The sequence below is a fragment of the Micromonospora sp. NPDC007271 genome (assembly GCF_040634005.1).
In the GTDB taxonomy this organism is placed as follows: Bacteria; Actinomycetota; Actinomycetes; order Mycobacteriales; family Micromonosporaceae; genus Micromonospora.
Map to the genome: position 1 here is coordinate 1 of NZ_JBEYER010000068.1, position 40,935 is coordinate 40,935.

Annotated in this window: 23 protein-coding genes; 13 read left to right on the forward strand and 10 right to left on the reverse strand. The window is 69.6% G+C overall.

What is annotated here, in order from left to right:
* The coding region (locus ABZ570_RS22730) for a family 43 glycosylhydrolase (protein WP_358066963.1) at window positions 1–3,476 on the reverse strand (3,476 nt) is incomplete at its 3' end.
* Between the two features lie 525 nt (window positions 3,477–4,001).
* Between ABZ570_RS22730 and ABZ570_RS22735 the strand changes: the two genes are divergently transcribed.
* The 11 genes from ABZ570_RS22735 (at window position 4,002) to ABZ570_RS22785 (ending at window position 24,761) form a co-directional block, all read left to right on the forward strand.
* Entirely contained in the window at window positions 4,002–5,033 is a 1,032-nt protein-coding gene (locus tag ABZ570_RS22735; protein ID WP_358066966.1) for a LacI family DNA-binding transcriptional regulator, read from the forward strand.
* A gap of 566 nt (window positions 5,034–5,599) precedes the next feature.
* Complete coding sequence (locus tag ABZ570_RS22740) at window positions 5,600–6,586, forward strand: LacI family DNA-binding transcriptional regulator (protein WP_358066969.1); 987 nt, start codon at window positions 5,600–5,602, stop codon at window positions 6,584–6,586.
* 143 nt (window positions 6,587–6,729) lie between these two features.
* Window positions 6,730–8,412: a ribulokinase gene (gene araB, locus ABZ570_RS22745; protein WP_358066970.1), complete on the forward strand. Its 1,683-nt coding sequence runs from the start codon at window positions 6,730–6,732 to the stop codon at window positions 8,410–8,412.
* Window positions 8,409–9,110 carry an L-ribulose-5-phosphate 4-epimerase gene (locus tag ABZ570_RS22750; RefSeq protein ID WP_358066971.1) on the forward strand — a complete coding sequence of 234 codons (702 nt, stop codon included), beginning with the start codon at window positions 8,409–8,411 and terminating at the stop codon, window positions 9,108–9,110. Before araB (ABZ570_RS22745) ends, ABZ570_RS22750 begins: the two co-directional genes overlap by 4 nt.
* A 5-nt stretch (window positions 9,111–9,115) precedes the next feature.
* A complete protein-coding gene (araA, locus tag ABZ570_RS22755; protein WP_358066974.1) occupies window positions 9,116–10,624 on the forward strand; it encodes an L-arabinose isomerase in 1,509 nt (502 codons plus the stop codon).
* 264 nt (window positions 10,625–10,888) lie between these two features.
* The gene (locus ABZ570_RS22760; protein ID WP_358066977.1) at window positions 10,889–12,187 is read left to right on the forward strand and encodes a sugar ABC transporter substrate-binding protein; all 1,299 of its coding nucleotides are present in this window, start codon (window positions 10,889–10,891) and stop codon (window positions 12,185–12,187) included.
* A gap of 111 nt (window positions 12,188–12,298) precedes the next feature.
* Entirely contained in the window at window positions 12,299–13,210 is a 912-nt protein-coding gene (locus ABZ570_RS22765) for a sugar ABC transporter permease (protein ID WP_358066980.1), read from the forward strand.
* 4 nt (window positions 13,211–13,214) lie between these two features.
* Window positions 13,215–14,132 (forward strand): carbohydrate ABC transporter permease, encoded by a 918-nt coding sequence (locus ABZ570_RS22770; RefSeq protein WP_358066983.1) that lies wholly within the window; start codon window positions 13,215–13,217, stop codon window positions 14,130–14,132.
* 2 nt (window positions 14,133–14,134) lie between these two features.
* Window positions 14,135–16,057, forward strand: coding sequence for a beta-L-arabinofuranosidase domain-containing protein (locus ABZ570_RS22775; protein ID WP_358066986.1), 1,923 nt, complete (start codon window positions 14,135–14,137; stop codon window positions 16,055–16,057).
* A gap of 323 nt (window positions 16,058–16,380) precedes the next feature.
* Window positions 16,381–21,645, forward strand: a complete 5,265-nt coding sequence (locus ABZ570_RS22780; RefSeq protein ID WP_358066989.1) for a PxKF domain-containing protein — start codon at window positions 16,381–16,383, stop codon at window positions 21,643–21,645.
* A gap of 191 nt (window positions 21,646–21,836) precedes the next feature.
* Window positions 21,837–24,761, forward strand: a complete 2,925-nt coding sequence (locus ABZ570_RS22785; RefSeq protein ID WP_358066992.1) for a beta-L-arabinofuranosidase domain-containing protein — start codon at window positions 21,837–21,839, stop codon at window positions 24,759–24,761.
* A 102-nt stretch (window positions 24,762–24,863) separates the two neighbouring features.
* Here the strand turns inward: ABZ570_RS22785 and ABZ570_RS22790 are convergent, their stop codons facing one another.
* From ABZ570_RS22790 to ABZ570_RS22830, 9 genes are all read right to left on the reverse strand, one after another.
* Window positions 24,864–25,883 carry a LacI family DNA-binding transcriptional regulator gene (locus tag ABZ570_RS22790; protein ID WP_358066995.1) on the reverse strand — a complete coding sequence of 340 codons (1,020 nt, stop codon included), beginning with the start codon at window positions 25,881–25,883 and terminating at the stop codon, window positions 24,864–24,866.
* Window positions 25,884–26,063: 180 nt separating this feature from the next.
* Window positions 26,064–27,569: an L-arabinose isomerase gene (gene araA / locus ABZ570_RS22795; protein WP_358066998.1), complete on the reverse strand. Its 1,506-nt coding sequence runs from the start codon at window positions 27,567–27,569 to the stop codon at window positions 26,064–26,066.
* A 30-nt stretch (window positions 27,570–27,599) separates the two neighbouring features.
* Complete coding sequence (yjfF, locus tag ABZ570_RS22800) at window positions 27,600–28,595, reverse strand: galactofuranose ABC transporter, permease protein YjfF (RefSeq protein WP_358067001.1); 996 nt, start codon at window positions 28,593–28,595, stop codon at window positions 27,600–27,602.
* Complete coding sequence (locus ABZ570_RS22805) at window positions 28,592–29,665, reverse strand: ABC transporter permease (protein ID WP_358067004.1); 1,074 nt, start codon at window positions 29,663–29,665, stop codon at window positions 28,592–28,594. Before ABZ570_RS22805 ends, yjfF begins: the two co-directional genes overlap by 4 nt.
* The gene (locus ABZ570_RS22810) at window positions 29,662–31,206 is read right to left on the reverse strand and encodes a sugar ABC transporter ATP-binding protein (RefSeq protein WP_358067007.1); all 1,545 of its coding nucleotides are present in this window, start codon (window positions 31,204–31,206) and stop codon (window positions 29,662–29,664) included. Before ABZ570_RS22810 ends, ABZ570_RS22805 begins: the two co-directional genes overlap by 4 nt.
* A gap of 182 nt (window positions 31,207–31,388) precedes the next feature.
* Entirely contained in the window at window positions 31,389–32,396 is a 1,008-nt protein-coding gene (locus ABZ570_RS22815) for an ABC transporter substrate-binding protein (protein WP_358067010.1), read from the reverse strand.
* Window positions 32,397–32,469: 73 nt separating this feature from the next.
* Entirely contained in the window at window positions 32,470–33,168 is a 699-nt protein-coding gene (locus tag ABZ570_RS22820) for an L-ribulose-5-phosphate 4-epimerase (protein ID WP_358067013.1), read from the reverse strand.
* Window positions 33,165–34,862, reverse strand: a complete 1,698-nt coding sequence (gene araB, locus ABZ570_RS22825; RefSeq protein ID WP_358067016.1) for a ribulokinase — start codon at window positions 34,860–34,862, stop codon at window positions 33,165–33,167. The genes ABZ570_RS22820 and araB (ABZ570_RS22825) overlap by 4 nt, the downstream gene beginning before the upstream one ends.
* Window positions 34,863–35,214: 352 nt before the next feature.
* The gene (locus tag ABZ570_RS22830) at window positions 35,215–38,328 is read right to left on the reverse strand and encodes a beta-L-arabinofuranosidase domain-containing protein (protein WP_358067019.1); all 3,114 of its coding nucleotides are present in this window, start codon (window positions 38,326–38,328) and stop codon (window positions 35,215–35,217) included.
* Window positions 38,329–38,873: 545 nt separating this feature from the next.
* Here ABZ570_RS22830 and ABZ570_RS22835 point away from each other — a divergent pair.
* Together ABZ570_RS22835 and ABZ570_RS22840 are read left to right on the forward strand one after the other, a co-directional pair.
* Window positions 38,874–40,064 carry a cytochrome P450 gene (locus ABZ570_RS22835; RefSeq protein ID WP_358067022.1) on the forward strand — a complete coding sequence of 397 codons (1,191 nt, stop codon included), beginning with the start codon at window positions 38,874–38,876 and terminating at the stop codon, window positions 40,062–40,064.
* Window positions 40,065–40,166: 102 nt separating this feature from the next.
* Window positions 40,167–40,763 (forward strand): MBL fold metallo-hydrolase, encoded by a 597-nt coding sequence (locus ABZ570_RS22840; protein ID WP_358067026.1) that lies wholly within the window; start codon window positions 40,167–40,169, stop codon window positions 40,761–40,763.
* The last annotated feature ends 172 nt before the right edge of the window (window positions 40,764–40,935 follow it).

Sequence of the window (40,935 nt, forward strand, 5' to 3'; positions counted from 1 at the left end):
CGGGTCCCGGGTGCGGCTCTGCAAGGGCGCGTACAAGGAGCCGGAGTCGGTGGCCACGATCTTCTCCACCACCTCGTCGGGGCGAGGAACTCGTCGATGGCGACGGTGACCTGCCAGCCGGTGGCGTGGCTACGCACGAGCGACATCACCCGGTCGTGCAGGTCGGTTTCGCCGAACCGGTCGTAGGTGTCGGAGACGACCAGGTCCAGCCAGGGCCGCTTGATCGGATCCGGCTTTCCCTGGACGGGCTTGGCGCAGAACCGGGCGAGCGCGTCGGCGATCCGGCGCCTCGCCGTACCCACCTGCTCCGGCAGGTCACTCCGCCGGTCGGCCGGCACCTGCGCCACGATCGCCGTCGCCGCGGCGAGGTCGGTGACGGCGGAGTCGAGCTGATCGGCGTTCGCCAGCTCGGTCGCGGCGATCCGGTCGAGCAGGTCGCTGGCCTGGACCAGGAGTTTCACGACCGCCAGCCGCTGGTTCAGCGCCGCGACCTGGGCCGCGTCGGTGACCTTCGCGATCGCCGTCTCGGCCGCCGCGATCGTCTCCGCCGACGGATCGGCCTCGGCGGCGGCCACCGCGTCCCGGGCCGCCTTCAGCAACTGTGCCGCGACGCCGGGGTCGTCGGCGAAGACTCGCCACTCGGTGATCGCGACCGCGGAGTAGGTGGTGCCGTTGCCGTTGGCGTGGATCGTGGCCCGGACCCGGGCGGTGGTGACGGGGTCGAAGGTGACGGTGTTGAACGCGGTGGTGCTGGTGCCGTAGCCGGAGGCGCCGGTCACGTCGCGCCAGGCGGAGCGCGCCTCGTCCCAGTACTGCAGCACCCACCCGTCGGGCTGGGCTACTCCGTCGCCCGTGCCGCGGTTGGAGTCCCGCCAGAACTTCAGCTCCGTTCCGGTGAGCCGTACCGGGCGGGACCAGTCGTACTGGACCCATTGGGTCGCCGGGCGGTTGCCGGACCAGGTGCCCCAGATCTGCGCCTGGCTCGGGCTGGGCGGATCGGCGTTGTCGTTGAGCGCGGTGAGGCTGTTCCAGCTCGCGGTGTAGGAGGCGGATGGGGTCGCGATCGGACCGATGTTGCCCGTGAGCGGCCCGGACAGGTCGGCCGGGATGGTGACCGTCTTGGCGGTCTCCAGGTTCCCGGCCTGGTCGATCGCGCGGAACGACACGGTGTGCTTGTTCGCGTCGGGCGCCGCGACCGCTCCGCTGTAGGTGGTCCACGCCCCGGTGCCGATGGCGTACTCGACGCGGGCGACTCCGGAGGTCGCGTCGCGCGCGGTCACCGTGACGCTGCGGGTGGCACCGTCCACGGCGGCGGTGCTGACCGGTGCGGTCGCATCGACGCGTACGGCGAGGCTCGCGGGTGCCGATGCGTTGCCTGCCCGGTCGGTCGCAGTCGCGGTGACCGTGTGCTGGCCGTCCCCGGAGACGTTGACGTCGACGTACCGTACGTCGGTGGCGACGACCGGCTGACCGGCGTTCACCCGCGACTCGATGGTCAACCGGCCGCCGCGGTCGTCGACACCGGCGACGCGTACCCGCACCGTGGACCGGAACCAGCCGGCGGCACCGGCGCTGCCGCTGGGCGTGAGCATCAGGGTCGGCGGGGTCACGTCGCCCTCGGTGTCGTCCGGCGAGATGACGGTGACCTGCGCGGAGACCCGGCCGCCGGCGTATCCGAGCACCGTGCCCTGGATCGTGACCGTGCCCGGCTTGGCGACCTGCTCCGGCGTCACGGGATCCCAGAAGACCGGGATCTGCAGCGTTTCGCCGGCGAACGCCACGGGGAGGGTGTCGGGCAGTTCGACCTCGCCCACCTCCACGGTCATCGACGGCGCGCTGACGGACTCCGGCTGCGCGGCGAGGACCTTCCACTCCTCGACCGCCACGGCCGAATAGGTGCTGCCGTTGGTCGACGCGTCGAAGAGCGCGCGGACCTGCGTGGTGGTCACCGGGTCGAACGTGGTGTTCTGGAGGCCCTGCGTGCCGGTCGGGTAGCCGCTCGGGTTCGGCACGTCAGCCCATTGGCCGGTGGCAAGGTTCCAGTACTGGATGCGCCAGCGGGCGGGCGCGGCGACGCCGACTCCGGTGCCCTGCGGCTGGTCGTTCCAGAAGTCGATCTGCGATCCGGAGATCCGCATCGGCTGGTTCCACGTGTACTGCACCCACTGCTGCGGCGGGTTGTTGCCGGTCCAGGTTCCCCACATGTCCGGGGGCAGCGGGTTCGACCGCACGATCTCGTCGTTGAGCGCCTTCACCCAGTACTGGGTGGGCACCGGCTCGTTGGAGACGGTGGCCTTCGCCTCCTGGGCGATGTTCGCCCGCGGGGTGAGGTCCCGTCCCTTGACCGGAGTCGGCGTGACGGGCTTCATCCGCGGCGGCGTCTGGGTGTCGTCCCACTCGACCCGGTCGATCGCCACAGAACGGCGGAAGTGACCGCCGCCCACGGCGTCGGCGGTGTGGTACGCGATGTACCACTGGCCGTTGAACTCCAGGATGCCCGGGTGGCTCGTCGTCGACGACACCGGCGGGAGCACCGTTCCCCGGTAGGTCCACGGCCCGGCGGGCGACGACGCCGTCGCGTAGGCGATGCAGGCGTGGTAGTTCGCCGGGGTGCACGACGAGGTCGGGCCGGCGTTGTTCCCGGCGTACGCCAGGTAGTAGGTGCCGTTGCGCTTGAAGACCCAGGGCGCCTCGAAGTAGCCGGTCAGGCCGGTGACGGAGCGCTGGGTGCCGACCGGCGTCTTCATGTCCTGCTGGAACTCGAGCATCCGCAGCTGGCCGAACGTGCCCCAGTAGACGTACACCCGCTGGTTGGGGGCTTCGCCGTCGATGAGGATCGTCGGGTCGATGTTCTGGATGGTGTTCGCCGTGGGCACCCGCTGGGAGATCAGCGGCCCGCCAACGTGGTCGCTCCACGGCCCGGTCGGCGTGTCGGAGACGGCCAACCCGATGGCGAACTTGTCGGACGCCGTGCTGGTGCGCTCGAAGACCGGGGCGTACCAGTAGTAGCGGCCGTCCACGCCCTGGATCACCTGGCCCGCGTACGCGCGTCCCGGCGTCGCCCAGCTGAAGACCGTTTCCGGGCGCATCAGCGACGGATAGTGGGTCCACTGCCCGGAGGCGACGTCGGTGGTCCGGAACGCGCCCCAGTCGTTCATGATGAAGTCGTTGGTGGACGGCCCGGCCTGATCGTGGCCGGTGTAGATGTAGAGCTGGTCCCGGCCGCTGTCGTTGCCGGGGGCGCCGGCCGGCACGACGACCGGCGCCGGGTCGGCCGAGTAGTAGCTGCCGTCCCCGAGGATGGGGTTGCGGGTGTTGGTGAAGGTGTACGAGTCGGCGGCCCAGGCCGGGGCTGCGACCCCGACCAGGCCGCCCGCGACGAGCCCGGTGACCGCCGCCGCTGCGGCCGCCCTGAGGAACCGGCGCATCGGGCGGCGGGTTGGTGGCGCGGCGCCGCGCCCCGGAGTGGTGTTCACGGTTCGGATCTCCTCACTGTTGGCGGGGAACTGGTGGTGGCGCCGGTGGGGTGCCGCCACCACGCGAAGGGATGGCTCGCCGACGGCCACGCCGCGATCCTCATCACGGGGCCAGGATGGAACCGGACCGCAAAGGCTTTCGGGAAGCTCGCGGGGCGCTCCTGCGCCTGAGATCGAACGCGGACGGCTGCCGTTAGCGCTAACACTCGGCTTCGCAGCGGTCGGGCTGTGGATCCTCACGTGGTCCCCCAAGAGCTGGTATTGCCCGGCAGGGTCAGCGCTTGGACGTGTCGGGCCGCGGGTGTCGCGACCTCCTCCTCCTTGGCGCGCGGGGCGGCGGGCTCTTCGGTGTAATGTTCAGCGATCGAAGGGCTTGCGGGGGAGGTGCCGCGCACTACCCTCGCGCCGAAACATCGACGAAAAGGTTTTAGGAATGTACTGCCGCGAGGAGTGGTCGTCAAGGCGACGCGGTGCGGCCCGCCGCCGTGCGCGGCGGGCACGGCGATCGCTCGGAGGTGGTGTCAGATGACCACTGGGCGCGAGAACCCCGCCAACCGCGCGCCGACGCTCACCGATGTCGCCAAGCTCGCCGGGGTGTCGGTCGCCACCGCGTCCAAGGCCATCAACGGGCGAGGTGAGGTGAAGGCGGCCACGAGGGTGCGGGTGCTGGAGGCCGCGGAGGTGCTGTCCTTCGCGCCGAACGCCCTCGCCCGCGGGCTGCTCAGCGGTCGGACCGGCACAGTCGGACTGCTGACCAGCGACCTGGAGGGACGCTTCTCGATTCCCATCCTCATGGGTGCGGAGGATGCCTTCGGGGCGGGCCAGATCTCGGTCTTCCTGTGTGACGCGCGCGGCGACGCCATCCGGGAGATGCACCACGTCCGGGCGCTGCTGTCCCGGCGGGTGGACGGCCTGATCGTGGTGGGCTCCCGCACGGACCCCCGCCCGCCGCTGACCGGCAACATTCCCGTGCCGGTCGTGTACGTCTACGCCCCCTCCGCCGACCCGGACGACATCTCGATCACCGTCGACAACGTGGGGGGTGGGCGCCTCGCCGTCGACCACCTGCTGGCCTGCGGCCGGCGCAACATCGCCCACATCACCGGAGAGGCCAGCTTCCAGGCGGCCCGGGACCGTGCCGAGGGCGCGGCGGCGGCGCTCGCCGCCGCCGGCCTGACCATGGTCGGCGAGCGGCCGTACTACGGGTCGTGGGACGAGTCCTGGGGGCGGGCCGCAGCCCGGATGGTCGTCGGGCAGCATCCCGAGGTCGACGCGATATTCTGCGGCAGCGACCAGATCGCGCGCGGCGTCCTGGACACCCTGCGCGACCTCGGACGCGACGTGCCGGGCAGCACATCCGTGATCGGCTTCGACAACTGGGAAGCCATCGCCGCGCACTCCCGCCCGCGCTTGACCAGCATCGACATGAACCTCCAACGCCTCGGTGCCGTGGCCGGCCAGCGGCTCTTCACAGCCATCGACGGTGTCGCCCTGCCCGATTCGGAGGAGTTCCCCAGCCGTGTCGTGCTGCGCGAGTCGACCGTGCCCTTCGGCTGAGACGCACCGGTCGGCTCGGGCGGGACGCTGCGGTGCGGGACCGCGGCGAGAACCGGCGACCAGGCCGCCGAGGAGCTGACCGACCTGTTGCCGCCGACCGAGTGGCCCCCGCTGAATGGTTCCGCGTCCGTCGCTTGCGGAGTGCCGACGAGCGAGGCAACATTCCGGTCCTCGGCAAGAATGTTACCGTTAACGTCGCGGCGCGGGGGGAGGGTTCCATGGCCGACTCGACCACGAAGGTGGCCAGGCTGCCCGGCCCGGGTGACAGCCGGCGGCGTGCTGAGGCCCGGCCGGGCGTCGTCGGCGCCGACCACCTCGTTGATGGAGTTGACCGCTGCCTGCGATCGACCTGGCCGCAGGCCGGAAAACCTCCTGGCGCCGCCCGTGTCGGCAGCGCCCTCGCTGCCCGGAGCGGGCGAGGCGGTGGCGGCAGGGCGGGGCGGGCCCAGGGCCCGTCGTCCGCGCCGGGCGGATGACAACTCTGCGCGGAAAACGAGGATGATGAGCGGCAAATGGTGAAGGAACCATCGGAAGTCAGTGCGCCAAGGGGCCGACGTCTGCCGGTCATGGGAGATGTCGCGCGCTTGGCGGGCGTGTCACACATGACCGTGTCCCGCGTCCTCAACGAGCCGGAGTCGGTGCGCCCCAAGACCCGCGAGCGGGTCCTGCTGGCCATCGAGCAGCTCGGCTACCGGCGTAACAGCGCCGCGCGAAGCCTGGTCACCCGGCGTTCGCAGACGCTCGGTGTCGTTTGCTTCGACACGACGCTCTATGGTCCCGCGTCGATGCTCAACGGTATCGAGCACGCCGCCGAGGACGCGGGATACGCGGTGAGCGTGGCGAGCCTGCGTCGGCCCACCGCCGAGGCGGCCACCCAGGCCGTCCAGCGTCTGGTGGGCCAGTCGGTGGACGGGCTCGTCCTGATCGCTCCGCAGGCTGCCGAGGCGATGGCGTTCGTCCGCGCGTTGCCGACGGACGTTCCGGTCGTCGCGGTGGAGAACGCCTTGCCGAACGTCACCAGCGTCTCGGTCGACCAGGTCCTGGGTGCCCGCATGCTCACGGAGCACCTGCTGTCCCTGGGCCATGAAACCGTTCACCACGTGCGGGGGCCGTCGGACTGGAGCGAGGCGAACGGACGGGTCGACGGCTGGTTGGCCGCGCTCGAGGAGCACGGGCGGACCGTGCCGCGTGAGCTCGTCGGCGACTGGAGCGCCAGGTCCGGGTACGTCGCCGGCCAGAAGCTGGCCCGGGATCGCCGGGTCACCGCGGTGTTCGCGGCCAACGACTCCATGGCCCTGGGGGTGCTGCGGGCGCTGCACGAGGCGGGGGTGCGCGTGCCGGAGGACGTCAGCGTGGTCGGCTTCGACGACATCCCCGAAGCGGCGTTCATGACGCCACCGCTGACCACCGCGAGCCAGCCGTTCCGGGATGTCGGGCGGCGCAGCATCGAGATCCTGTTGAGCGAGATCGAGGGGGGCGGGGAGCCGGGTGCTTCCTCCGTCATCCCCCCGGAGCTCGTGGTCCGCAACAGCACGTCCAGCCGTCACCGGTAGCCCGCCGCCAGGGCCGCTGGCAACCCGCTCGAAACAATCTCGTCGCGAAGTCTTGACGCCACCGAAGTTAACGCTAACATTTCGAGTGACTCCGCTAACACTCCTGCGCCGCGATTACGCACGTACCTAGTTGGAGGAACCTGATGGTCCCGCGCACCGTTATCGCTCACGGCTCCGGGTACGCGGTGGGCGTCGACTTCGGCACGTTGTCCGGCCGGGCTGTCGTGGTCCGTGTCCACGATGGTGCGGTCGTCGGCTCCGCGGTCCACGAGTACGCGCACGGCGTCATGGACGAGTTCCTGGCGACCACCGGCGAGCGGCTGCCGCCGGACTGGGCGCTCCAGGTTCCCGCGGACTACCTCGACGTGCTGCGCCACGCCGTGCCCGAGGCGGTCGACGCGGCCGGCATCGCCCCTGACGAGGTCATCGCCATCGGCACCGACTTCACGTCCTGCACCGTGCTACCCACGCTGGCCGACGGCACGCCGCTGTGCGAGCTGCCCGAGCTGACGGGCCGGCCGCACGCGTACGTCAAGCTCTGGAAGCACCACGCGGCCCAGCGTCACGCCGACCGGATCAACCAGCTGGCGCACGAGCGCGGCGAGCCGTGGATCAGTCGATACGGTGGCCGGATCTCCTCGGAGTGGGAGTTCGCCAAGGGCCTCCAGCTCCTGGCGGAGGACCCTGAGGTCTATGCCCGGACCGACCGCTGGGTCGAGGCCGCCGACTGGATCGTCTGGCAGTTGACCGGGACGTACGTCCGCAACGCCTGTGCGACCGGCTACAAGGCGATCTACCAGGACGGCCGCTACCCCTCCGACGACTTCCTGGCGGCGCTGCACCCGGGCTTCACGGACTTCGTGAGCCGCAAGCTCGCGGGCCCGATCGCGGCTCTCGGCACCCGAGCCGGCAGCCTGACGCCCGCGGCCGCGGCGCTGACCGGTCTCCCGGCCGGGATCGCGGTCTGCACCGGCAACGTCGACGCCCACGTGACAGCACCCGCGGCCGGCGCCGTCGAGCCCGGCCAGCTCGTCGCCATCATGGGCACCTCGACCTGTCACGTGGTCAGTTCCGAGGTGCTCACCGAGGTGCCCGGCGTGTGCGGAGTGGTCCACGGTGGAATCGTCGACGGGCTCTGGGGCTACGAAGCCGGCCAGAGCGGCGTCGGCGACATCTTCGCCTGGTTCGTCGAGCGGAACACCCCGCCGGCCTACGCGGACGAGGCACGCGCCCGTGGCATCTCGGTCCACGACCTGCTCACCGAGAAGGCGGCTCTGCAACCGGTCGGCGCGCACGGCCTGGTCGCGCTCGACTGGCACAGCGGCAACCGTTCCGTCCTGGTCGACCATGAACTCTCCGGCCTCGTCGTCGGACTGACGCTGGCGACCCGACCCGAGGACGTCTACCGGGCGCTGCTGGAGGCGACCGCCTTCGGCACCCGCGCCATCGTGGACGCCCTGCGCGCGGGGCGCGTGCCGGTCACCGAGCTCGTCGTCGCGGGGGGCCTGGTCAAGAACCGGTTCCTGATGCAGCTCTACAGCGACGTGACCAGGCTCCCGCTCAGCATCGTGGGCTCCGCGCACGCACCCGCGGTCGGCTCGGCGATCCACGCCGCGGTCGCCGCCGGCGTGTACCCGAGTGTGCGCGAGGCGGCGGCGGCGATGGGCCGGCGCGACGTCGCGGTCTACGAGCCGGACGAGAAGCGCGCCGCGGCGTACGACGCGTTGTACGCGCAGTACCTCACGCTGCACGACTACTTCGGCCGCGGCGGCAACGACGTGATGCACGAGCTGCGCCGGATCCGGCGGGAGGCGGAGACACGATGACGACGTACCAGACGACGCTCGCCGAAGCGGTGCGCACGATCCGGGAGGCGGTCGCCGCGCTGCACGCGCAGCTGACCGCCTACCGCCTGGTGGCGTGGACAGCCGGCAACGTGTCGGGCCGAGTGCCGGGCCAGGATCTGATGGTCATCAAGCCGAGCGGGGTGGACTACGCCGACCTGACGGCGGACTCGATCGTCGTCTGCGACCTGGACGGCAACCTGGTCGAGGGCGATCTCAACCCGTCGAGCGACACCGCGGCCCACGCGTACGTCTACCGGCACCGGCCGGACGTCGGCGGTGTCGTCCACACCCACTCGACGTACGCCTCGGCGTGGGCAGCTCGCGGAGAGCCGATCCCCTGCGTGCTCACCGCGATGGCCGACGAGTTCGGCGGTGAGATCCCGGTCGGACCGTTCGCGATGATCGGCGACGACTCCATCGGCCGGGGCATCGTGGAGACGCTCTCCGGGCACCGGTCGCCCGCCGTGCTCATGCGCAACCACGGCGTGTTCACGATCGGGGCGACGCCCCGCGACGCGGTGAAGGCGGCGGTCATGTGCGAGGACGTCGCACGGACCGTCCACATCGCGCGGCAACTCGGCACGCCGCAGACGATCGACCCGGCCGACGTGGACCGCCTCCACGCCCGCTACCAGAACGCGTACGGCCAGCCTGGCCGATCCGATGGAACGGAGTGACAGTCGTGCCGAGAGTAGATGACCCGGGGGAGATCTGGTTCCTGACCGGAAGCCAGGCGCTGTACGGCGAGGACGTGCTCGAACAGGTCGCCGCGCAGTCCCGCGAGGTGTGCCAGACGCTCGCCGGCGGCCTGCGCGCCAGCCCCCGCCTGGTGTGGAAGCCGGTGTTGACGACCGCCGACGCGATCCGCCGGACCTGCCTGGACGCCACCGCGGACGACGCCGTGGTCGGCGTCATCGCCTGGATGCACACGTTCTCACCGGCGAAGGCATGGATCGCCGGCCTGTCCGCGCTCGGCAAACCGCTGCTGCACCTGCACACCCAGGCCAACCGGTCACTGCCCTGGGCCGAGCTGGACATGGACTTCATGAACCTCAACCAGGCCGCACACGGCGACCGCGAGTTCGGGTACGTGCAGTCGCGGCTGGGGGTGGCCCGCAAGACGGTCGCGGGTTTCGCCGGCGATCCGGCCCTCGCGGACCGGGTCAGCGCCTGGGCTCGCGCGGCGACCGGCTGGCGGGCGGCCCGGTCCCTGCGGATGGCCCGCTTCGGCGACAACATGCGCGACGTCGCCGTCACCGAAGGAGACAAGGTCGGGGCGCAGGCGACCCTGGGCATCTCGGTCAACGCGTACGGCGTGAACGCCCTTGTCGCGGCCGTCGACGAGGCAGGCGACGCGGACGTGGACAAGCTCGTCGTCGAGTACGAGGAGCGCTACGACGTGGCGCCCGAACTGCGCCGTGGTGGCGAGCGGCACGAGTCCCTCCGCTACGGCGCCCGCATCGAACTCGGCCTCCGCCACTTCCTCGAGACCGGTGGCTTCGACGCCTTCACGACCAACTTCGAGGACCTGGGCGGGCTGCGGCAACTTCCCGGCCTCGCCGTGCAGCGCCTGATGGTTGACGGCTACGGGTTCGGCGGCGAGGGGGACTGGAAGACGGCAGCGTTGCTGCGCATCCTGAAGGTGGTGGCCGGAGACGAGCCCGGCGGCACCTCGTTCATGGAGGACTACACCTACCACTGGGGGCCCGGCGAGCCGAAGATCCTGGGCGCACACATGCTCGAGGTCTGCCCGAGCATCGCCGGCGGCCGGCCGAGCCTCCAGATCCACCCGTTGTCGATCGGTGATCGCGAGGACCCGGTTCGCCTGGTCTTCACCGCCGCGCCCGGCCCTGGTCTCGTGGTCGGCCTCGCCGATCTGGGCGGCCGGCTCCGGCTGACCGCCAACGAGATCGACCTGGTGGAACCGGACGAACCGCTGCCGCGGCTGCCGGTCGCCCGCGCGGTCTGGAAGCCGCGTCCCGGCCTGGCCACGTCGGCCGAGTGCTGGCTGCTCGCGGGCGGACCGCACCACACCGTGCTCAGCACGGCGGTCGGCCGGGAAGCCCTCGCCGATTTCGCCGACATGGCCGCCGTCGAGCTCCTCATGATCGACGACGCGACCGACCCACGGTCGTTCGCCGATCGTATCCGCTGGAACAGCACCTACTACCGCATCGCGCAGCGGCCGTAGTTCACCTGTCGCGGGGAAGACGAACCATCCGTACGACTCTGCCAGCGGCCGCACACCGCATGGTGGCTGGCAGACGGTGACGGCAGTCCCGGCCGTCGCCCTATCCAGATGACGCCGGCCGGCCGGACAACGCCCCGGGAACCTCCGACGCCAACGGAGCCCCCCCCGTGAGGGCGTGCGGACGACACATCACAAGAGGAAATCCCCAGCCCGCCGGGGGACCACGGCGCGGACCTCACCGAACGACGAGCCAAGGAGAAGGATATGAGACGAATCCCGCGCAGGCGAGTTGGCCTGCGCTCGCTGGCCGGAGTCCTCGTGGCCGCGCTGGCCCTCGGCACGGCAGCGTGCGGCAAGGACGACTCGAAGGAACCGGCGGCGGTGCAGGCCGGCCCCGATGGCACCGATGACGGCAGCGAGTTGACCCTCTGGACCCGCGCACCGCTGGAGAAGCAGGCGAGGCTCCTCGTCGAGGCCTACAACTCCAGCCACAAGAACCAGGTCAAGCTGACCGTCGTGCCCAACGACGACTACGTGGCGAAGGTGGGCGCGGCGGCCGGCTCCGGCGGTCTTCCCGACCTCTTCGCCGCGGACATCGTCTACGTGCCGAACTGGGTGCAGCAGGGACTGTTCCGGGATCTCAGCTCGAACATCAACGGTCTCGGCTTCAAGGACTCCATCAACAAGGGGCATCTCGCGGCCGGCACGCGAGAGGGCAAGGAGTACGTGCTGCCCTTCGTCCTGGACCTGTCGATGCTGTTCTGGAACAAGCAGCTGTTCAAGGATGCCGGCCTGGACCCGGAGAAGGCCCCGGCGACGCTGGAGGACTACGCAGCCGCCGCCAAGGCGATCCAGGCGCTGAAGAAGGACGGCGTCTACGGCACGGCGACCGGCCTGAACTGCGGCGGATGCCTGGTCTTCACCTGGTTCCCGACCATCTGGGCCGGCGGCGGTGAGGTGCTGAGCGAGGACGGCGCCAAGTCCAAGCTCGCCGACGACAACGCCCAGAAGGTCTACGGCATCTGGCGGGACCTGTGGAAGTCCGGTGCCGTGCTCCCGTCGTCGAAGGACGAGGCGGGCCCCACCTGGACGGCCGGGTTCACCCAGGGCAAGGTCGGCCTGATGTTCTACCCGGCGACGCTGCTCTCTTCGACGCCGTTCGATGTCGGGGTTGCCGGCATCCCCGGCCCGAACGGCGGCGCCTCCACCTTCGTGGGCGGCGACGGCATCGGTGTCTCGAAGGACTCGAAGAAGGCCGCGCAGGCCTGGAACTTCCTGAACTGGATGATGTCCGAGGAGGCCCAGGTCGAGGTCCTGGCGAAGAACAAGGACGTGGTGTCGCGCTCCGACCTCGCGAACAACAAGTACGCCGCCCAGGACCCGCGCCTGGTCACCATCAACGAGGTGGCTGGCAAGGGTGACACGCCGGTCGCGCTGAACTTCCAGCAGGCCTTCAACGCGCCGAACAGCCCGTGGCTGACCCTCGTCCGCAACCAGGTGCTGGGTGAGGGCGGCAACCTCCAGAAGGACAACGACGAGATCTCTGCCGTGCTCGGGCAGTAGCCGTGCGCCGTGGGCGTGTGCCGGGCTGTTGGCCCGGCACACCCTCGCGGCACGACACCGACCCGGAAAGCGGCGACGAACTGCCCGCCGGCCAATGAACGAGAGGTTCCCATGAGAGTCAACGCGCCTCCAGCCGGTGCGGCGATTCGACGCACCGCCCGTCGCAGCAGCCGTCGAGCCTTGCTCGGCTGGCTCTACGCCACACCCACCGCGGTCTTCGTGGCGGCGCTGTTCGCTGTTCCGCTGCTGCTCGTGATCCGGATGTCGGCGTCGAGATGGCCGCTGCTGGCCGGCGACCAGGGAATCAACTTCCCAGACAACTTCGTGAAGGCGGTGAACCACCGGTTCTTCACGTCCTCGGTGGTGTTCACCGTCAAGTACACCGTGCTCGCGACCGTGCTGCTCCTGCTGCTCGGGCTGGGCCTGGCCCTGCTCGTACAGGAGTCGAGCCGATGGAACAACCTCGTCCGCGCGTCGTTCCTGGTGCCCAGCGCGCTCGGGTTGGCCTCCGCGTCCCTGCTGTTCTACGTGCTCTACTCGCCGTACGCCAGCCCGCTGGCACCCGTGATGGAGCGCCTGGGCTTCACCTTCCTCGGCACACCGAACGCGGCTCTCTTCTCGACGATCTTCCTCATCGTCTGGCGCTACGCCGGCTTCTACATGGTGCTCATGCTCGTCGGCCTGCAGGGGATATCGGCGGACGTGTACGAAGCCGCCCGGATGGACGGCGCCAGCCGCTGGCAGACCTTCTGGAAGGTCACCCTGCCGCTCCTGCGTCCGACGCTGGCGCTGACCACCGTGCTCTGCGTGACCGGCTCCCTGCTCGCCTTCGAGCAGTTCTACATCCTCACCAAGGGCGGCCCGGACAACAGCACGATCTCCGTGGTGCAGCTCATCTACTCGGTGGCCTTCCAGGGCCAGAACGACCTCGGGGTGGCGGCGGCCATCTCCATCATCGTGCTGGTGGCCCTGGTCATCATCAACGCGCTGCAGATGCGCGCCTTCCGGTCCGAGGAGAGCTGACGCGATGCCCACCGGTTCCCCGTCCACCACCACCGTGATCGGCGAGCGGCCGTCGGCGCCTCCCGCGGCACCTGCCGCGCCAGGCGGTTCGGGCGGTGCCACCATCGCCGGCATCGCTCTGCGCACGCCCTACTGGGTCCTGACCGGGGCGTTGGCCGTGATCTTCCTGTTTCCGCTCGTCTGGACGGCCGTCGCGTCGATCGCCCCGCAGGCCGGCACGAATCAGACGCACGGCTGGGGGTTCGGCAACTACGAGACGTTGACCACCTATCAGGCCGGCATCTGGCGCTACCTCGCCAACTCGGCGTTCGTGTCCACGCTCACGGTCGCCCTGACCCTGCTGATCTCCCTGCTCGGCGGTTACGCGTTCGCGCGGTTCCGCTTCGCCGGCAGGAACGTGCTGTTCCTGGCCACGCTGGCCATCCTCATGGTCCCGTACGCGACGCTGCTCATCCCGCTGTACGTGCTGCTCAACGAGGTGGGGCTGCAGAACTCCCTGGTCGGCGTGGCCCTCGTGCTCACGGTGTTCCAGCTGCCGTTCGCCACCTTCCTGATGCGCATCTCCTTCGAGGCGGTGCCGCGGGAACTCGACGAGGCCGCGATGGTCGACGGTTGCTCGTCCTTCGGCGCGCTGTGGCGGGTACTCGTGCCCGCGGTGAAGCCGGGCATGATCACCGTCGGGCTCTTCGCGTTCCTCGCCGCGTGGAACGACTTCATGGCGCCGCTGATCCTCATCAACGACTCCGAGCGGATGACCCTGCCCCTCGCCGTGTCCAACCTGCGCGGCCAGGTCCAGGGAGTCGTCGACTACGGCGCGACCGAAGCGGGCGTCGTCGTCCTCGCACTCCCGTGCATGGTCCTGTTCCTGCTGCTTCAACGACACTACGTGCGCGGCTTCATGTCCGGCGCCCTGAAAGGATGACGATGATCGGCACCGTACCCACGGCCGCACCTGTTCTGGCGTCCCGCGGCCGACTCCGGCCGCTCGGCCTGGGCGACGTCCGGATCACGGGCGGATTCTGGGCCGAGCGCCAGTCGGTCAACGCCGCGGCGACGCTCGGGCACATCGAGTACTGGCTTGAGCGGGAAGGCTGGATCCGGAACTTCGACCTCGCGGCCGAGAAGGGCGACCTGCCCCGCGAGCGCCGCGGACGTGAGTTCTCCGACTCCGAGGTCTACAAGTTTCTCGAAGCGATGGCGTGGGAGATCGGCCGGACCGGCGACGCGGGCCTGGAGTCGCGGTTCCGCGCCGTCGTGCGGCGGGTGGCCGAGGCGCAGGAGCCCGACGGATACCTCAACACCAAGTTCGGCCGGCCGGGCCAGGAACCGCGCTGGTCCGACCTCGAGTGGGGCCATGAGCTCTACTGCGTCGGTCACCTGCTGCAAGCGGCGGTCGCCCGCGCTCGGACCCGTCCGGACGCCGATGACGAGCTGCTCGCGGTCGCCCGCCGGGCCGCCGACAACGTCTGCGAGACGTTCGGACTGGACGGCATCGACGGCGTCTGCGGTCACCCGGAGATCGAGCCGGCGCTCGTCGAGCTCGCCCGGGTCACCGGCGACGACCGTTACCTCACCCAGGCCGCCCTGTTCGTCGAACGGCGGGGTCATGGCCGGCTCCGCGACGTGGAATGGGGCCGGGAGTACTTCCAGGACGAGGTCCCGGTGCGCGAGGCGACGGTGTTGCGCGGGCACGCGGTGCGGGCGAACTACCTCTCGGCCGGCGCCGTCGACGTCGCTGTCGAGACGGACGACGCCAACCTGCTCGCGGCAGTGCGCCGGCAGTGGAAGAACACGGTGGCCCGGCGTACGTACGTGACGGGCGGGCAGGGCTCCCGCCACCAGGACGAGGCGTTCGGCGACGACTGGGTCCTACCGCCCGACCGCGCGTACTCCGAGAGCTGTGCCGGCATCGGCTCGGTGATGCTCGCCTGGCGGCTGTTGCTCGCCTCCGGCGACCCCCGGTACGCCGACCTCATCGAGCGGACGCTGTTCAACGTGGTGTCGACGTCGCCGTCGGCCGACGGCCGCAGCTTCTTCTACACCAACACCCTGCACCGCCGGGAACTCGGCACCGTCCCGGACGCCGACCGGCCCAGCCCTCGGGCCGCCGCTTCGCTGCGCGCGCCCTGGTTCGAGGTGTCCTGCTGCCCGACCAACGTCGCGCGGACCATGGCCAGCCTGGCGGCGTACGTCGCCACCGCGGACGACGAGGGCCTGCAGCTCCACCAGTACCTGCCCGGCACCGTCACGCACCGCCTGGCCGACGGGCGTGACCTGTGCGTCACCGTCGCGACCGACTACCCCCACGACGGCCATGTCCGGGTGCGGGTCGACAGCGACGACGACCGGCCCTGGTCGCTGTCCCTGCGAGTGCCCGGCTGGGCGGTCGAGGGCGCGACGCTGACCGTTGACGGAAGCACCCGGCCGGTCAGCCCGGGCGCCGTCACCGAGCGGCGGACGTGGCGACTCGGCGACACGGCCGTCCTGTGCCTGCCGATGGCTCCTCGTTTCACCTACCCGGATGCGCGCATCGACGCGGTCCGTGGCTGTGTCGCGGTGGAGCGCGGCCCACTCGTGCTGGCCCTGGAGTCGGTGGACGTCCCGGGCGTCGAGACCGTCGACGAGCTGCGGGTCGACACCAACCAGCCACCCCGCCTGCTCGACGGCCGGGTCGTCGTACGCTGCTGGCGCGTGCACCCGCAGGACCACGACTGGCCCTATCGGGCCGTCGGGACCGGGTCGGTAGCCGGGTCGGGGGAGGAGTTCGACGAGGTGCCGCTGGTGGAGTATCACGCGTGGGCCAACCGCGGACCCTCGACGATGCGCGTCTGGCTGCCCAGCGGCTGACGCCCGCCGGAGATGAACCGGTGGAGACCATCGGGTCGGCCGGCGCGGCACCCGGACCTCCAAAGTGAGCGCTAACGCCTGCGGCTCGACCGCCTGGGCTTCAGCCAAGAAATAGTCAGGCCGAGGATTGACGGCGCATATGTTAGCGCTCACACTCAGGTCTCATGTGGCCTTGCTCACCGGAGCTCACCCCACCGGGCCGGCCGCACCGCTTCGACCTCACCAGTCGCATGCAGTTCCCCGAAATCACCCACCACCACCAGGGTGCGGTCTGGTAGCGCCCCCGATGCTCAGCCGCGCCGGTATCAAGGAGGAAGCACACGATGAGTAGACGCGTGAGGAGGACGCCCGTCTGGGCCGCGCTGGCCGCGCTGGTCATGGGAGGGGTCGTCGGCCTGCCGTCCCCGGCCCACGCCGCCGGCCCGATCCTGCCCGGTAACGAGGGCGACGTGGGGGTCTACACCAACGGGCAGAGCCACGTCATGGAGATCGGCGACCCCGCCTACACCAACGTCAGCGAGGTTGCCGCGCAGCTCAAGCCCGGGGTGCCGTTCACCGCGGCGAACATGCACCAGTCGATCTTCGACAAGGACCTCGCCGCCGGCGGCACGGACTACTACCTCGACCGGGTTCTCGGCGTCCGTGGGACGCTCGGGGCGGCGGTGCTGATGACCCGGGGCCGCTCCCTGTACATGCGGGGCGCGAGCGCCAACAACTTCACCACCATGGGCTTCGCCGGCAGCGCGTACGTCGGCGGCCCGAACAACCTCGGCAACCTCTACACCGTCACCGTGCCCGGACAGACCATCACCGAGGTCGGCGCGAACCGGTTCAACGCGCCGAGCCACGCCGAGGGCCGGTACACGATCGGCACCACCGGCGTCACCGCCGACCTGACGAAGTTCATCAGCTACGACAACGTCGCCGTCACCGCCATCGACTTCACCAACGCCGGCAGTGCGCCGGCGACGTTCACCGTTCGCGCCGCCTCGCCGCTGGCCACCCAGCCCGGCAAGGGCGAGGCCGAGCTCACCGGCACCCGCACCATCACCAGCGGCGCCAACAACGGCCTCGTCGACACCCCGTGGAACACGGTCACGGTCGACCTCACCGGTGCCGGCTTCACCCGTAGCGGCACCAACCTGGACCGCCAGATCACCGTGCCCGCCGGCGGCTCCGTGTCGCTGTCGGTCGTCGGCGCGGTCTCCTCGGCCACGCTGCCGAAGACGGTCGAGAGCTACCGGGAGTACGCCGCGATGCCGCCGGCCCAGGCCGTGCGCACCGGCATCACCGAGTTCAACCGCCGCTGGGCCCAGGACGTCCCCTACATCAACGTCCCCGACCCCGCGCTCGAGAAGGCCATCGTCTACCGCTGGTGGGGCGAGCGCTACAACACCCTCGACGCGAACGCGTCCGGCTACGTCTACCAGTACCCGACCACCGTCGAGGGGTCGAACCTCTATCAGAACGCCATCGCGCTGACCCAGCCGATGCACCTGCAGGACACCAAGTGGCTGCGTACGCCCTACCTGCCGTACGGCCAGATCCTCAACATCGGTGAGCTCTCCGGCGCCTCGGCCTTCCTGGACAGCCCCGGGCACACCAGCTGGAACAACCACTACTCGCAGTACATCGGCACCGCCGGCCTCGAGGCGTACAACGTGCACGGTGGCGGCAAGGAGATCGCGCGCAAGTTCGCCCAGTACTTCGAGGGCGACGGCGTCGGCCAGCTCGAGCACTACGACGGCAACAAGAACAAGCTCATCGCCTACGACACCAACTACATGCCGGGCAACGACGCCGACGCCATCTCCTTCGGCTTCCCGAAGTCCAACGCCGGCGCGGCCGGCGCGCGGACGATCGAGCGCCCCGAGTCGGCGTACGTGTGGGGCGCGTTCGACGCCGCCCGGCAGCTGTACCAGATCTCCGGCGCCGACCAGGCCAAGGTCGACGAGATGGCGGCCGGCGCCGACGGCATCCGGGACGCGATCCTCAACCAGCTGTGGAGCCCCGACATGCGGATGTTCCTGGCCGGTACGTCGTACGGAGCCACCAGCGCGGCCAGCTCCAACGGCCGGGCCAACCCGCTGCCCGTCTCGGCCCGCAACCTGATCCCGGCCAAGGAGTCGAACCTCTACGACGTCTACGCCGAGAACCTCATTCCGTTCGACCAGTGGCAGAAGTACGTCGACGGATACCGCTTCCTGACCTACGGCGACAACTTCCCGATCTTCCCGTTCTACACCGCCAACCAGTACGACCGGTCGGCCTACGGGATCGGCGGCTCCAACAACTTCTCCAACATCAACTTCACTGTGCAGTACCGCGGCGTGCGCTCGGCGCTGCGCCACTACGACCCGGAGCAGAAGTACATCACCCCGGCGTACGCCAAGCGGCTGCTGGACTGGATGGCCTGGAGCATCTACCCGAACGGTGACGCGCGCGTCGCGAACCAGGCGGAGTACTACTCCAACTGGAACCCGACCACGAAGACCTACAACCGGAACAACCCGAACCACGTGATGCTCGGGAACATGAACTACATCTTCGTCGAGGACATGGCCGGCCTCCAGGCGCGTTCCGACGACAAGATCGAGCTGTGGCCGATCACGTTCGGCTACGACCACTTCATGGCCAACAACCTGCGCTACCACGGGCACGACGTCACGATCGTCTGGGACCCCGACGGCAGCAGGTACGGTCTGGGCGCCGGCTACAGCCTGTTCCTGGACGGCGAGAAGAAGGTCAGCACCGACCAGCTCGGCAAGCTCACCTACGACCCGAACACCAACCAGGTCACCGCCGAGGACGGCCTGACCGTCACCTTCAAGGCGGGCGCCGGGACCAACTTCCCGACTGCGGTGAACACCACCATCAAGGACGACCGCGTCGTCGGCTACCTCAAGACGGCCGGCGTCGACCTCACCCAGGACGCGCCCAACCTGGCGGCGGGTGCCACCCTCAACTCGTCGTACACCCAGCAGGGCGCGCGGCCGACGCCGTGGCGGCAGTTCCACACGCCCGGCTGGAGCACCACCTCGATGAACCACACCCCCGGTGCGATCAAGGAGACCGAGCGACCGGTGTCGCTGGCCGCCCTGACCGACGGCAGCACCGCCAACGAACCGTACTGGGGCAACTACGGCACCACGGAGAAGAACGGCTACGTCGAGCTCGACCTGGGGTCGGCCAGGTCCTTCGACAACGTGAAGGTCTTCTTCGTCAGCGATCGGCAGGCCGGTGGCTACCGGGAACCCGCGCGCTGGTGGGTCCAGGTGCCCGACGGCAACGGCGGGTGGAAGGAGGTGCCGAACCAGTTCAAGAACCCGACCGTCCCGGCGGCCAAGTTCAACGAGGCGCTCTTCAAGACCGTGACGTCGAACAAGCTGCGGATCGCCTTCACGAACAGCCCGACCCTCTACACGGCGATCTCCGAGATCCAGGTGTTCGACTCGGGTCGCGAGGTGCCGCCCGTGTCCAACCAGGCCCCCGTGGTCACCGCCACGCGCGACGGCTCGGCGGACGGCAACCTCTCCACCAGACTGGTCGGCACGGCGTCCGACGACGGCATCCCCTACGACAACGAGCTCACCTTCGGCTGGGAGACCGTCTCCGCGCCGCAGGGAGCGGGTGTCATCTTCGCCGACCCCAAGGCGCTGGCGACCCGGGTGACCGGCACCGTCCCCGGTGACTACGTGTTCCGGCTCTTCGCCGACGACGGCGACAAACGCTCGGCGGCGACCGTGGCGGTGACCCTCACCAAGCGGACGATCTCCGCGGAGTTCGGCTCCTCGGCGACGACCACCACCAGCGGTACCGCGTCGTGGGAGAACCACCAGCGGGTCAACGACCCGAGCACCCCGAGCAGCTCGAACCCCGGCGCCGGCAACGGCTGGGGCAGCTGGGGCCAGCAGCAGAACGGCACCAGCGTCGCGCAGGCGGCGTGGATCCAGTACGCCTGGACCTCGCCGGTGCGGCTGTCGTCGACCGACATCTACTGGTACGACGACAACGGCGGCACCCGCCGGCCCACGGCCACCACCTACGCCATCGAGACCTCCTCGGACGGCACCACGTGGACGCCGGTCACCCTCACCAAGGGGTCCACGTACGCAGGCGGTCTGGCCACCAACGCCTACAACCATTTCGATTTCGCGCCGATCACGACCAGCCGCCTGCGCATCCGCATCTGGGGCGTCCAGGGCGCCGGCGCGGGCACCGGCGTGCTGCGTTGGCGCGCCAACGGCGAGACCGTGGACTCGGTGCGCTCGCCGGTGCTCATCCGGACCGGCGTGGGCGCGGTGCCCACCCTGCCGAGCACGCTCGACGCGGTCTACGCAGGCGGCGCCCGCGGCACGGTCGGGTTCACGTGGCAGGAGATCACGCCTGAGATGGTCGCGGAGCCCAACGTCGACCCGTTCGTGGTCTACGGCACGAACGACGGCTACGGCCTGATCGCCGAGGCCCGGGTCTACGTGCGGCCCGAGATGTCCCAGGGCGGCATCTCGATCCAGGGCGCCGAGACGTTCCAGCAGACCGTCGAGGTGGGCGAGCTGCCGTACCTGCCCGGCAAGGTGGAGGTCTCCTACAACGACGGCTCCCGGGACAACCAGGCCATCGGCGTCGACTGGGACTTCGACGAGAACATCGTCAAGACCCCCGGCCGCTACACCGTCGTCGGTGACCTGATCCTGCCCGACTACGTCAGCGAGGCCGGCACCACGCGGACCACGCTGACCCTCACCGTGGGCAAGGACACGGTGGCGCCGACGACGACCCTGACCTGGTCGCCGGCGGAGCCGAACGGCGACAACGGTTGGTACACGACGGCCCCGTCGTTCACGCTCGCCGCGAGGGACGCGTTCGGCGTGGCCAGCACGCAGTACCGGCTCGACGACGGTGACTGGACGACCTACGGGGACGCGCCGGTCGTCGTCGACCAGCAGGGCACCCACCGGGTGGAGTTCCGCTCGACCGACACCAGCGGCAATGCCGAGGAACCGAAGGCGGCCACGGTCAAGGTCGACACGGTCGCGCCGCGGGCGGAGTTCTCCGCCACGGTCGGCATCGGGTACTTCGGTTCGGTCCCGCCGGCCCCCACGTGCACTGCGACCGACGCCACCTCTGGTGCGGCCGGCTGCGTCGTCAGCGGCTACCGCACCGACGTCGGCACGCACACCATCACCGCGACGGCGACCGACGCCGCGGGCAACGTGGGCACGGCCACCCAGACGTACACGGTGCTGCCGTGGACGCTGAAGGGCTTCGACAGCCCGGTCGACATGGGCGGGGTGCTCAACACGGTCAAGGGCGGCAGCACCGTGCCGATGAAGTTCCAGGTCTTCTCGGGCACCACCGAGCTGACCGACCCCGCGCTGGTCACGATCGAGGCCAAGCAGGTCACGTGCGCCGCCGGCGCACCGACGGCCGAGATCGAGGCGCTCGACAGCGGTGCCACCGCACTGAAGTACGCCGACGGCGTGTTCCGGTACAACTGGAAGACGCCGGCCAGCCCCGGCGCCTGTTACGCGGTGACCGCCACGACCCGTGACGGGTCCGCTCTCACCGCACTGTTCAAGCTGCGCTGACCGGGAGCTGAGGTACGCGGAGGGGCTGCTTCGGCAGCCCCTCCGCTGCGCGTTTACCGCATAGACGCATTGACATCGCTGATGTTAGCGGTAACACTAGAACGCCTAGTCTGCCCAGCTGATCTGTAGGTGCATTCAAGGGAACGGCCTTGAGCGCGCTCACACGCGGGCCGAATCAAGGGGAGTGACAAGTGGGCAAGCAGTTCTCCCGACGAAATCTGCTCCGGCTGGGCGTGTTGGCATCCACCGCCCCCGCCGCGATGACCATCACCTCGGCCACCGGTATCTCGGCGGCCGTCGCCGACGGTGGCCGGGCGGAAACCAGCGAGAGTCCGGTGCCGCTCGGCCGCCCGGTAGTCGGGCCGTTCGACCTCGACCAGGTGACCCTGCACGAGGGGATCTTCCAGCAGAAGCGTGACCGGATGCTCAACTACGCGAGGAACTACCCGGGCACCGGCAACGTCCTCGACGGACCGGACCGGATGCTGCATCTGTTCCGGGTCAACGCCGGCCTGCCGGCCCCCGGCACCTGGCCGGGTGGCTGGGACACCCCGAACCACCTGCTACGTGGGCACTTCACCGGGCACTACATGACGCTCCTGTCCCAGTCCTACGCCGCCACCGGCGAGGAGAGCTTCCTCGACAAGCTCGACTACCTGGTCGAGGAGTTGGGCAAGTGCCAGCGGGCGCTGGACCAACGGGAGGTCGGCCGGGTCGCCGGCCGGTCCGGTAAGGCGGTACGGCTCAGCGACCCACATCCGAACCAGTACGTGCTGCTGCCCGCAGGGCTCCTCAACGGCGTCACCGACGTGACGATCGCGGTCTGGCTCAAGCTGGCCACCAGCCAGAGCAACGCCAAGATCTTCAACTTCGGCACCGGTTCGAGTGCGTACCTGTCGCTGTCTCCCTGGGCATCGGCCAGCACGGGTCCGCGGTTCGCGATCACCACCAGCGGCAGCGGCAACGAGCAGCGTGTCGACGGCGCGAACAACTCGGTCCCGGTCGGCGAGTGGGCACACGTGGCGGTCACGATCTCCACCGCGGACAGCACCGGCCGGCTCTACGTCAACGGAGTCCAGGTCGGCGCGAACACGATCCGGTTGACGCCGGCCAACCTGGGCTCGACCACGAACAACTGGATCGGGCGCTCGCAGAGCACCAACGACCCGTACCTCAACGCGACGGTGGACGACTTCCGGATCTACCACCGTGCCCTGACCGGGGCCGAGGTGCAGGCACTCGCCACCGCGGAGCCGGCACCGGGATCGCCGGAGCTGACCAGCCTGGTGGCCTGGTACCGCTTCGAGGAGGAGGGTGAGACGGCCCTCGACCACTCGGGCAACGGCCGTGACGCCACCATCATCGGCACGAGCTACCCCGGCTTCCTCGCCGCCTTCCCCGAGGGCCAGTTCAGCCGGCTCGAACCGCCGACACTCAGGGAGAACAGCGGCGCCAACGCGGTCTGGGCGCCGTGGTACACCTGCCACAAGATCATGAGGGGCCTGCTCAACGCCTACCACCTGACCGGCAACGAGGAGGCGCTGGACATCGTCTTCCGGATGGGGGACTGGGTCCACCACCGGCTCAGCCGGTACAGCCAGGCCGAGCTGGATCGGATGTGGAACATCTACAGCGCTGGCGAGGCCGGCTCGATGAACGAGGTCATGGCCGAGCTCTCGGCGCTCGCTCCGGACGACGATGCGAAGGCTCGGTACCTTCAGGCCGCCAAGGCGTTCACCTTCACCACGATGTTCAACGCCACGCTCGCCGAACGCGACGAGTTGAACGGGCGGCACGCCAACCAGTACATGGCGCCGAACATCGGCTACCTGCGGATCTTCGAGCAGACCGGCGTCGAGGAATACCACACCGCTGCCAAGAACTTCTGGGCGATGGTCGTCCCGCACCGCACCTTCAGCAACGGCGGTGCCGGCCGCAGCGAACACTTCGGCGTACGAGGTGTGATCACCTCCGGCTTCACCTCGTCCTCGGACCCGCGGCACGCCGAGACCTGCTGCGCCTACAACATGCTCCGGCTGACGCGGAATCTGTTCTTCCACGAGCCGGATCCGGCGTACCTGGACTTCTACGAGAAGGCACTGCACAACCAGATCCTCAGCTCACGCCGGGACATCGACAGCGTCACCGCCACCGAGGTGACCTACCACCAGAACATGTGGCCTGGCCGGTCGCGGAGGATCGGCACCACCATCGAATACAGCCGGTACGGCGGAAACGGTAGCTGTTGCAACGGCACCGGCGTGGAGAGCCACACCAAGTACCAGGAGTCGATCTACTTCCAGTCGGCGGACGAGTCGACGCTCTACGTCAACCTCTTCATCGCCTCGACGCTGACCTGGCCCGGCCGCGGATTCGTCATCACCCAGGAGACCCAGTACCCGACCGAAGGCGCCAGCAGACTGCGGTTCGACGAGGGCGGCGGCCCACTCAAGATAAGGCTCCGGGTGCCGTCGTGGGCGGTGAAGGGCTACACCGTCCGGGTCAACGGCCACCGCCAGCGGCTCACCGCCCTACCCGGCAGCTACGTCACCCTCGACCGGCGTTGGACCCGCGGCGACGTCATCGACATCTCGATGCCGTTCAGCTTCCGGGTGGAGAAGGCGCTCGACAACAAGTCGATCCAGTCCATTCTCTATGGCCCCACCCTCATGGTCGTCCGGGACGACACGCCCAGCTACCGGGAGTTCAGCTTCTTCAAGGACCTGAAGCTGGACGGCGACCTGGCCGCCGCCATCCAGCCGACGAATGTCCCGATGCACTTCACGACGCATGGCTACACCCTGGCGCCGTACTACATCTCCGATCCGGTGCCCGGGCAGTTCAATGCCTACCATCCATACGTGAAGCGGGTCGAACCGGAGGTCGTCTTCGGGCCGGCCACCACCGGCGTACCGAACGACGGCATCCGCGACGAGAACGGCGAGACGTTCCTCGACCGGGTCTGGGAGACGGCACCGTTCCGCAACCACGGACAGTTCCTCACGCGGGTGCAGGAGGTCCTGGACGAATGGCTCGCCGCCGGGCGGCACACCGAAGCGCAGCGGCAGGCCATCTTCCTCGCCGCCGCCAGGTCCGAGCGGGATCTGGCGCTGTGACCGCTCCGATCCGCCGAGACCGGTGGCTGGCCCTGCGCGTGTTTCGTTGAGATCAGCCGGCCCGGCGGGAGACGCCTCCCGCCGGGCCGGCTGGGTCGTCGCTCAGGGCTTCCGGCTGCCGCTGCTGGCTCGGACCACGAGCGTCGGCTCCACCGGCAGCGGGTTCGCCCGCCCGAGGGACGGGTCTGCGGTCAACAACTCCAGCAGCGCGGCGACGCACCGACGGCCGACTTCGTCGAAGTCCTGCCGGATGGTGGTCAACGGCGGGGAGAAGTAGGCGGCCTCCGGAAGGTCGTCGAAGCCGACCACGCTGACGTCGTCCGGCACCCGCACGCCCCGCTGGTGGAGGGCGCGGAGCAGGCCGAGCGCCTGGTGGTCGTTGGCGCAGAAGACCGCGGTGATGTCCGGGCGGTCGACGAGGGTCTGACCGATCTCGTAGCCTGCCCGCGGGCTCCAGTCGCCGGCGATGACCGGCGGGACGCGACGGCCGGCCGCCTCCAGGGCGAGCCGCCACCCGTCGATACGGTCGCGGGCCTCCAGCCAGTCGCGCGGCCCGGCGATGTGCCACACGGTCTCGTGCCCGAGCGCGAGGAGGTGCTCGACGGCGAGGCGGGCGCCGGCGACCTGGTCGACCGAGACGTTGGGCAACTCACCGCCGCCGCCGGGCTCGACCACCACCGCGGGTACGCCGGTGGGCAGGCCGTGTACCGCGGCACTGACCGTCGGGGCGATGAGCGCGACCCCGGCCACCGACTGCTCGGCCAGGGCGTCGATGGCGGAGGCCACCCCGGCCCGGTCGAGCCGCTCCAGGGTGACGATGCTGATTCCGTAGCCGGCGGCACGGGCCGCCCGCTCGATGCCGAGCAGGGTGGCGGCCGGGCCGTAGAGGATCGTGTCGAAGCTGACCACACCGATGACGCGGGAGCGCCGCCTGGCCAGCCCGCGCGCCAGGGCATTGGGCCGGTAGTTGAGTTGGTGCACGGCCTGCAGCACCCGTTCCCGGGTTTCCTGCCGCACGCTCGGATGATTGTTCAGCACTCGGGAGACGGTTTGATGAGAGACGCCGGCAAGCCGTGCGACATCGCTCATCACGGCGGCACGTACGGCCGGCTGTGGAATCATGGCGCCTCCCCTTCGCGGTCATCGTAGACCCGCTGCTTCCGCCGCTCGGAGCCGCACGGCCCGGCCCTACAGCAGCGGTGGGGTGGGCCGCGCGGCTCTCGGTGGCGGTCGGGGTCATCGATGCGCTTCCGCGGGCGGGACGCCGACAGCAAATTGAGATTAGTCGATTACAATTTCGGCTCAGAATCCTCTGGCCAGTCGGAAGTAGGCCTGATTCGCGCGGATCTCCTGGGCCAGCCGCCGGGACGTCGTGTCGGCGTCGATGACGAGAAGCTCGGTGCCGGTCATCTCGGCGAGGTCGTGCAGCTCCTCGGTCCCGACGGCCTGCGACAGGACCGTGTGGTGCGGTGCGCCCGCGGTGAGCCACGCCTCCGCGGAAGCGGCGAGGTTCGGCCGAGGCCGCCACACCGCCCGGGCGACGGGCAGCTTGGGCAGCGGCTGTGGCGGGGCGACCACGTCGATCTCGTTGGCCACCAGCCGGAACCGCTCGCCGATGTCGGCCAGCCCGAGGACCACCGCCGGGCCCGGCCGGGCGTCGAAGACCAACCGCACCGGGTCCTCGCGCCCGCCGATGCTCAACGGATGGATCTCCACGGCCGGCGTCGCGGCGGCGATGCTCGGGCAGACCTCCAGCATGTGCGCGCCGAGGACGAGTTCCTGACCAGGGGTGAGGTCGTAGGTGTAGTCCTCCATGAAGGAGGTGCCGCCGTCGGTCCCGACCGACATCGCCTTGAGCGTGCGCACCAGTACCGAGGTCTTCCAGTCTCCTTCCCCGCCGAAGCCGTAGCCGTCGGCCATCAGTCGCTGCACGGCGAGGCCGGGTAGTTGCCGCAGGCCGCCGAGGTCCTCGAAGTTGGTGGTGAAGGCGCCGAACCCGCCGGCCTCGAGGAAGTCCCGCAACCCCGCCTCGATGCGGGCGGCGTAGCGCAGGGAATCGTGGCGTTCACCGGCGGGCCGCAGCGCCGGGTCGAGGCGGTAGCTGTCGTCGTACTCCTTGACCAGCTCGTCGATCCGCGTCTCGGCGACGGCGTCGACGGCGTGTACCAGGTCGTTCACCCCGTACGTGTTCACGGAGACGCCGAACCTCAGCTCTGCCTCGACCTTGTCGCCCTCGGTCACGGCCACGTCGCGCATGTTGTCGCCGAAACGGACCAGCCGCAGCGACCGCATCGTCGAGTACCCGATCGCGGCTCGGGTCCACGCCGCAATTCTGGCGATGACCTGGGGGTTGCTGACGTGCCCGGCGACCGTCTTGCGGGCGACTCCGAGGCGGGTCTGCGCGTACCCGAACTCCCGGTCGCCGTGGGCGGCCTGGTTGAGGTTCATGAAGTCCATGTCGATCTCGGACCACGGCAGCGCCACGTTCGCCTGGGTGTGCAGGTGCAGCAGCGGGGTACGCAACGCGTCCAAGCCGGAGATCCACATCTTCGCCGGCGAGAAGGTGTGCATCCACGCGATGACCCCCACGGCTCCCTGTGCCGCGGCGTCGCGGCAGACGGCGAGGATCTCCGAGCTGGAGGTGAGTACGGGCTTCCAGACCACCCGGGCGGGAATGGCGGGATCGGCGTCGAGTCGAGCGGCGATCTGCTGGGACTGAGCGGCCACCTGACGCAGGGTCTCGGGGCCGTAGAGGCCCTGGCTGCCGGTGAGGAACCAGACCTCGGCGGCCGGGGATGGGCTGATCATGGGGTTGCCTTCCGGTGGGCGGGTGGTGAGTTACTTCTTGCGGATGGCGATGAGGCGTTGCAGGAGGATGAACGCGAACAGCAGGCCGCCGATCACGATCTTGGTCCACCAGGAGTTGAGGGTGCCGTCGAAGGTGATCAGTGTCTGGATGACACCGAGGACCAGCACCCCCAGCACGGTGCCGAGTACATAGCCGGCACCGCCGGTGAGCAGGGTGCCGCCGATGACCACCGCGGCGATCGCGTCCAGTTCCATGCCGACGGCGATCAGCGGGGCCCCCGACAGGGTGTAGAAGGACAGCAGGATGCCGCCGATCGCCGAGCAGAGCCCGCTGATCGTGTAGACGGCGATGCGGGTGCGGCCGACCGGCAGACCCATCAACAGTGCCGACTGGGGATTGCCCCCGATGGCGTACACGTTGCGGCCCAGCCGGGTGTACGCCAGCGTGTACGCGGCCAGGGCGACCACCGCGACCGTGATGAGGACGCTGACGGTCACGAAGTTGTCGCCGATCCTGATCCGTTCCTGCGCGGCGGCCGTCCAGAAGCCGTCGGAGATGGGCACGGACACCGAACTGATCCAGGTGCACAGCCCACGGGCGAAGAACATGCCGGCCAGGGTGACGATGAAGGGTTGAATGTCGAAGAAATGGATGACGCAGCCCATCACGAACCCGAGCGTCGGACCGATCAGCAGCGCGATCAGCAGCACCAGCGCGGATGGCAGACCTTCGCGCAGCAGTGCGGCCGACACCATTGCGGTCATCGCCACCACCGAGCCCACCGACAGGTCGATTCCGCCGGTGAGAATCACGAAGGTCATGCCGATCGCGACGACGAGCAGGAAACCGTTGTCGATGAAGACGTTGAAGATGACCTGGATGTTGGAGAAGGCCCGGTACTGCGAGACGCCGATGCCGTACATGAGGAGCAGCAGGCCGAGGCTGACCAGCACCGGGACCTGTCGCCGCGGCAGCCGCCACCACGTGGGTCGGCCCAGCCGCGGGGTCAGTTGTGTCGTGCTCATGGGGCTGCCACCTGCTCCTTCTGCTGGTCGACCGGGACCGGCGGCGGCGCCGCGGCACCTCGCCGGCGGCGGAACCTGGCGCGGAACGCCGGCGCCTGGATGAGGCAGACCACGATCACCACCATCGCCTTGAACAGCAGGGAGGTCTGCGGGTCGATGTTCATGGCGTACACGGAGGTCGTGAGGGTCTGGATGATCAGCGCGCCGACGATCGTGCCGCTCAGGTAGAAGCGCCCCCCAGCCAGCGACGTGCCGCCGATGACCACGGCAAGGATCGCGTCGAGCTCGACCCACAGCCCGGCCGAGTTGCCGTCGGCGCTGGAGACGTTCGCGGTCATCATGAACCCGGCCACGGCGGCGCAGGCGGCGCTCACGACGTACACGAGGAGCTTGACGCGCCGCGCGCGGATGCCCGCCAGCCGGCTGGCCTCGGCGTTGCCGCCGACCGCCTCGATGATCATCCCGAGTGCGGTGCGGCGGGTGAGCACCGCCACCGCCAGCGTCACCGCCAGGGCGAGGATGATCGCGAACGGCAGGGTCAGCAGATGCCCGGTCCCGATCATCCGATACGGGCTGCTGTTGATGGTGATGATCTGCCCAGAGGTGACCAACTGGGCCAGGCCGCGTCCGGCGACCATCAGGATCAGGGTGGCAATGATCGGTTGAATGCCGATCACGGCGACCAGCATCCCGTTCCAGGCGCCGAGGAGCAGGGCGACCCCGGCGGCGATGACCAGCGCGGTCAGGACGGTCCCGACGTCGCCCTGGTCCGGCTGGCGACTGATGTAGAGGCAGGCCACCGCGCCGCTGACGGCGACCACGGACCCCACGGACAGATCGATGCCACCGGTGGCGATCACGAGGGTCATGCCCAGGGCGACCAGGATCAGCGGGGCGCTGAGCCGGAGGATGTCGATCAGACTGCCGTACAGGTGCCCGTCCTTGACCTCGATGGCCAGGAAGCTCGGCCGGTAGACCGCGTTCGCCGCCACCAACGTCACGAGCACCACGACCGGCCAGAACAGCCGGTGGCCGGTGACGCCCGGCAGGCGCGCCTTCCAGGTGGTCATGCCTGGTCCCGCCCTTTCTGCTCCGCTCCGCTCGCGATGACGCGCATGACGCGTTCGGCGTCGAGGCTGTCGTCGTTGGCCAGTTGGGTGACCAGCTGCCGGTCGCGCATCACCGCGACCTTGTGGCTGAGCCGTAGCACCTCCTCCAGCTCGGCGGAGATGAACAGCACCGCCATCCCGCCGTCGGAGAGCTGCACCACGAGGCGCTGGATCTCGGCCTTCGCGCCGATGTCGATCCCGCGGGTCGGCTCGTCGAGGATCAGCAGCCGCGGCTCGGTGATCAGCCACCGGGCGAGCAGCACCTTCTGCTGGTTGCCCCCGGAGAGGTTGCGCACCGGCATGTCCGGGTCGTTCGGGCGGATGCTCAGCGCCTCGACGTAGCGCCGGACCAGCTCGTCCTGGCGACGTCGGGGCACCGGCCGCAGCCAGCCGCGGGCCGCCTGCATCGCCAGGATGATGTTCTCCCGCACCGACAGATCGCCCACCAGGCCCTCGGTGCGCCGGTTCTCCGAGCAGAACGCGATGTTCCGGTCGATGGCGGCGACCGGTCCCCGAATGGTCACGGGCTGGCCGTCCACGGCGAGCCGGCCCCGGTCGGCCCGGTCGGCGCCGAAGAACAACCGGGCAACCTCGGTGCGTCCCGATCCCAGCAGCCCGGCCATGCCGACCACCTCACCCTGATGGATGGTGAGGCTGAACGGCGCCACGGAGCCGGTCCGGGCCAGGCCGGTCGCCTCGACGACCGGGACGCCCGTCTCGACGGCCGCCAGGTCCCGCCCGGCCTGCTCGTCGAGTCGCTCCAGGGTGTCGAGTTCCTTGCCGATCATCTTTTCCACCAGGGCGTACTGCGGTAGGTCCGCGGTCGGGTACTCGCCGACGAGACGGCCGTTCCGCAGTACGGTGATCCGGTCGGCGATCTCGTACACCTGGTCGAGGAAGTGCGTGACGAAGAGGATCGCGATGCCCTCGTCGCGCAGCTGGCGCATGATGCGCATCAGTTGCGCCACCTCGTCGGCGTCCAGGCTGGACGTGGGCTCGTCGAGGATCAGCACCCGGGCGCGTACGTCGACGGCGCGGGCGATCGCCACCATCTGCTGCACGGCCAGGGAGTAGCCGCCCAACAGCTCGCCGACGTCGATGTCCAGGTCGAGGCGGGCCAGCAGGGTGCCGGCCCGGCGGCGCATCTCTCGCCAGTTCACGGTCCCGAACCGCTGCGGCTGGCGCCCGATGAAGATGTTCTCCGCCACCGACAGGTTCGGGCAGAGATTCACCTCCTGGTAGACGGTGCTCACCCCCGCCGCGGTGGCCTGCCGGGGACCGGTGAAGGAGACGGGGGCGCCGTCGAGCATGATGGTGCCGGCGTCGCTGCCGTACACCCCGGTCAACACCTTGATCAAGGTGGACTTGCCGGCGCCGTTCTCGCCCATCAGGGCGTGCACCTCGCCAGGGAACAACCGGAAGTCGACACCGTCGAGGGCGCGAACCCCGGGGAAGAACTTGCTGATCGCGGTCATCGTCAGGACCGGATGCCTATCCGACATCCCACCAGACCTTTCGTGATTGTCGTCAGGTGCCCGGTCGCCGTGACCGTTCACGGCGGCCCGGCCCGTCGGCTCACGGCGCGGGGGAGTGGTCCGGGCCGGTGGTGTGCTCGACACCACCGGCCCGATCGTCGTGCCGGTCACCGTTCGCGGCGTACGCGCTGCGAGCCGGTACCGGCTCGTCAGTACTTCCGGTTCGGCAGGGCCTCCTTGGCCTGCTCCTGGGTGAAGGTGGTCTCCTCGGTCTCGATCCGGGGCGGCACCTGCTCGCCGGCGTGGACCTTCTTGGCCAGGTCCATCAGCTGAGGCCCGAGCAGCGGGCTGCACTCGGCGATGAAGTTGAACTTCCCGTCGGCCAGCGCCTGCATGCCGTCCTTGACCGCGTCGACGGTGATGATGGTGATGTCCTTGCCGGGCACCTTGCCCGCGGCGGTGATCGCCTCCAGCGCGCCCAGGCCCATGTCGTCGTTGTGCGCGAACAGCACGTCGATCTTCGGGTTGGCCTTGAGGAACTGCTCCATGACCTGCTTCCCGCCGGCCCGGGTGAAGTCACCGCTCTGGGACGCGATGATCTTCAGGTTGGGGTTGGCGGCGATCGCCTCCGCGAAGCCCTTCTTGCGGTCGTTGGCGGGTGCCGACCCGGTGGTGCCCTGCAGTTCCACGATGTTCACCGGGCCGGTGGCGGACTTGGTCTGTTCGACCAGCCACTCGCCGGAGAGCCGGCCCTCCTTCACGAAGTCCGAGCCGAGGAAGGTCTTGTAGAGCGACTTGTCGGCCGAGTCGACGGCGCGGTCGGTCAGGATCACCGGGATGCCAGCGTCCTTGGCCTCCTTGAGCACGGTGTCCCAGCCCGACTCCACCACCGGCGAGAAGGCGATGACGTCGACCTTCTGCTGGATGTAGTTGCGGATCGCCTTGATCTGGTTTTCCTGCTTCTGCTGGGCGTCGTCGAACTTCAGCTCGATGCCGGCCGCCGCGGCAGCCTCCTTGATGGAGTTGGTGTTCGCGGTGCGCCAGCCGCTCTCGGCACCGACCTGCGAGAACCCGAGGACGATCTTGCCGTCCCCGCCGTCTCCGCCGTCGCCGCCGGTGTCGCTGTTCGAGCACGCGGCCAGCCCGGTGGCGAGCAGCCCGGCCGCCAGAACCGTCGCGAACCCGCGACGGCTGATGGTGTTGCCGGTCTTCCTCATGACATGACTCCTTACGGGGGTGTGGTGGGGTTGGGGTACCTGGCTGTGAGTGGCGGCTGGTCCGGGCCCGTGCCTACCGGTCGGTGGACGGGACCGGTGTCTGCCCGTAGACGTTCTGGTAGCGCTCGTAGAGCGAGTCGACATGCTCGGCGGCGATGGGCACCGGCTGGCCGAGGACCCTGGCCAGGTGCGCGGTGCGGGCCACGTCCTCGCACATCACGGCGGCCTTGACCGCTGCCCTGGCGTCCGGACCGATGGTGAAGACGCCGTGGTTGCGCATCAGCACCGCCGGGGAGCGGTGCCCGGAGAGGGTGGCCACGACGCCTTTGCCGATGTCGTCACCGCCGATGAGGGCGAACGGGCCGATCGGGATCTCGCCCCCGAACTCGTCGGCCTGCGCGGTGAGATAGCAGGGGATGGGCTCGCCCCGTGCGGCCCAGGCGGTCGCGTAGCTGCTGTGGGTGTGCACGACACCACCGACGTCGGGCATCGACCGGTAGACGTAGGCGTGTGCGGCGGTGTCGCTGGACGGCGAGAGGTGACCCGCCACCACGATCCCGTCGAGGTCACAGACCACCATGTTGTCGGGGCGCAGGTCGTCGTAGGACACCCCGCTCGGTTTGATCACCATGAGGTTCCGCCCGGGCACCCGCGCCGAGACGTTGCCGGCCGTCCAGGCCACCAGGCCGTACCGGACGAGTTCGGCGTGCAGGGTGGCCACCGTCTCGCGCAGCCGCGCCACCTCGGCGCCCAGGGCGAGCTGCTCGCTCATGCCGTCACCTCCAGGGAATGCGCGGCCTCGCCGGCCGGTGCGTGGTTGGCCGCCGACCGGGCGGCGTTCCGGATGGCACGTAGGCGCAGCAGCACCTCGTCGCCGCCGCGGCCGAAGTGATCGTGCAGCCGCCGGTACTCGGCGTACAGCGCGTCATAGGCGCGGGCCCGCTCGGGATCGGGCAGATAGGCGTCGCGGTCGACCCGACCCATCGCCGCGGAGGCCGCGGACACGTCGGGGTAAATCCCCGCCGCGACCGCCGCGTGGATCGCCGAGCCCAACGCCGGCCCCTGCGCCGAGCCGATGATGCCCAGCGGCCGGTTCGTGACGTCGGCGTAGATCTGCATCAGCAGCGGGTTGCTGGTCAGTCCACCCGCGACGATGAGCTCGTTCACCGGCACCCGCGCGTCGGCGAACGCCTCGATGATCATGCGGGTCCCGTACGCGGTGGACTCCAGCAGCGCGCGGTAGATGTCGGGCGGCCGGGTGGCCAGGCTCAGCCCGACGATCACCCCGCTCAGGTCATGGTTGACCAGCAGCGACCGGTTGCCGTTCCACCAGTCCAGCGCCACCAGCCCGTGCGCGCCCACGGGTTGGGCGGCAGCCTGGGCGGTCAGCAGCTCGTGGGAGGCGAACCCGTCGGGGGCGGCGTGTTCGACGTACCAGCCGAAGATGTCGCCGACCCCGCTCTGGCCTGCCTCGTATCCCCAGCGGCCGGCGCTGATGCCGCCGTCGACCACGCCGCACATGCCCGCCACCTCGGCCAACTCGGTGCCGTTGACGACATGGCAGGTGGAGGTACCCATGATGGCGACCAGCCGGCCCGGTTCGAGGGCCTGCGCGGCGGCGGCGGTGACATGGGCGTCCACGTTGCCGACCGCCACGGCGATGCCCTGGGGGAGGCCGGTCCACGCCGCGGCCTGGACGGTCAGCCCGCCGGCGCGGGTACCCAGGGCGGCCAGTGGACCGTCGATCTTCTGGACGAAGCCGGCGAAGTCCGGGTTCAGCGAGGCGAGGTAATCCCGGGACGGGTAGCGGCCGTCCTGGCGGATGCCCTTGTACCCTGCGGTGCACACGTTGCGGGTCTCGGTGCCGCACAGCTGCCAGACGATCCAGTCGGCGGCTTCGATCCACCGCTCGGCCCGGGCGTAGATCTCCGGGTCCTCCTCCAGCAGTTGCAGGGCCTTGGCGTACTGCCACTCGGCGGAGATCTTTCCGCCGTAGCGGCCGATCCAGGGCTCACCGCGCTGGTGGGCCAGGGCGTTGATGCGGTCGGCCTGCTGCTGGGCGGCGTGGTGCTTCCACAGCTTCACGTAGGCGTGCGGGCGGGTCCGCAGGTCGGGCAGCTCGCACAACGGGGTGCCGTCGGCCAGGGTGGGCAGCACCGTACAGGCCGTGAAGTCGATCCCGATCCCGATGACCTGCCGGGCGGCGACACCGCTGGCGGCGAGTGCGGCGGGCACCGCGTGTCGCAGCACGTCCCGGTAGTCGTCGGGGTCCTGCAGCGCCCAGTCGGCCGGCAACGGCTGCCCGTCGGCGGCCAGGACGGAGTCCATCACGCCGTGCCGGTAGGCGTGGACGGCGGTGCCCAGTTCGGCGCCGTCGCGTACCCGTACCACCAGTGCCCGCCCGGACAACGTGCCGAAGTCGACGCCGACGACGACCTGGTCGTCCGCTCCCCCCGTAGTGGTCATGCCATCCTCCGCTCGCCTACTCGGCACAGTGTTAGCGCTCACATTAGATTCGTCAAGGTCTCTGGGAGAACGTCCTGGTAACTTCTGCCGCCGCGCGTGCCGAGCCCCTTGCTACTTCGGCTCCTCGAGCAGCCCATGGACCCTCCGGTCGGGCCAGCATGGCGAGGCCGGCTCTGTGCACGCTCACATTCGGGGTGCCCCGGCAGCCTCCGGCCGCCGTCGGCGACCGGTCGGCACGGGTGGCAAGACTGGTCCCGGTCGTGGGCCTGCCCTTGCGGGGCGACCCACGACCGGGACGTCATCGAAGCGCTCTACTTCCTGGCCGAGGCACGCCGGAAGCGCCGCCCGAACCTCATGGTGCGAGTTCGTTCTTTGCCCGGGCGGCGGTCGAGACGACGAGGTCCTTCTCCGCTTCGGTGAAGATGCCGGCCCGCAGGAAGGCGTCAGCGGTGCTGGCGACCGCCGACTGGAAGCCACCGTGGTTGGCGAAGGGCGCCTGATCCCACACCAGGTCGAGGAAGGTCGGGCCGTCGTCGCCGGGTGAGGGGATACCCGCCACGGGAACGTCGTACTTCGGCAGTCCGTCGTTGCGCTTGTAGTTGGGCACCCCGGTGTCGATGGACCCGAAGACGACCGTCGGTTCGACCCGGCGGAAGTACGACGAGGCGGCCTGCGAGTCGCTGATGTAGTACGGCCGCAGGGTGAGGCCGTGGGTGGTGAAAAGCAGGTCACCGGCCGCGGTGGTACCCGCGTGGGTGATGGCCGCACGGGCGTAGTCGCCGTCCCGCTTCAGGTACCGGTAGAGGGACAACTCGCGGTAGTTGCCACCGCCCGGGTTGCCGAGGATCTGCATGAGGATGGGTCCCCAGAAGATCGCCTGGGTGTCGGGGCGGTCCAGTGCCCGCTCGATCCGGATGCTGAACGGCATCCGGATCTCGATGGTGTCGCCCGGCTTCCAGGTCCGGCTCAGCGTGACGTAGGTACCCGGCTTGGCGTCGACCTCGGCGTCGGCGCCGTTGATCGTGACGAAGAAGCCCCGCCGCACCCAGCCCGGTACCCGCAGCTTGATGTCGAGTCGGCCGCTGCCGTTGACGACCAGCTTCGTACGGTCGTCGCGGGGGTAGCTCGTCTCCTGGGTGACGGTGAAGCCCTTCTCGGCCCAGGTCAGGGTGGAGGGCAGGAACAGGTTGACCCACAGCGTGCTGCCGTCGGCCGACTTGAAGTAGATCGTCTCCTGGTACTTGGTGTGGTTCTCCACACCCGTCCCGCCGCAGCAGGTACCGGTGTTGCCGTAGCTGCGAGTGGTGCCCGGGGTCAACGGCTGGAAGTAGGTGACCTGCGGGTTGCTGACGCTCGTGCTGTCGGCCCGCGAGCCGAGGATCATGTTGAGCAGGCCGCGCTCGTAGTAGTCCATGTACGCCGGGTCGTGCTCGTGCAGGAACAGGTTACGGGCCAGCTTGATCATGTTGTACGTGGTGCAGGTCTCCGCGCCGCCCTGCGCGATCGCGTTCGCGATGTTGTCCCGGTTCTGGAACATCTCGATGTTGTTGTTGGAACCGGGGTAGTTGCCGCCGGTCCCACCGTGGGCGAACATGCGGTGCGGGACGACCATGCCGAAGAAGTTCTTCGCGGCCTGGAAGTACTCCCGATCGCCGCTGTGCTCGTACACGCGCAGGTATCCGACGAACTGCGGTACGTGCGAGTTGGCGTGCAGGCGGTCCGGGCGGCGGCGGCCGGGCCTGGTCTGTGGCGTGGTCACGAGGATGTCGCGGTTCTCGACGCAGGCGTCGAACAACGACTCGCGGTTGTCGAAGAACTTGGCGGTCTCCAGGTGCTTCCCGTCGCCGGTGAGCGCGTAGATCTCGGGGAAGACCTCGCCTGCCCCACCGGACTCGCCGGCGATGTAGAGGTCCCACATGTAGTTCAGGTTGTCCCGCGTGATGGGGCCCGTGTAGTTGGGGTGGTTCTTGTCCCCGACGGTCAGCGCGAGGTGCGCCCAGTTCGCCATCTTGACCACGACGTCGCGCGCCGTCTCGTTGTCGGTGTGGTAGTAGGCGTCGAGCAGGCCGCGCATGATCTTGTGCTGGGTGTACCAGGGCGCCCAGGTGTTGGTGTTCGCGTTGCCGCCGTAGACGGCCCAGCGCGGCGGCCCGAGCCGGAGCACCGCGTCCTCCGGGATCGCGCCGAGGTAGCCGGGGTGGGTTGGGATCCACAGGGCGTTCCCGCTGTCCTGGGCCGCCACGACGCCGGCGTCGCGGCCGTTGGGCGAGGCGTCCTTGAGGGTGGTGCCGCCATCCTCGTCGAACCGGTACCAGGCGATGGTCCCGCCACCGGTGCTCCCGGCCGGCGCGTCCAGCAGCGACTGCACCTCCTCCTGGCTCAGGGCGCGGTCGAAGACGTGGAACTCGTCAATGGTCGCGTCCAGGAACGGGTCGCCGTACTGCGATCGCCCGATCCACCGGTTTCCGGGGTTTCCGAGGTGGGACGGGTTGAGGGTCATGTTCGTGTTCCTGCCGGCCTGCTGACCGTTCACGTACAGCGTGCCGGTGTTCTGCGACAGCGTGACCGCCAGGTGCACCCACTGATTCGTCGGTAGCGCGGCGTTACCGTTGATCTGCTGTTCCTGGCCCGAGCCGCCGACCGTGATGGCGAACCTCGGCACGTTGCCGGTGACGCCGGCGCGCGGGGTCAGGAACATGTTGACCGTGGTGTTCTGACCGAAGTCGAACAGCCGGCTCCAGTTCTGCGTGGAGGCGAGGTTGACCCAGGTGGCGATGGTGAAGCTGGTGAGCTGGCTGATTGCCTCCTGAGGGAGGGTCACGTACTGGGCCTTGCTCGGTCCATTCAGGCGAAGGCCGTTCCCGAAACGGCCGGCCACCCGGCCGATCTGCGGCTGCTGCGGATCCTCACCGCCCGGCCCGCCGTTGCCCATTCGCGCGTTGATCGCCACCTGGCAGGCCGCGAGCTCGTTGACCATCCAGTCGAGCTTGCTCTTGAAGATCGGCTCGCCCTGGTCGGCGTAGCTCTGCGCGAGAGCCGTCATGAAATGACCGGCCCAGTGGCCGCTGAGCAGCCCGCCGTCCTCCCAGCCACCGGGGACCGACACGCCCGGCGGGTTCGGCCGACCGGCCTGGTTGTTGAACAGGACGAGGAACCGTCGCTCGTCGAACTGCCGAAGGTAGTTCTTCATGCGGTCGCGCTTCTCCTGCAGCAGGCCGTTGCCCAGCTTCACCTCCCGCAGCGGGAACGGCCTGACCGGGGCGGTACCGCCGGGACCGAGATCGGCCGAGGTCGTGCCGAGCCCGGTCGTGCCGAGGCCGGTCGGGCCGGCTGCCGGCTCGGTGGTCGTTGCTGCCGCCGCGGCGGGCGCCGGGAGAACGGCGGCGCCGGCGACCGCAGCGACACCGACGGCTGATGCCTGAAGGAGTTGACGTCGGTTGACCGCGCTCTTGTCGGAATGGGTCACTGAGGATCGTCCTTCCACATGGGGTGCGCTGACCGCTGGGCCAGGCTCCTGCTCGCTGTATCTAGATCGGGATCCGCCGGGTCGAAGTCGCCGGCCGAGGGCTCAGGTTCTCCTCCGCGCGTGCCGGCACCTCCCGGGCGGGCCGCCCGTGGCGTCGGGATGTTCGGCGGGTTTCCGGCCATCAGGCCGGCGCGAGGCTCGTCGTCAGGTGTGACCTATCGCATCGCTCATCCTCCAGTGTGTCGGAGTGCTGCTCCACGGAAGTCGGAGTCCGTGGCCGTCGCGAGAGGGGCCGAGTCGTCGGTCGCGAGGCCCCTGATGACTGGCAGTGTGAGCGCTAACTCAGGGCCGGTCAATCCCTACGAGCGGGTAAGACGGAGTGATTGACACATGCTGGAAACGTATCTATGTTAGCGCTCAACTTGGACCGGCCTGGTTGCCGAGCATGCCCGGCCGCAGCTCGACTCCCGACTTGGCTGGGCCGGTGCCGACGGGTGCGCGGGCGAACGGCAGCGCACAGTGGACTTCCGGTGCAAGGAGGCAGTGTGGCCGCCGAGTTCGGCATCTCCGAGTTGTGGGATCCGGCGGTGCGCCGTGACCCGCACCGGTTCTACGACCGGGTACGCGACAGTGGTGGGCCGGTACTCCAGCTCGATCCGGCAGGCAACCGCCTCTGGGTGATAGCCGGGCATGCCGACGTGCTGGCGGGGCTGCGCCATCCGGCGATCGGACACGAGGTCCACCGGCTCTGCCCCGACGTGCAGCGGTCGACCCCGCGGCCCCTGTCGGAGGTGGCGAGAATCGAGTCCCGCCAGCTCATCAACCTCGATCCGCCCGACCACACCCGCCTGCGCGGGCTGGTCAGCGGCGGCTTCACGGCGCGAGCGGTGGCCCGGTTGGAGCCCTGGATCACCGACCTCGCCGATCGCCTGGTGGCGCGGGCACGCGGGCGGGGACGCGTCGACGGGGTGAGCGATCTTGCCGACCCGCTGCCGGTCAACGTCATCGCGGAACTGGTCGGCATTCCCGAGCCGGACCGACCACGGTTCCGGGCCTGGTCGGCCGCGATCGTGTCGGGCAGCATCGACGGCCCGAACGCCACCGTCGAGTTCGCCGCCTACCTCGATGAGCTGGCGGCCCGGCGTCGGGCGGTGCCGGCCGATGACCTGATGTCGCAGCTGGTGGGCTTGGCGGAGCGGGGCGGCCCGCTCGACCGCGACGAGCTGGTGGCGCTCGTGCAGCTGCTGCTCGTCGCCGGCCAGGAGACAACCGTCGACCTGGTCGTCAACGGCATTCGTCTGCTGCTCACGCACCCCGAGCAGTGGCAGGCTCTGCGAGACGACCCGTCGCTGGCGGCGGCGGTGGTCGAGGAGACACTCAGGTACCGCGGTCCGGTCGAGATCGTGCCACCTCGATTCGCCCTGCAGGACCTCGAGGTGGCCGGTGGGCGGATACCGGCGTTCGATCGGGTGGGGTTGTCGTTGTGGGGAGCCAACCGCGATCCCGCGGTGTTCGACCGACCACACGTGTTCGACATCCACCGCACCGACGTTCGCAAGCACATCGCCTTCGGGCACGGGATCCACTTCTGCCTCGGCGCCCACCTGGCCCGGCTGGAGAGTCGCATCATGTTCGAACGGATCGCGCAACAGCTCCCCAACCTGCGGCTCGCGGTGGATCCGGCCGACCTCGACGGCTTCCGTCTGCATCAGGACGGGCTGCCGCTGCTCGTCTGACCCAGGGCACGGAGGACGGCGCCGAGCCCGGGCTGGCACCCGGCCTCGGCCGGGTCCGGGGTCCCGGCCGGTAGCTCCACGACCAGCGTAGGTTCGGACGCCATGCGGATCATCAAATACACCCATGCGTGCGTACGACTTGAGCACGACGGTCGGGTGCTCGTCATCGACCCCGGCACGTGGAGCGAGCCATCCGCCCTGGCCGGCGCGGACGCGGTGCTGGTGACGCACGAACACACCGACCACGTCGACGTCCTTCGCCTGGCCGGGCTCGGCGTGCCGGTCTACGCGCCCGCCGAGGCGAACATTCCGCGGCTGGAAGTCACCGGCGTGTCCCCCGGCGAGGACTTCACCGCCGCCGGCTTTCGGGTACGGGCGGTCGGCGGGCGGCACGCGGTCATCTACGGTGGCCAACCGGACTGCGCGAACCTCGGCTACATCGTCGACGAGGCGGTCTACCACCCCGGTGACTCGCTGCACGTCCCAGAACAGCCGATCGAGACGCTGCTGGTCCCGGCCCAGGGATCGTGGCTGAAGATGGCGGAGGCGATCGACTTCGTCAGGGCGATCAGACCGCAGCGGGCGTTCGCGATACACGACGCCCAGGTCAACCATCGCGGGCTCAGCAGCATCAACGGTTGGCTGTCCGAGGAGACCGGCAACGGCTACCGGTATCTGGCACCGGGCGAGTCGGTCTGAGGGCCGTCCCTGGCTCCCACCGAGCCAGGTGCGCCTTCGCCGCCCTGGCCGGCGCCGCGCAACTCCAGCGGGCACAACCATCGCCTCGTCAGTGCGGGCGGGGCCGCACGGTCGAGGCGATGTTGACCGGTGGGGCGGACAAATGGGTTGGGCCCCCGGGGGGCCGAGGAAA

Excerpts from the sequence above, each read along its gene's own strand:
- ABZ570_RS22735 (WP_358066966.1), top strand. The coding sequence starts at position 4,002 with ATGACCACTGGGCGCGAGAACCCCGCCAACCGCGCGCCGACGCTCACC.
- ABZ570_RS22740 (WP_358066969.1), top strand. The coding sequence starts at position 5,600 with ATGGGAGATGTCGCGCGCTTGGCGGGCGTGTCACACATGACCGTGTCC.
- araB (WP_358066970.1), top strand. The coding sequence starts at position 6,730 with ATGGTCCCGCGCACCGTTATCGCTCACGGCTCCGGGTACGCGGTGGGC.
- ABZ570_RS22750 (WP_358066971.1), top strand. The coding sequence starts at position 8,409 with ATGACGACGTACCAGACGACGCTCGCCGAAGCGGTGCGCACGATCCGG.
- ABZ570_RS22760 (WP_358066977.1), top strand. The coding sequence starts at position 10,889 with ATGAGACGAATCCCGCGCAGGCGAGTTGGCCTGCGCTCGCTGGCCGGA.
- ABZ570_RS22765 (WP_358066980.1), top strand. The coding sequence starts at position 12,299 with ATGAGAGTCAACGCGCCTCCAGCCGGTGCGGCGATTCGACGCACCGCC.
- ABZ570_RS22770 (WP_358066983.1), top strand. The coding sequence starts at position 13,215 with ATGCCCACCGGTTCCCCGTCCACCACCACCGTGATCGGCGAGCGGCCG.
- ABZ570_RS22775 (WP_358066986.1), top strand. The coding sequence starts at position 14,135 with ATGATCGGCACCGTACCCACGGCCGCACCTGTTCTGGCGTCCCGCGGC.
- ABZ570_RS22780 (WP_358066989.1), top strand. The coding sequence starts at position 16,381 with ATGAGTAGACGCGTGAGGAGGACGCCCGTCTGGGCCGCGCTGGCCGCG.
- ABZ570_RS22790 (WP_358066995.1), bottom strand. The coding sequence starts at position 25,883 with ATGATTCCACAGCCGGCCGTACGTGCCGCCGTGATGAGCGATGTCGCA.
- araA (WP_358066998.1), bottom strand. The coding sequence starts at position 27,569 with ATGATCAGCCCATCCCCGGCCGCCGAGGTCTGGTTCCTCACCGGCAGC.
- yjfF (WP_358067001.1), bottom strand. The coding sequence starts at position 28,595 with ATGAGCACGACACAACTGACCCCGCGGCTGGGCCGACCCACGTGGTGG.
- ABZ570_RS22805 (WP_358067004.1), bottom strand. The coding sequence starts at position 29,665 with ATGACCACCTGGAAGGCGCGCCTGCCGGGCGTCACCGGCCACCGGCTG.
- ABZ570_RS22810 (WP_358067007.1), bottom strand. The coding sequence starts at position 31,206 with ATGTCGGATAGGCATCCGGTCCTGACGATGACCGCGATCAGCAAGTTC.
- ABZ570_RS22815 (WP_358067010.1), bottom strand. The coding sequence starts at position 32,396 with ATGAGGAAGACCGGCAACACCATCAGCCGTCGCGGGTTCGCGACGGTT.
- ABZ570_RS22820 (WP_358067013.1), bottom strand. The coding sequence starts at position 33,168 with ATGAGCGAGCAGCTCGCCCTGGGCGCCGAGGTGGCGCGGCTGCGCGAG.
- araB (WP_358067016.1), bottom strand. The coding sequence starts at position 34,862 with ATGACCACTACGGGGGGAGCGGACGACCAGGTCGTCGTCGGCGTCGAC.
- ABZ570_RS22840 (WP_358067026.1), top strand. The coding sequence starts at position 40,167 with ATGCGGATCATCAAATACACCCATGCGTGCGTACGACTTGAGCACGAC.